At 58.6% G+C, this 52,647-nt stretch carries 71 protein-coding genes and 1 pseudogene (2 of these 72 running past the window's edge); 45 read left to right on the forward strand and 27 right to left on the reverse strand.

The genetic code is table 11. The annotated features are described in order from the left end of the window. The 9 genes from ACTJK9_RS01155 to ACTJK9_RS01195 all read right to left on the reverse strand — a co-directional run. Positions 1-82, reverse strand: the beginning of a protein-coding gene (locus tag ACTJK9_RS01155; RefSeq protein ID WP_440811408.1) for a DUF4055 domain-containing protein. Its footprint begins 1,379 nt before the window's first position; only the first 82 of its 1,461 coding nucleotides appear in the window; it begins with the start codon at positions 80-82; the stop codon falls past the left edge of the window. Next, on the reverse strand, positions 82-1,401 hold the full coding sequence (locus ACTJK9_RS01160; RefSeq protein ID WP_440811410.1) for a terminase large subunit domain-containing protein: 1,320 nt from the start codon (positions 1,399-1,401) through the stop codon (positions 82-84). The genes ACTJK9_RS01155 and ACTJK9_RS01160 overlap by 1 nt, the downstream gene beginning before the upstream one ends. Continuing rightward, entirely contained in the window at positions 1,376-1,852 is a 477-nt protein-coding gene (locus tag ACTJK9_RS01165) for a DUF2280 domain-containing protein (RefSeq protein ID WP_440811412.1), read from the reverse strand. The genes ACTJK9_RS01160 and ACTJK9_RS01165 overlap by 26 nt, the downstream gene beginning before the upstream one ends. 31 nt (positions 1,853-1,883) lie before the next feature. Then, on the reverse strand, positions 1,884-2,507 hold the full coding sequence (locus ACTJK9_RS01170; RefSeq protein ID WP_440811414.1) for a putative metallopeptidase: 624 nt from the start codon (positions 2,505-2,507) through the stop codon (positions 1,884-1,886). A 339-nt stretch (positions 2,508-2,846) separates the two neighbouring features. Continuing rightward, positions 2,847-3,320, reverse strand: a complete 474-nt coding sequence (locus ACTJK9_RS01175) for a hypothetical protein (protein WP_440811417.1) — start codon at positions 3,318-3,320, stop codon at positions 2,847-2,849. A 37-nt stretch (positions 3,321-3,357) separates the two neighbouring features. Continuing rightward, a complete protein-coding gene (locus ACTJK9_RS01180) occupies positions 3,358-3,609 on the reverse strand; it encodes a hypothetical protein (RefSeq protein ID WP_440811419.1) in 252 nt (83 codons plus the stop codon). Continuing rightward, positions 3,606-3,794: a hypothetical protein gene (locus tag ACTJK9_RS01185; RefSeq protein ID WP_440811421.1), complete on the reverse strand. Its 189-nt coding sequence runs from the start codon at positions 3,792-3,794 to the stop codon at positions 3,606-3,608. Before ACTJK9_RS01185 ends, ACTJK9_RS01180 begins: the two co-directional genes overlap by 4 nt. Before the next feature lie 52 nt (positions 3,795-3,846). Continuing rightward, entirely contained in the window at positions 3,847-4,194 is a 348-nt protein-coding gene (locus ACTJK9_RS01190; protein WP_440811424.1) for a hypothetical protein, read from the reverse strand. Further along, positions 4,191-4,526: an MFS transporter gene (locus tag ACTJK9_RS01195; RefSeq protein ID WP_236192752.1), complete on the reverse strand. Its 336-nt coding sequence runs from the start codon at positions 4,524-4,526 to the stop codon at positions 4,191-4,193. Before ACTJK9_RS01195 ends, ACTJK9_RS01190 begins: the two co-directional genes overlap by 4 nt. A gap of 178 nt (positions 4,527-4,704) precedes the next feature. Here ACTJK9_RS01195 and ACTJK9_RS01200 point away from each other — a divergent pair, with 178 nt between their 5' ends. Both ACTJK9_RS01200 and ACTJK9_RS01205 read left to right on the forward strand, forming a co-directional pair. Then, positions 4,705-4,953, forward strand: a complete 249-nt coding sequence (locus ACTJK9_RS01200; protein WP_440811427.1) for a DUF6555 family protein — start codon at positions 4,705-4,707, stop codon at positions 4,951-4,953. A 4-nt stretch (positions 4,954-4,957) separates the two neighbouring features. Beyond that, positions 4,958-5,197 (forward strand): hypothetical protein, encoded by a 240-nt coding sequence (locus tag ACTJK9_RS01205; protein ID WP_440811429.1) that lies wholly within the window; start codon positions 4,958-4,960, stop codon positions 5,195-5,197. A gap of 661 nt (positions 5,198-5,858) precedes the next feature. Here the strand turns inward: ACTJK9_RS01205 and ACTJK9_RS01210 are convergent. The 10 genes and pseudogenes from ACTJK9_RS01210 to ACTJK9_RS01255 all read right to left on the reverse strand — a co-directional run bounded on the left by ACTJK9_RS01210 (position 5,859) and on the right by ACTJK9_RS01255 (position 11,224). Then, positions 5,859-6,536, reverse strand: a complete 678-nt coding sequence (locus ACTJK9_RS01210; RefSeq protein WP_440811431.1) for a hypothetical protein — start codon at positions 6,534-6,536, stop codon at positions 5,859-5,861. Then, complete coding sequence (locus tag ACTJK9_RS01215) at positions 6,533-7,207, reverse strand: recombination protein NinG (RefSeq protein WP_440811433.1); 675 nt, start codon at positions 7,205-7,207, stop codon at positions 6,533-6,535. The genes ACTJK9_RS01210 and ACTJK9_RS01215 overlap by 4 nt, the downstream gene beginning before the upstream one ends. Further along, on the reverse strand, positions 7,204-7,674 hold the full coding sequence (locus tag ACTJK9_RS01220) for a hypothetical protein (RefSeq protein ID WP_440811436.1): 471 nt from the start codon (positions 7,672-7,674) through the stop codon (positions 7,204-7,206). The genes ACTJK9_RS01215 and ACTJK9_RS01220 overlap by 4 nt, the downstream gene beginning before the upstream one ends. After that, entirely contained in the window at positions 7,671-8,054 is a 384-nt protein-coding gene (locus ACTJK9_RS01225) for a hypothetical protein (protein WP_440811438.1), read from the reverse strand. The genes ACTJK9_RS01220 and ACTJK9_RS01225 overlap by 4 nt, the downstream gene beginning before the upstream one ends. Further along, positions 8,051-8,848 carry a hypothetical protein gene (locus tag ACTJK9_RS01230; RefSeq protein ID WP_440811440.1) on the reverse strand — a complete coding sequence of 266 codons (798 nt, stop codon included), beginning with the start codon at positions 8,846-8,848 and terminating at the stop codon, positions 8,051-8,053. Before ACTJK9_RS01230 ends, ACTJK9_RS01225 begins: the two co-directional genes overlap by 4 nt. Beyond that, on the reverse strand, positions 8,835-9,761 hold the full coding sequence (locus ACTJK9_RS01235) for a helix-turn-helix domain-containing protein (RefSeq protein WP_440811443.1): 927 nt from the start codon (positions 9,759-9,761) through the stop codon (positions 8,835-8,837). Before ACTJK9_RS01235 ends, ACTJK9_RS01230 begins: the two co-directional genes overlap by 14 nt. After that, positions 9,758-9,934, reverse strand: coding sequence for an HNH endonuclease (locus ACTJK9_RS01240; RefSeq protein WP_440811848.1), 177 nt, complete (start codon positions 9,932-9,934; stop codon positions 9,758-9,760). The genes ACTJK9_RS01235 and ACTJK9_RS01240 overlap by 4 nt, the downstream gene beginning before the upstream one ends. Before the next feature lie 33 nt (positions 9,935-9,967). After that, positions 9,968-10,357 (reverse strand): annotated as a pseudogene (locus ACTJK9_RS01245) (phage replication protein); the annotation flags it as partial. 182 nt (positions 10,358-10,539) lie between these two features. Beyond that, positions 10,540-10,962, reverse strand: coding sequence for a phage regulatory CII family protein (locus tag ACTJK9_RS01250; protein WP_003225286.1), 423 nt, complete (start codon positions 10,960-10,962; stop codon positions 10,540-10,542). Between the two features lie 82 nt (positions 10,963-11,044). Further along, entirely contained in the window at positions 11,045-11,224 is a 180-nt protein-coding gene (locus ACTJK9_RS01255) for a Cro/CI family transcriptional regulator (protein ID WP_440811445.1), read from the reverse strand. Positions 11,225-11,333: 109 nt separating this feature from the next. Between ACTJK9_RS01255 and ACTJK9_RS01260 the strand changes: the two genes are divergently transcribed. From ACTJK9_RS01260 to ACTJK9_RS01325, 14 genes are all read left to right on the forward strand, one after another. Next, positions 11,334-11,987, forward strand: coding sequence for a LexA family protein (locus tag ACTJK9_RS01260; protein WP_440811447.1), 654 nt, complete (start codon positions 11,334-11,336; stop codon positions 11,985-11,987). Positions 11,988-12,039: 52 nt separating this feature from the next. Beyond that, complete coding sequence (locus ACTJK9_RS01265; RefSeq protein WP_440811449.1) at positions 12,040-13,338, forward strand: STAS-like domain-containing protein; 1,299 nt, start codon at positions 12,040-12,042, stop codon at positions 13,336-13,338. A 518-nt stretch (positions 13,339-13,856) separates the two neighbouring features. Beyond that, complete coding sequence (locus ACTJK9_RS01270) at positions 13,857-14,060, forward strand: DUF1654 domain-containing protein (protein WP_440811451.1); 204 nt, start codon at positions 13,857-13,859, stop codon at positions 14,058-14,060. 514 nt (positions 14,061-14,574) lie between these two features. After that, positions 14,575-14,775 carry a hypothetical protein gene (locus ACTJK9_RS01275; RefSeq protein ID WP_440811454.1) on the forward strand — a complete coding sequence of 67 codons (201 nt, stop codon included), beginning with the start codon at positions 14,575-14,577 and terminating at the stop codon, positions 14,773-14,775. Between the two features lie 133 nt (positions 14,776-14,908). Further along, on the forward strand, positions 14,909-15,337 hold the full coding sequence (locus tag ACTJK9_RS01280) for a hypothetical protein (protein WP_440811457.1): 429 nt from the start codon (positions 14,909-14,911) through the stop codon (positions 15,335-15,337). 193 nt (positions 15,338-15,530) lie between these two features. Continuing rightward, a complete protein-coding gene (locus ACTJK9_RS01285) occupies positions 15,531-15,935 on the forward strand; it encodes a hypothetical protein (RefSeq protein ID WP_039772248.1) in 405 nt (134 codons plus the stop codon). After that, positions 15,932-16,123, forward strand: a complete 192-nt coding sequence (locus tag ACTJK9_RS01290) for a hypothetical protein (protein WP_248739469.1) — start codon at positions 15,932-15,934, stop codon at positions 16,121-16,123. The genes ACTJK9_RS01285 and ACTJK9_RS01290 overlap by 4 nt, the downstream gene beginning before the upstream one ends. Then, a complete protein-coding gene (locus tag ACTJK9_RS01295; RefSeq protein ID WP_039772243.1) occupies positions 16,120-16,314 on the forward strand; it encodes a hypothetical protein in 195 nt (64 codons plus the stop codon). The genes ACTJK9_RS01290 and ACTJK9_RS01295 overlap by 4 nt, the downstream gene beginning before the upstream one ends. Positions 16,315-16,472: 158 nt before the next feature. Beyond that, positions 16,473-17,360 carry a recombinase RecT gene (gene recT, locus ACTJK9_RS01300; protein ID WP_440811460.1) on the forward strand — a complete coding sequence of 296 codons (888 nt, stop codon included), beginning with the start codon at positions 16,473-16,475 and terminating at the stop codon, positions 17,358-17,360. After that, on the forward strand, positions 17,357-18,985 hold the full coding sequence (locus tag ACTJK9_RS01305; RefSeq protein WP_440811462.1) for a YqaJ viral recombinase family protein: 1,629 nt from the start codon (positions 17,357-17,359) through the stop codon (positions 18,983-18,985). The genes recT and ACTJK9_RS01305 overlap by 4 nt, the downstream gene beginning before the upstream one ends. Continuing rightward, a complete protein-coding gene (locus ACTJK9_RS01310; RefSeq protein WP_440811464.1) occupies positions 18,982-19,224 on the forward strand; it encodes a hypothetical protein in 243 nt (80 codons plus the stop codon). The genes ACTJK9_RS01305 and ACTJK9_RS01310 overlap by 4 nt, the downstream gene beginning before the upstream one ends. After that, complete coding sequence (locus ACTJK9_RS01315) at positions 19,221-19,685, forward strand: hypothetical protein (RefSeq protein WP_440811466.1); 465 nt, start codon at positions 19,221-19,223, stop codon at positions 19,683-19,685. The genes ACTJK9_RS01310 and ACTJK9_RS01315 overlap by 4 nt, the downstream gene beginning before the upstream one ends. An 81-nt stretch (positions 19,686-19,766) precedes the next feature. Next, entirely contained in the window at positions 19,767-20,147 is a 381-nt protein-coding gene (locus ACTJK9_RS01320; protein ID WP_440811468.1) for a hypothetical protein, read from the forward strand. 376 nt (positions 20,148-20,523) lie between these two features. After that, positions 20,524-21,993, forward strand: coding sequence for a DNA cytosine methyltransferase (locus ACTJK9_RS01325; RefSeq protein WP_440811470.1), 1,470 nt, complete (start codon positions 20,524-20,526; stop codon positions 21,991-21,993). Here ACTJK9_RS01325 and ACTJK9_RS01330 read toward each other — a convergent pair. Further along, a complete protein-coding gene (locus ACTJK9_RS01330; RefSeq protein WP_440811473.1) occupies positions 21,980-22,258 on the reverse strand; it encodes a hypothetical protein in 279 nt (92 codons plus the stop codon). The genes ACTJK9_RS01325 and ACTJK9_RS01330 overlap by 14 nt on opposite strands. A gap of 164 nt (positions 22,259-22,422) precedes the next feature. Between ACTJK9_RS01330 and ACTJK9_RS01335 the strand changes: the two genes are divergently transcribed. From ACTJK9_RS01335 to ACTJK9_RS01410, 16 genes are all read left to right on the forward strand, one after another. Next, the gene (locus ACTJK9_RS01335; RefSeq protein ID WP_440811475.1) at positions 22,423-22,908 is read left to right on the forward strand and encodes an HNH endonuclease; all 486 of its coding nucleotides are present in this window, start codon (positions 22,423-22,425) and stop codon (positions 22,906-22,908) included. Positions 22,909-22,912: 4 nt separating this feature from the next. After that, on the forward strand, positions 22,913-23,494 hold the full coding sequence (locus ACTJK9_RS01340) for a hypothetical protein (RefSeq protein WP_440811478.1): 582 nt from the start codon (positions 22,913-22,915) through the stop codon (positions 23,492-23,494). After that, on the forward strand, positions 23,491-24,048 hold the full coding sequence (locus ACTJK9_RS01345; RefSeq protein ID WP_440811481.1) for a hypothetical protein: 558 nt from the start codon (positions 23,491-23,493) through the stop codon (positions 24,046-24,048). The genes ACTJK9_RS01340 and ACTJK9_RS01345 overlap by 4 nt, the downstream gene beginning before the upstream one ends. 14 nt (positions 24,049-24,062) lie before the next feature. After that, a complete protein-coding gene (locus ACTJK9_RS01350; RefSeq protein ID WP_440811483.1) occupies positions 24,063-24,623 on the forward strand; it encodes a hypothetical protein in 561 nt (186 codons plus the stop codon). Beyond that, positions 24,616-24,903, forward strand: a complete 288-nt coding sequence (locus ACTJK9_RS01355) for a hypothetical protein (protein WP_440811485.1) — start codon at positions 24,616-24,618, stop codon at positions 24,901-24,903. The genes ACTJK9_RS01350 and ACTJK9_RS01355 overlap by 8 nt, the downstream gene beginning before the upstream one ends. Then, positions 24,900-25,478, forward strand: a complete 579-nt coding sequence (locus tag ACTJK9_RS01360) for a hypothetical protein (RefSeq protein WP_440811487.1) — start codon at positions 24,900-24,902, stop codon at positions 25,476-25,478. The genes ACTJK9_RS01355 and ACTJK9_RS01360 overlap by 4 nt, the downstream gene beginning before the upstream one ends. A 54-nt stretch (positions 25,479-25,532) precedes the next feature. After that, positions 25,533-26,117 carry a hypothetical protein gene (locus tag ACTJK9_RS01365; RefSeq protein ID WP_440811490.1) on the forward strand — a complete coding sequence of 195 codons (585 nt, stop codon included), beginning with the start codon at positions 25,533-25,535 and terminating at the stop codon, positions 26,115-26,117. 73 nt (positions 26,118-26,190) lie between these two features. Then, on the forward strand, positions 26,191-26,433 hold the full coding sequence (locus ACTJK9_RS01370) for a hypothetical protein (RefSeq protein WP_440811493.1): 243 nt from the start codon (positions 26,191-26,193) through the stop codon (positions 26,431-26,433). Between the two features lie 49 nt (positions 26,434-26,482). Next, positions 26,483-26,818: a hypothetical protein gene (locus ACTJK9_RS01375; protein ID WP_440811495.1), complete on the forward strand. Its 336-nt coding sequence runs from the start codon at positions 26,483-26,485 to the stop codon at positions 26,816-26,818. Continuing rightward, positions 26,815-27,132, forward strand: a complete 318-nt coding sequence (locus tag ACTJK9_RS01380) for a hypothetical protein (protein ID WP_440811498.1) — start codon at positions 26,815-26,817, stop codon at positions 27,130-27,132. The genes ACTJK9_RS01375 and ACTJK9_RS01380 overlap by 4 nt, the downstream gene beginning before the upstream one ends. A gap of 57 nt (positions 27,133-27,189) precedes the next feature. Next, entirely contained in the window at positions 27,190-27,711 is a 522-nt protein-coding gene (locus ACTJK9_RS01385) for an HNH endonuclease signature motif containing protein (RefSeq protein ID WP_440811501.1), read from the forward strand. A gap of 55 nt (positions 27,712-27,766) precedes the next feature. Continuing rightward, positions 27,767-27,922 (forward strand): hypothetical protein, encoded by a 156-nt coding sequence (locus ACTJK9_RS01390; protein WP_162803818.1) that lies wholly within the window; start codon positions 27,767-27,769, stop codon positions 27,920-27,922. 35 nt (positions 27,923-27,957) lie between these two features. Beyond that, positions 27,958-28,200 (forward strand): DUF4224 domain-containing protein, encoded by a 243-nt coding sequence (locus ACTJK9_RS01395; protein WP_440811503.1) that lies wholly within the window; start codon positions 27,958-27,960, stop codon positions 28,198-28,200. 1 nt (position 28,201) lies between these two features. After that, a complete protein-coding gene (locus ACTJK9_RS01400; RefSeq protein ID WP_440811506.1) occupies positions 28,202-29,251 on the forward strand; it encodes a tyrosine-type recombinase/integrase in 1,050 nt (349 codons plus the stop codon). Between the two features lie 237 nt (positions 29,252-29,488). After that, positions 29,489-29,938 (forward strand): carboxymuconolactone decarboxylase family protein, encoded by a 450-nt coding sequence (locus tag ACTJK9_RS01405; protein ID WP_039772212.1) that lies wholly within the window; start codon positions 29,489-29,491, stop codon positions 29,936-29,938. 679 nt (positions 29,939-30,617) lie between these two features. After that, complete coding sequence (locus ACTJK9_RS01410) at positions 30,618-30,869, forward strand: DUF2790 domain-containing protein (RefSeq protein ID WP_074690881.1); 252 nt, start codon at positions 30,618-30,620, stop codon at positions 30,867-30,869. Positions 30,870-30,945: 76 nt separating this feature from the next. Here the strand turns inward: ACTJK9_RS01410 and ACTJK9_RS01415 are convergent, their stop codons facing one another. After that, entirely contained in the window at positions 30,946-31,872 is a 927-nt protein-coding gene (locus ACTJK9_RS01415; RefSeq protein WP_085611760.1) for a LysR family transcriptional regulator, read from the reverse strand. A 239-nt stretch (positions 31,873-32,111) separates the two neighbouring features. On the opposite strand from ACTJK9_RS01415, the gene ACTJK9_RS01420 reads away from it, so the two are divergent. Genes ACTJK9_RS01420 through ACTJK9_RS01430 form a run of 3 tightly spaced genes read left to right on the forward strand, consistent with a single transcriptional unit; the run spans position 32,112 to position 34,894 of the window. Further along, a complete protein-coding gene (locus ACTJK9_RS01420; RefSeq protein WP_440811510.1) occupies positions 32,112-33,548 on the forward strand; it encodes an NAD-dependent succinate-semialdehyde dehydrogenase in 1,437 nt (478 codons plus the stop codon). A gap of 11 nt (positions 33,549-33,559) precedes the next feature. Further along, complete coding sequence (locus ACTJK9_RS01425; protein WP_440811512.1) at positions 33,560-33,892, forward strand: carboxymuconolactone decarboxylase family protein; 333 nt, start codon at positions 33,560-33,562, stop codon at positions 33,890-33,892. Then, on the forward strand, positions 33,893-34,894 hold the full coding sequence (locus ACTJK9_RS01430) for an NAD(P)H-quinone oxidoreductase (protein ID WP_440811514.1): 1,002 nt from the start codon (positions 33,893-33,895) through the stop codon (positions 34,892-34,894). Between the two features lie 126 nt (positions 34,895-35,020). Here ACTJK9_RS01430 and ACTJK9_RS01435 read toward each other — a convergent pair whose 3' ends face one another. Beyond that, positions 35,021-35,950: a LysR family transcriptional regulator gene (locus ACTJK9_RS01435; protein WP_440811516.1), complete on the reverse strand. Its 930-nt coding sequence runs from the start codon at positions 35,948-35,950 to the stop codon at positions 35,021-35,023. A gap of 102 nt (positions 35,951-36,052) precedes the next feature. Here ACTJK9_RS01435 and ACTJK9_RS01440 point away from each other — a divergent pair, with 102 nt between their 5' ends. Both ACTJK9_RS01440 and ACTJK9_RS01445 read left to right on the forward strand, forming a co-directional pair. Beyond that, positions 36,053-36,379, forward strand: a complete 327-nt coding sequence (locus ACTJK9_RS01440; protein WP_440811518.1) for a nuclear transport factor 2 family protein — start codon at positions 36,053-36,055, stop codon at positions 36,377-36,379. Continuing rightward, entirely contained in the window at positions 36,376-37,158 is a 783-nt protein-coding gene (locus tag ACTJK9_RS01445; RefSeq protein WP_221399567.1) for an SDR family oxidoreductase, read from the forward strand. Before ACTJK9_RS01440 ends, ACTJK9_RS01445 begins: the two co-directional genes overlap by 4 nt. An 85-nt stretch (positions 37,159-37,243) precedes the next feature. Here the strand turns inward: ACTJK9_RS01445 and ACTJK9_RS01450 are convergent, their stop codons facing one another. After that, positions 37,244-40,333: an efflux RND transporter permease subunit gene (locus ACTJK9_RS01450; protein WP_440811521.1), complete on the reverse strand. Its 3,090-nt coding sequence runs from the start codon at positions 40,331-40,333 to the stop codon at positions 37,244-37,246. Continuing rightward, positions 40,330-41,439 (reverse strand): efflux RND transporter periplasmic adaptor subunit, encoded by a 1,110-nt coding sequence (locus ACTJK9_RS01455; protein ID WP_064596079.1) that lies wholly within the window; start codon positions 41,437-41,439, stop codon positions 40,330-40,332. Before ACTJK9_RS01455 ends, ACTJK9_RS01450 begins: the two co-directional genes overlap by 4 nt. 190 nt (positions 41,440-41,629) lie before the next feature. Here ACTJK9_RS01455 and ACTJK9_RS01460 point away from each other — a divergent pair, with 190 nt between their 5' ends. Next, a complete protein-coding gene (locus tag ACTJK9_RS01460; RefSeq protein ID WP_440811524.1) occupies positions 41,630-43,090 on the forward strand; it encodes an efflux transporter outer membrane subunit in 1,461 nt (486 codons plus the stop codon). A gap of 25 nt (positions 43,091-43,115) precedes the next feature. Here ACTJK9_RS01460 and ACTJK9_RS01465 read toward each other — a convergent pair whose 3' ends face one another. Both ACTJK9_RS01465 and ACTJK9_RS01470 read right to left on the reverse strand, forming a co-directional pair. Further along, a complete protein-coding gene (locus ACTJK9_RS01465) occupies positions 43,116-43,736 on the reverse strand; it encodes a TetR/AcrR family transcriptional regulator (protein ID WP_440811526.1) in 621 nt (206 codons plus the stop codon). Positions 43,737-43,859: 123 nt separating this feature from the next. Continuing rightward, entirely contained in the window at positions 43,860-44,456 is a 597-nt protein-coding gene (locus tag ACTJK9_RS01470; RefSeq protein WP_172829529.1) for a TetR/AcrR family transcriptional regulator, read from the reverse strand. A 149-nt stretch (positions 44,457-44,605) separates the two neighbouring features. Here ACTJK9_RS01470 and ACTJK9_RS01475 point away from each other — a divergent pair, with 149 nt between their 5' ends. From ACTJK9_RS01475 to ACTJK9_RS01490, 4 genes are all read left to right on the forward strand, one after another. After that, a complete protein-coding gene (locus ACTJK9_RS01475) occupies positions 44,606-45,706 on the forward strand; it encodes an alkene reductase (protein WP_440811528.1) in 1,101 nt (366 codons plus the stop codon). A 39-nt stretch (positions 45,707-45,745) separates the two neighbouring features. Next, positions 45,746-46,534, forward strand: coding sequence for an SDR family NAD(P)-dependent oxidoreductase (locus ACTJK9_RS01480; RefSeq protein WP_440811531.1), 789 nt, complete (start codon positions 45,746-45,748; stop codon positions 46,532-46,534). Positions 46,535-46,616: 82 nt separating this feature from the next. Beyond that, positions 46,617-47,486, forward strand: coding sequence for an alpha/beta fold hydrolase (locus ACTJK9_RS01485; RefSeq protein ID WP_440811533.1), 870 nt, complete (start codon positions 46,617-46,619; stop codon positions 47,484-47,486). Positions 47,487-47,553: 67 nt separating this feature from the next. Further along, positions 47,554-48,552 (forward strand): NADP-dependent oxidoreductase, encoded by a 999-nt coding sequence (locus tag ACTJK9_RS01490; protein ID WP_085611774.1) that lies wholly within the window; start codon positions 47,554-47,556, stop codon positions 48,550-48,552. Positions 48,553-48,740: 188 nt separating this feature from the next. On the opposite strand, the gene ACTJK9_RS01495 is transcribed toward ACTJK9_RS01490, so the two are convergent. After that, the gene (locus ACTJK9_RS01495; RefSeq protein WP_440811536.1) at positions 48,741-49,949 is read right to left on the reverse strand and encodes an MFS transporter; all 1,209 of its coding nucleotides are present in this window, start codon (positions 49,947-49,949) and stop codon (positions 48,741-48,743) included. Positions 49,950-50,176: 227 nt separating this feature from the next. Here ACTJK9_RS01495 and ACTJK9_RS01500 point away from each other — a divergent pair, with 227 nt between their 5' ends. The 3 genes from ACTJK9_RS01500 to ACTJK9_RS01510 all read left to right on the forward strand — a co-directional run. Then, on the forward strand, positions 50,177-51,109 hold the full coding sequence (locus ACTJK9_RS01500; RefSeq protein ID WP_440811539.1) for an AraC family transcriptional regulator N-terminal domain-containing protein: 933 nt from the start codon (positions 50,177-50,179) through the stop codon (positions 51,107-51,109). A gap of 77 nt (positions 51,110-51,186) precedes the next feature. Beyond that, positions 51,187-51,642: a (2Fe-2S)-binding protein gene (locus tag ACTJK9_RS01505; protein ID WP_027613020.1), complete on the forward strand. Its 456-nt coding sequence runs from the start codon at positions 51,187-51,189 to the stop codon at positions 51,640-51,642. Then, positions 51,642-52,647: the beginning of a molybdopterin cofactor-binding domain-containing protein gene (locus ACTJK9_RS01510; RefSeq protein ID WP_440811543.1), read on the forward strand. 1,244 nt of this gene lie beyond the right edge of the window; only the first 1,006 of its 2,250 coding nucleotides appear in the window; it begins with the start codon at positions 51,642-51,644; its stop codon lies off the right edge, out of view. The genes ACTJK9_RS01505 and ACTJK9_RS01510 overlap by 1 nt, the downstream gene beginning before the upstream one ends.

Raw genomic sequence — 52,647 nt, forward strand, 5'->3', positions numbered from 1 at the left:
ACTCACCCTCGAGCGCGTCGTCCATCATCTCCCACTCGGCAATGTGCGCGTCGTAGTCGGGGTTTGTCGATTGCACTGGCATCAGGCCAAGCCTCCAATTCGGCGTGTTCCGCCTGTGCGTGTTTTGATCGGGTACCGCTTGGCAATGAAATAACCGGGGGCGTCCACCAGGTGGTCATAACCGGCTTTCTTGTCGGGTTCGCCCTTGTCTGTGTAGATCTGCCGTTCCAGGCACTGCGTGTATTTCGGACACTGGTCGACGTTGATCAGGTACCGGTGCTCGCCATACGTGTTGGCGAACATCGCGCACATGGCGTTGACCCGGTCTTTCACGGCCGGGTTGGTCGAATCCACCACCACGGTGAAGCCGGCCTTCCTGAGCAGCGACAGATCCGATTCGCTCGCACTTTTGCTGCTGGTGTTCTGGCCGCTGGCATCCGGGTAAATCGCAATGCTGTGGTCGGGGAAGCGCAGCTTGATCTTCTCGATCATCTCGGGCGTGTCCCGCACATCTGAGAATTCGCTGAGCGCCAGTGGCAAATCATCGCGAATCACATGCACGACGGCCGCCATTTTCATAACGTTGAAGTCCATGCCGATATGCAGCGCCTCACCGCGCTTTATGGTCTCGCTGGTACGGTTCGCCTCACGATTGAACGTGTAATAGACGACACCCGCGTAGTTCTCGAAGCTGGCCTCGTATTCCTGCCGAAAGGTTCGAGGGTCCATCTTGCGACGGGCCGCTTCAAGCTCTTCAGCCGGAACATTGCCGCCATCGAGCGAGGTGTATAGCCAGCTCTTGTGATCAGGCTCATGACCCGGACGTCCGTCCTGGAACGTGTCGTAGCAGTGGTTGAAGCCCTTTGGTGTACCGATGCGCAGTGCATGGCCACCCTTCCGAGCCCCCGCACCGGGAATCGTGTACTGACAGGTCGAAAGCATGGGCCGCAGGACTTCTTCCCAGGCTTCCCATGGGCAGTCTGCCCATTCATCCACCAGGACGAAGAACAGGCCGGAGCCGCGCAAGTTGTCGTAATTATCGAGCCCCACCACACGCATGACGTGGCCAGACTTGAGGGTGATCGAACATTCCGTTTCGTTCGGGCGGTGTGCACGCCACGCTTCGGGGATTGCCTGCTTCAGCCGACGCCAGAACACGCGTTTGGCCTGCTTGAAGGTCGGCGCGCCGTACCAGATCTCGTCCTCGACGCTCACGCCCCACTCAGCAGCCAGCCGAGCAGCGCGTCGCATCTCAGCCTTACCCAAGAACGTCTTGCCAAACCGTCGGCCACACACCGCATCGCGGAAGCGCGCCTGAGGCTGAAAGCCCCAGCAGTAAATGTTCGCCTGTTTCGGCGTCAGCTTTACGGGCGGGTCATAGGTACGGGGTAGCGGGGACATTCTCATCAGGCTCCAGGGTGTACTCAGCAACGGCGTGCTGCTGGTCCGCTTGGGAGCCCAGAGGTTTTTCAGGTTCGAGGCGACGATTCACGTAAACGTCTCCGACTTCCTTCGCGGCCTGCTCCAAGATCTGCATGGCCAGTCCAATGTTCTTCATCGTCTCGGCTTTTTCTACGAATCGGTTCATTGCACGCAGGCGGTAGGCACGGTTCGCGATCGGGATCTCGGCGGTTTCTTCACGGAAGCGCTTGCGAGCATCTTCAAACATCGTCACCCAGCGCTTCGCCAGGCCTTTCCCTGATGTCTTCGTGGGGTCATGTGTCTCCACCTGCTGGCGAGTCACCGATATCCCGTATTCCTTTTGGACGGCTTCAACGACCTGTGAGGGCGTGTCGAAGCACGCCAAGGCCTGAACGATAAAGGCCTTCACGTCGTTTTGAAGGGCTGCCATAGATTTTCATCCGTCCAGAGCCTGTCCAGAATCAGGCCGACTTGAGCAGACAGGTTCCGCAGGCCCTCGCAATGTTCATTTTCCCTACCTCGGCAGGTTTGTTTGCAGCGTCCACCAGCTCTTGAACCGCCGGGCTTGCACCGTAGCGGCGGACCACGCCGACGAACTCTTCAACGTCGTGTCCGCGCATCTCAAGCTTGGGTAATCCGTCTTGGGTGAAAGCTGGTTGACCGTACTTATCGGTCGCTTGGGCGATGTGATACAGCTCGTGCTCGACCAGTGCGCAAAAGTCAGAGTCGGAGCAGTCGGCGCAGTAGTCGGCAGCCAAAGTGATGATGTAAGCCGGCACGTCGCCGAACCAATCCAGCATCTGCTGTTCCATCCGGGCCTTCTGCCAGCCGCCGGCGCGGAACGCTACCTGTTCGGCTTGACCAACCACCGTCCGACCCTTTTTCGTGAAGGCAGCAGACGCCCACATCACGCGGATGTCCGCATCGATCAGATGGGCATGCTCTTCGTTGTGGATGCTTCCGGTGCCGGCAAGGATCTCGGCCTGGAGCCACTCCCATACCTCGGGCGCCGGGCTCAGGCGGATACCAAAGTCGGATAGCTCTGACAGCTCGACCAGTGACGCGGGAGGAAGAGGCCGATTCATAACAGAAGAACCTTCTCGATTCAGAGTTCGCCCCCGAAAGAGAGGCAGATTGCCCGCCTATGTGCGAGCCGGCCGGGCCTAATGAGCACTCATAAACCAATGAGGCTCAAAGGATGAAAAAAAAGTTTTACTCAGTGCTTGTAGTAGCAATCATCGTTTTGATGATTGCTCCGGAATGTGTATAGCCCGGAATGATTGCTTGCCTGCTCAGTAAGCCCTGATGTTTGCAATCCCGGCTGGGGAGGCTCGTTCGATCGCCTCCCAGTCGGGTTGCTTGGTTGTCATATTGAATCTCACACAAGAAAAAGCCCCGCACGTAGCAGGGCTTGTCAGCGTCACTTATGACGGAAAGATGGGAGTGCTAGCGATCCAGTAAAGCAAGGACTTTGCCGGTGCACTGATCGCATTGCTGAAGGGGCCAGGGTTGGCCACTTCTATCTCGATATTGCCCTCATCCCCAAGCAAAACATTGCCATTACGAAGAATACGGATAGCCCAGATCGGAGTCCAAATCTCTTGCCCATCACTGCTGAGCACGTTCTTCTCGAAGACATATCGGCCACCAACCACGCCATCAACAATCTGAATCGCCAGTCGCCCTCTTGCTTTTCCGTAGGGAGAATTAATGTTGGAGACCAGATTGGTTTCATCCACGACAAACACAACATCATAATTGCTGGTGTTGTGGGGCAGAGCAAAGAACTTCGATAACCCAGTGAGCAGATAGCCGCAATACCCACGAATCGTTTCAATGCTCTCCGCTTTATGATCGACCTGATTTTGATTCTGTAATTCGACATGCTGAAAAATCATGACTTACTCCCGTCCTAGTTGGAAAGGCAGTATGCCACTACTCGCCGGTATCCAGCAGCACATCGATCAGCTTCTGCTCGCCCAGGCGCATTGCACCCAAGCACTGCAAGTCGTCGCACTTGGGTCCGAGACCGAACACCGTAACCTCGCCTTTCGGCCCCATTAGGGTCAGCGCGCCTACAGTGCATTCCGGATGCACACAGGGATCGAGGTCGTCAGCGATCTTGCGCAGGGTCTTGGCAGCGTCGCGCCAGTCCTCACGCTTGAACTCAACGAGCTTCGCAGTCATGCCGTCACCTTCTGAAACCACTCTTCAATAATCCGGCGCAGAACCGGTTCGGTCAGGATTGCCGGTGGCTTGTCGCCGGCGATCACCGAGCGCACCAGGTCACAGGGAATCACGTGGACACCGTCAACCGCCGCTACCGTCAGGTGCGGGCGCTGATCAGCGATGTCGTGGATGTCTGCGGTCATTTGCTGCTCCGTGTCGCCACACAATTTGCTTATTCGCGAAACGTGTGGCGATTTACTTGGATCGCCGTTCGATCCCGCCCGGCGCCTTGTCACAGCTCAGGCAGTGTTCACAGTTGAGCGTCCGGCACAACCAGGCCTTCACCCGCTGCCACCAGATGACCATGAAGATGTGGCGCATGCCGGCCAGGGCCAGCGAGACGTGAAGCGTGATCCCGGCGGTGGTCGGGCCCATCATGAAGATGTTCTGCTCCCGGCTCATCACAACGAACCCGCTGATGGCGATCGCCGAATAGATCAGCTTGCCGATGACACCGTCCCGCACTCGACCGCTCAGAACACACCAGGTTGCCCACAAGGCAATCAAGCCGCAGGCGATGGAGTTGATCAGTTCAAGATTCATGGGTTGCCTCCCCCGAACCGCTGGCGAATGAGCGCCCAGAGGTCAGCGGCTTTGATGGCTCGGTTGATGGCCGCAAGCAGCGATCCGCCGAAGGTGCCGAGCAGGAAGCCGATTCCGGCGACGATCTTCGGCTCGGTCACTCCCAGATAAGTGCTGACCATGCTCGTCAGATACAGCGAGCAAGCGATGCCGGTGATGAGGAAGATCATCCAGGCGCGCCAGTCGGCCAGATCGTCCTTGTGCCACCAGCTTGCGACGACAGCGCCAACCAGTCCTGCGATCAGCAATTCAAACCTGTCGATCTTGTCGAGCAGGCGCTGCAAATACTCCATGCGCTCGACTCCGTGTGCATGATGGGAACGAAAAACCTCTACAAGTGCAGAGGCCTCGTACAAACAAGATACGAATAAATATGAATAGAATCAGTAAATTATGAATTGTCAGACAATTCTTTGAATTTTCTTTGACGGCAAAAATCACTTACTCATGAGCCAAGAAGGAGTGGTACTCGTGAGTCAGGTAGAGATTTTTGTAATTGAGTACAAGCTCCACGGAACACCGAAGTCGTTTGTCATCCGAACCAAATTGATGAACAACTCGGAAGCATGGCAATGGGCGAGTTGTGACGCCGGCATTGCCCCCATTCCAAAACCGGGCCGCCCTCCGCTGAAGCGCTTCTCTAAGCCAATGGCGGAACGTTTCGGCATTACCGACGTGAAGTGGCGAGCAACTACCGCTGTCACGTGGGAGGAGGTCTGAGACAATGATTGATGCAATGATTGGGTCAGCCGATGAGCCGTCATGGGATGACCAGATAGCTGCAAATACCGAACTGTTTCGCAAAGCTGATCGGCTTGACGAAGCCGCTTACAAAATCATCCAGGGCGATCGAGACAATGCAGACACCTGGGCCCGCTTTACTGAAGCAAAGGCTCACGCAGATGCGTGTCGAACCGCTGCCTATCAGGATTGGATGCGTATCAGGAGATCGATGAAAAGATAATGTACGCGCGTCTTTCCGCGCTGTCCGCCAAAGGCCTTCTCAACGTCGACGCCCCAATGCATCGATCTCGCTGATCCAGTCTCGCGCCACCCTGAAGCAAATGGTGAGGTCAGGGTGCGCGGGCTGCCGGCGTTGATTCCGTACGTCGCACTATCCGGCTATCGACGTCCAGGCCTTCCCGAAGGCTGCCCTGGCTACAGGTAAATTCGAAGCAATAAAAAACCCGGCACAACGGCCGGGTTTCTATCAACGCCTGTCATCGGAGAGCGGTGTAGGCTCATCCGCTTCTGGTGTAACCCTCTCAGGGGGTTCTTTCCAGTCCTCTGGACGATCATCCTGCGGATTCTTCAGAGGGTCATATTTGTTTGGATCGTCAGGATCAAGTATCGGCTCATCCGTACCTGGTTCTGGTTTGGATGGCACAGAATTTTGAGTTTGGTCCTCGAAGCTCGAATCGGTAGACATAACCACCTCACCAATGAAGACCCAGAAAAATTGGGCCGTAATCGTTGGAAGCCGTGCGAGTCACCGAGTGCTTTCGAACAGATGAGCGGGCAATAAAAAACCCGACGCGGTGGCCGGGTTTCGAAGTTGCCGTGCGCTGGAGGTAAGTTGCGCAGTGTGGAAAAAGTACATCAAAATCCCCACCATGGCAACATCTTTATGCCGCATCCTCGGAATTTTCTGCGTGAATAACCTGCCACACCGGATGTTGAGCCTGAACATCCACTTCCTCGATGGCATTTCGCAGGAAAATCCAGATGTCGAGCCAGTCGCGATCCCAATGCTTGGGCTGGATAGCGATCCCGTACAGCTTCATCATGGCGTCAGACACTCGAGCCGGGCCCCACGCGTCACCGCCGTTCGCCTCGGCCTTGTAGGACTGCAGGGCGCAGGTTATCAGGCAATGCACCTTTGCCGCCTTGGCATCAGTGAGCGCACTAAAGTCAGTGTCCGACCAGATCAGCTTCTCGGCGTTGAGCATGTGCACTACGGTCATGCTCGGGTGATAAAGGTAGTGCCCCAACTGCTGCACCTGGAACGGCAGCGACTCGATTGCCTTCTGCACTTTCCCCATGGTCACCAGGTGCGCAGCTCGATGCGTTGAGCGGCCAATAGGCGTGCGGCGCGTCTCGGCAATGTGGATCTTCTGGCGCACGGCCATGATGCGCTCTTCCTTGTCCTCGCCCTGGGCGGCAAAGATGACCTCTCGAAGCGCGGCCTTCTCCTTCCGGACGACAGTCGCGGATTTTGCCCGCTCGGCCGCCGCTGCACTGATTGAGGCGTTCGACTCATGCTGTGCGTCTGTCCACGCTTGACGTGCGTTGATCAATTTCATGCTGCCTGCCCCTTCTTCAATTCCTTGGTCTTTGCCCGGAACTCGGCGGTGATGGCCTTCAGTTCCTCTACGGTGTGTTTGCGTGGTTCGTGATCTGCTTCGAGCGCCTCGACAGCCTCCAGGCCGATGCGGGCGACAAGGCCGGTGCGGAAACCTTGCGAAACTGTCTGGCCCTTTCGGGCGTATTTGGACGATCCGGCGTTGCAGCTTTTGCACTGCAACCAGATGTTGTTTGGCACCAGTCGCAGCTCCGGCCGAGCGCCCTTGCCGAGATAGTGGCCCGCGTCGAACGCGCCGCCAGTCTTCCAGCCCTGCGCCGCCAGAATCGATTCCTGCGATTCGCCGCAGCTGATGCAGCCGCTGTCGATGCTCAATTCGTAGATGCGCCGGTAGTCGCGAACTGCCTTTTCGGCGTCCTTGAGGTGATCGGTGCGCGTTTTCAGCTTTTCCTTTCGGACTTCGATCTCGCGCCGCCCAAAATCCGCCAGAGCCTTGCGAGCTTTTGCCTGCCCCTTCTCTGACTGACCGTGAGCGATGGCGCACTCGACCTCTCCACACACGGCCTGGCCGTCGCGCGCTGGCGTGAACATGACTCGGCAGGATGGGCAGCGTTTTCGCCGTGGACGGCCAGACCTGATCGGGGTTTTGCGCTGTAGTGGCGTGCGCTTCATGCGGCCTCCTGGCTCAGCAGATCATCGAAGTACACGCCCTGAGGCGCGAAGCGCGCGACGATGCGGTCGGTGTAGGCGATGCCCTGGGCCCGATTGAACAGACTGGTAACCGGAAAACCGTCCGGGCCGAACAGATGGCAGCCCCCCATCATGGCAAGCTTTGTCTCGTACGGCAGGTGACGCATCACCCGATACCACTCCGCCTGAAACCCGGCATCCTCATTCAGCAGGATCTGCACGCCGACGTGCAGCTTGCAATACCGGCGGGCGTCGGCCTCATCGCCGATCTGGGTCATCTCGGAGATGCGCTTGTACATGGCGAACCACAACCGGTTCTGGTCAAGCGTGCGGTCCTTGCCCGGACGAAGCGAGACCACGACGAACTTCTTATCGCGGAACATGGTGCTGAGGCGTGTGATGGCCTCGGAGAGCTTGGCCGGGCAGTTGACGCTGATCTTGTCAGTCATGGCTGCACCGCTTTGTTCGGAGCAGCAGCGCCGAGATTGGCGATCCGAGCGTCGGTTTGTTGGTCGAACTGCTCGTCGCTGTATCCCTGCTGATTGGCTACTCGGCGAACGCCGCGGTACCGATCGGCGTCCGGGCGCAGAATATCGACTTGCTCTTGCAGTTGCCCGGCGCCACGCTGCAACGCCTCAACCTGCCCGCGTAACGCAGCGTTCTCCGCGTTGACGTGGCTGAGTTGCGTGGCGATGTGTTCTTCCAGCGAGACCTGGTCACGCTGCCAGTCGAGCTCGTCGTGGTAGTAGCCGAAGCGCTCGCAGAGGCTGCGGTGGAAGTTTTTAAAGCCGGCCTCAGCCTGCTTTTTCTGGTCAGTGATATCGGTCATTGAGCCGCGCTCCTTGCTTTCAATTGTTCGGCCTGCTGAATGAGCAGCGCCCGGCGATCGGCCAGCTCGTTGGCTGCCAGAATTCGCAGTTCTGTTTGTTCCTCTGCTGATGCCTTGCGCATGGCGAGCATCGAGTCCTTCACCGCTGCGAGTTTTTCCCGAAGCTTCGAAGATGGACGCGCGACTTCGCCGGTGAGCAGAGCCGCAACCGCCCGCCCGTCTTCAGTGACCGGCACGACACTCAAGTCGGCCAGGTACTGCTGAGCGCGCTCCTGTGGGATTCGCTGCATCTGCACGGCTTTGGTGATCGCCTGAGTGCGGCGATTGGCATCGAAACCGACAGACACGTGCCAGTTGACCTGCTTGTTGTCCTCCCGGGCCTGCCCCACCAGCCGCTCGTAAGCGCTGTTGAACGCCATGCGCGCACCGACCTTGTCGCCGCCATCGAGGACAGGTTTTGCAGCCGCCAGCGCGAGTTGGATTTCGTCAGTCAGCACCACGGTTTCGAACTCGTCGTTCGTGGTCATTGCGATCGCCCATGCTTCGTCCTTTCCCGGACGACCGTCGGCGGCCTGGACCCGTTGGAGAATGTCGGCCATCGCCAGCTTGCCCTTCACCTCGAAGCGGCAGGCCTTCAACGCAGCCTTCACGGTCGGCACCGAGTAGGCGCAGAGGTCTTCAGCCATCATCGCTGCGGTGCCTGGGTTCATTTCCTGACCCATGGCCTCGGCGGTAGCGCAGATCGCTGCCGCGAGCCCGGCAACCTGCTGATCATTCATTTCAAAGGTACTCATTGCGCTCTCCCCCTTGCCGCTTGGCCAGGACCATCTGCGCGGCCTGCTCGGCGGCGGAGACGTTTGCCTCGGTGCGCTCCATCTGGCGGGCGGTGGTCCCGTTGATGCGCTGACCGGTCACCCACTGGGTGTGGTAGCTCTCGGCGTTGGCCAGCAGCTCGTTGAGGCTGTGGCACTTGCGCAGGACGCCGGCGTCGCTGGTCTTCAGGTAGTGCGCTGCGACATGGTGGGCAACATCGGCGCCGAGACGGTCGACCAGTTGGCCGAGCTGGCCACCGACCTTGGCGTTCCACACCGGCCAAGTGCTGTAGCGCTTGCGGTAGGCCATGGCGTAGTTCGCCCAGACTTTGAAGGTTTTGCAGGACTGGTCTTTGGGGCCCGGCATGTCAGCGGGGATCTCAACCCGTGGAGCGTCAGTGCGATCGACCACCAGCACCAGGTTGCAGAACTGAGCCGGCACGACCTCGGCGGAAGCCGGGGGTGCAATTGGTTCAATGACCGGTTCATTGACTGGTTCAGAAGAGTGACTGGTTCTGGGTGCAGCTCCTGCACTACCCCCTAGTGCAGGAGATTCACTAGGGGGTGAATCAGCTGCACTACCCTGGTGAATCTGCTGCACTACCCCTGGTGCAGGAGGTGCACCACCATCAAGAGTCAGGAAGTAAACATTCGACGAATTGCCCTTCGGCCCACCCTTCCTGATTTCCTTGCGCAGCAGCCCTGACTCGCACAACGCGGTGATGTGGTTCATAACGGAACGTTTGCTGATCTCGCACTGATCGGCGATGTGTTGATAGGACGGCCAGCACTCCCCCATATCACTCGCATTGTCTGCCAGCTTGATGAGGACCAGCTTACGCAGTGGGTTACCGACGCGGAGCTTCATAGCGGCGACCATAAGGCCCATGCTCATGCGGCACCTCCGGTGATACCGCGAAAATCGATGGTCTGAACGCCCTTCCAGCTATTGCAGGACATGCACAATGTTTGAAGGTTTTCCATGGATGCTTCGCCACCCAGGCTTTCTGGAATGACATGGTCAGCTCTCAAGCGGAGTCGCACCGAACAGCCACAGCGCAGGCACACATGCCCATCTCGAGCAAAAACAAGAGTTCGCAATTCGGAAGGAATGGGCTTTTTCTTCGTTCGACGGCGAGGTGGCAGCACCGGCGGCTGGTATGCACTGAAGTGCCCCATGCGATCGGGATTCCACTCGATCGCCTTCTCGGTCAGGCGGAACAGCGTGATGTTCGAAGTGCTGGAAAGCTCAATCAGCCCAGCCTCTTCTAGGGCCTTCAGCATGCGGTAAGCGGTATCTGGCTTATCGGTGAGCAACGGCAGCTCCTCGATGATCTTGGCCTTGCTCAACGCGAAGAAAATCCCGTCGTCAGTCTTGATTGGCTTCGTCCAGCTCGGGCAGCCGTATACGAAGGCGAACAGCAGGGCCTGCTGAGAATTCAGCCCCCACTCCAGCGCCTTCACCTGATTGATCGTAACGGTGAACTGCATGTCAGGTGTTCCTGACGTAAGCGGAAAAGATAAAAGCTCGCGACACGTTTTCAGAATTCGAAAAACGTGTCGCGATCTTTCCGGTATTGTCCAGTTGTGGTTGTGCGTGCATAATCAGCTCCACTTGTTTTACCGCTGTTGAAAAAGCCGACCTCGTACGTCGGCTTTTTTGTGTCTGAAATTCAGGCTGCCTTAACTGACGCATCCATCACGTCCAAGCTTTGGCGTACGTGACTGATCTCTTGGCGGATCAGGTTCTTCTCGAAGGTGCTGACATGGTTGTCGCCCAGTGCCTCATGAACGGCGATGGTCAGATCGGCCACTTCCTTCGCGACATTGATCAGCGATTTGGTGAGCGCTTCAGGTTTTGGCTCGGTCCTCGCCACTAGGTCAAAACCGAACTCCGCGGCCAGGACTGCAAGCGGGCGCATGTCGCCGGTGTGCAGCAAGATCCCGAACAGATGCTCCACGGTCAGGCGGTGAGCATCGTTGTCAGGATTGGCGCGCTGCAGGAGGCTCACATGAGGAACACCCATCTTTGCAGCCAGGGATTTAGGCTCGTTGCCCTTCACTGCCGCCTGGCATGCATCCAAAAAGTCTTCCATTCGTAAAACCTCAAATTTGTTTCCGTAGCGCCCTGTCGATGCAGAAGCGATCATTTGCTCATTGGATAGGCAGACATGGACGTCAGGCGGCCTGCCCTTTCTTTGCTGCCTTGAATCTGCCCTTAGAAAGGACTTGGATCTGGTACTGCCGGGATTCGGGAATCGTTTCCCCCCACATAGTCACGGCGCTTGGACGAATGCCCAAAGCGAGTGCCAGCTTCGTCTTGCTGCCGAAGAATTCGGCGACTTCATGCGTATTCATTGCGCGTCCTCGTTCGAGCTTAAAACGATTTAAGCATGCTTAAGTTAAGGCATCAATGTTGATTTTCGCCTACTGCATGCTTAAATTCAGTTAACTTAATATTGAGTCCATGGAAAGACACGAACGCATCGCCCGCGCCATACAGGTCAGCGGTAAAAAGAAAGGGGAAATAGCATCGCTTTGCGGCGTTGCAAATTCGGCCGTCACTCAATGGATCACCGGTGAGAGCAAAAGCCTCAGGCCGGAGAATCTTTACGCGTTGGCGAAAGCGACTGGCTTCCGAGCGGAGTGGCTGGCCATTGGCGAGGGTGATGAGCGGGAGGCTTCTGAGTCGAACATTTCCCCCGCTGCCCTGCCAACAAAATCATTCCGCTACCCGGTAATCAGTTGGGTTGCTGCCGGGTCCTGGTCGGAAGCCGTAGAGCCCTACCCGGCCGGATTCTCGGACAACTATGAGTTCTCGGAGTACGACTCAAAGGGCACAGCGTTCTGGCTGAAGGTCAAAGGTGATTCGATGACGGCGCCCGCCGGCCAGAGCATCACTGAAGGCACTTTCATCTTGGTCGATACCGAAGCCGAGGTTGCCCCGGGCAAGCTGGTTGTGGCCAAGCTGCCAGATAGCAATGAAGCCACGTTTAAAAAGCTTGTCAGTGACGGCGGACGCTTGTTCCTGAAACCACTAAACCCTGGTTACCCGATTGAACCATTTGACGAGCATTGCCGAATCGTGGGCGTTGTAGTCAGGGCTTTACAGAAATTTTAAAGCGCAGTGAACCTGTGGTAGCGCAAACGGATATTCTCAAGGATCGAAGATGATGCACAACGAGCAGCTTATTGAATTGAAAAAAATCCTCGAGACGCAAAGAACCAAAACATTTGTTTTGCCTCCGCGCTTTTCTTTCAAGGAACATGATGTTTATGACTTCAATAGATTGCTCGCTTTCTTTGAGTGGGATATTCATGACACTCCAGTAACTATTGATCTAACACAGTGCCACACTGCCAATTATCAAGCCATCTCCTTGCTAACCATTTACGCTTGGAGACTGAAGGCGCAAGGATGCAAAGTTACATTCTTAGAGAACGAAAAGAGTACCGGAGCAAGCAGCATGTGGCGCGCGATGGGCGCCAGAGGGGCATTTTCTGTTTTATTTAATAAAGGACAGCAGTTTAAAGGACATCACTTCAAACCGTTATTTGCAGTCAGAGAAATTAATGACTTCAAGACCGTCATCGAGTCGGCTCAGGCATACACGAAGGGTTTCAACGTGGAGTACGAAGGGACGCTACGTTACGTACTGAGCGAGCTTCTCTATAACACTATGGAACATGGCCCATGCTACATGAGAAACGGGGTCATGCAGATTCCTTCCCTTGTCCAATTCACTTGGTACCAACAGCGAAATGAAATTCAATTCATTATCGCCGATCTTGGCATGGGCATAAAAAAACATATTGAGCAAGCTTTCCCCGGGCAAGAATCAGATGAGGAAGCCATTATGCTGGCCCTGAGGTCGAAGGTCTCAGGGACATTTGGGAAAAATGATCCTTATAGAAACAAGAACAATGCCGGCATGGGACTCTATATCTCATCGAATATTATTCGCCGCTTAAATGCAGATATGCACATCATTTCCAACCACGGTCTAGTCCATATTTCGCCAAGGGACATGACTCAGCGAAGTCTGGCGAATGCGTGGCCAGGCACATTAGTTCTAGTTTCTCTAAGACTCGAAAGTAACCCATCTTTTTTGCTTCACAAAATAATGCAAGAGTTCAGAGACGCTGCGGACAAGGAGCAAAAACAAGGAGACGCCAAAGAAGAAGAGTCGAGATGTATTTTCGGTATAAATAATTTCTTTGGTAGCTATGCCGAAGACAAAGAGGCGGCGATAAAATTCAGAGATAAGAGGATTTTCCCTGCATTAGACGAAGGGAAAACCATTGTTATAGATTTCGATGGGGTGAAGAGCTCTCCACATAGCTTTTTAAGCGCGCTACTCGCTTCGCCAATTAAAGGTCTAGGCATGAATGCCTACAAAGTTATAAAATTTGTCAATGCCACGCCGGAGATCCGAGAGACTATCGATTTCATTCTCGACGATAACACTTAAGAAAATATTGACACATAAAGATTTTCGTACTAAAAATACCAAGTCGATGCGAATGGAGTCGCATTAGCGTCGATTTCTAGGACTGTTTTTATAAGAAAACATTCCTTCCCCCCTAAAAAGCTCTCTAAATTTTAGAGAGCTTTTTTTTGCTCGCCCCCACCCGCACCCCTCTCCAGTCGGCAGCTTTGATTATGCCGTGCACCAGTTTCAACTTTGTCGTACTGCTCATCGGCTCCTTAAGACTTCTGTTACTTCTAGCGCGTTGCGCCAGACAGCCGCCGATGGCTCTCTCCGAGCATCATCCAAGAGGCTTACTTAGTGGATTGTAAATCCTTAGTACAGTCCGTCCACACTCCCAGTGTTAACTGCCGAAAACAATGTGACCAGCACCAAGCGTCCTTACGGCCATCTTGCCAAATTATGACAGCCACAATACTGTATACGCATACAGTACAAGCAAGGAGCTATCGATGCCCGCTACCGCTTCGCCCGCAAGACATTCAGGAGACTCATACGTAATGGTAGGTCGCCGCATCCAACGCCTGATTTCGGCTCCGAACGTGCAAAAGGTTCAGGTTTTGACCGTGGCCCGCAATGACGACGAGAGCCCGGAAGCTTGGCAGCAAGTGATTCAGGAGATTGAAGAAACAATCGGCATCCGCATCGAGCATTTAGAAGGAGGGGCCGTCAGGATAGGGTGGCGAGGGTACTGCGAAGGTTAAGACGAGCCCGCCATTGAGCGGGCTTTTTGTCGCTTTCGAATTTCAGCATTCTGAATTAATAATTTAAGCTTGCTTGACTATCAAGTTTCAGCTTGCTTAAATTCAGCTCAGGCCAGCAACGAACGCCGTCGGCCCGCAGCGAAAGCTGCGTCGCTCTTTAACAACTCGCGCCATAAACGATTACCCGGCTCACGCTGGGAGGTCAGCCCCGGCCACACCTGTGGGGCGAGATGAAGTCAGGTGAACAAAATCGCGCTGCCACTACTGGCGACCGGCGATCCGATAGCCCCGAAAGGCTACCAACGCGCAGAACTGCGACGGCGGACGAGGTGTTGACCGAACTGGCGAATGACCTGGTAGGAGGCGCGAGCAATTTCCGTAGATTTATTGATGCCGCTTTTCTGAAGCGGCATCAATCCATAGCGCAGAGCCCTCCCTGCCCTAAATCTCAGATGAAGGGGACAGTCAGGGAGTGCTCTGCGGTATGGATTGAACAATCGCCGAGGTAGAAAAAATGAATTTGCAACTTGCCCGCTCGGTCAAGAATTATGAACGCAGTAAATCTGACGAGGTGACAGCAATGACTATCCAAGCAGAGACACTCGTACAACTGACCGAGGCGCTGCAAGAGCGAGGCATGAATCTGGTTTCAGATGTTCACTTTACTCGCGCGCCATACCGGCATAACCATCTCTGGATCTGCACCGTAGAGTGACCATGCTCGTTGCCGGTGGCTTGGAATAAGACTCCACCGCCGGCCCCACCGCTTCGCTACGACGTTTTCAAACTTGAGATGGTGCAATCGGCATGGTCCAATAGATGATGGCCTTTCGCTACGGTGATCTCAGTTGAAGCAATATCGCGGATTGATAATCTTTTTTTCGGCAACGACGTTGCTCTTTATCTTGGCTCAGGTGTGGCACAAACAATCTGCCCCGGAAGAGAAAAAGGAGGAGCGGGAACGCCAGCTCAAAGGGCTCGCGCTCATCATGGGCGCCCAGTCCGGAAAAGTATCTGACGATTTAACTCGCGTCGATTCTGTGACCTACAGCGATGAGGTCATGCGTATCTCTTACACACTCAAAAACGTCACGAAAGACGAAATCGATTCTGATGAATTCACCAAGGACGCAAGAGCGCTTGCAGCTACTGCATTCTGTAATGAAAAAGGGTTAGGGCAATTCGTGAAATCGGGTCTTTCCGTTGACCTCCTGTACAAAGATTCAACCAGTTCACCGGTAGCCGAGTTTCAGATAGGCAAATCCGACTGCCTCTGAAGTCTGCCCCCTGAAGCCCGCCTCTCACGCGGGCTTTTTTCTGCGCGTCGCATCGCAATGATCCCGCGCAGCTAGTCATCAATACCCCGACCAATCCCGAATGCACTCCCCTCCGCGCCCAACGGCAACCAGCGGAGCGGATGAGTGCATTCGAGTTTTGTTGGATCAACACTCCGCCACCCTGGAGGCGACCATGTCAGCTCTACGCAAGCTCATCCCGGAAGACGATTTTCTCGATACAGAGGCTGGCCAGGAATGGTTGACCGAGTCGGTCGACGATCTGCTGCGCCGGCGCCATATCGAAGCGCCGAATCCGGTGGGACGAAGCAAGGTTCTGGTCAACGCTGATCACCTGCCGGAAGCGCTGGCGGATCACATGGCTGCGAATCCAGACCCAGACCGCTGTATCGAGAAAATCCTTATCGAGCTGGTCCGGCGCGGCGATGGCGGGATCTTGCACACCTGGGCCGTCGAAGCCGTCGGCGGTGATCCGCTGATCATTCGAACATTGGCTGGCGACCTGGTCGCGGTGCACGCCAACGAGTACCGCGATGCCAAGCGCGAAAGCGATCGCGTCGAGCAGGAGTGTGGCTTTTGAGCCCGCACATTCTGATCGACAAAGCACTTGATGGTGTCACCGCTCCCTTCGCCCATGAGGAGACAGGGCTGCTCGTACAGGAGCTGATCACCCGCCTCTTCACCGACGGCGCCATCACCATTGACGAGTTCAACCACTACTGCGAACGGCTGCGCGACGTCTGTCAGCAGCGCAAGGAGACGGCATGAGTACGGCACCGGTTAAATCGCTGATTGATGAGCAACTGGAGGACATCGAACACAAGATCGCCCTGCTCGGCTTCGGTCTTCCTTTCAACGAGGTGATCGGTCGCAAGCGCGAGGAGTTGGTTTCGAATCTCCCGCAACGCTTGGCGCCGTCCATGAAGGGCAAACGGATCGCTGTGAAGGTTCGGCCGTGACCGGTCGCCAGCTGGCCCGCCGCATTCTGATCCGGCGCGGCTCGTTCTCCGCCATCGGCGTCTTCACCTTCCTGATGCTGCTCAGCGCCCTCGCCGACCGCATCACTCAATAAATCAAACATTCATTCGCTGCGCGCCCGGCGCGGCAAGGAACAGTCATGTCCGTTCAAAGCGTGGCGCCGGTGGCGCACGACCGAAACCTTCACGTACTTCCGCACGCAGCAACCAGCACCAGTGCTCTGGTGTTGGACGGCGATAGCCTGGACAAGATGATGCGCCTGGCCGAAGTCATGGCCACCGGCCGCGCCACGCTGCCCAAGCACTTCAACGGCAATGCTGCCGATTGTCTGGCGGTCGTCATGCAGTCGATGCAGTGGAAGATGAACCCGTTCGCCGTGGCGCAGAAAACGCACTTGGTGAACGGCGTGCTGGGCTACGAAGCGCAGCTGGTAAACGCGGTGATCACTACCTGCGCACCGGTGGTGGATCGCCTGCACTACGAGTGGTACGGCGCCTGGGAGAAGGTGATCGGCAAATTCACCATCAAGAACGGCGACAAAGGCGAGTACCGCGTCCCGGGCTGGAAGCTTGAGGACGAGGAAGGTCTGGGCGTAAAGGTCTGGGCGACCTTCCGGGGCGAAGACGAGCCGCGAGTCCTTGAGTTGCTGCTGGCCCAGGCTCGCACCCGCAACAGCACACTTTGGGCTGATGACCCTCGCCAGCAACTAGCGTACCTCGCCACCAAGCGCTGGTCGCGCCTCTACTGCCCGGACGTGATCCTCGGCGTGTATAGCCCGGACGAGTTGGAAGAAACCGCGCCCACCATTCGCGACGTATCACCGGCGCGTAGCGCGGCACCAGCGGAACTTCCGCCCTACCCCGACGATAAGCTCGCGGAAAACCTGCCCAAATGGCAAACCGCGGTCGACGCCGGCCGCTCCGCCCCTGATCACCTGATCGCAACCGTCAGCAGCAAATTCACCCTGAGCCAAGAGCAGATCGCCAAGATCAAAGCGCTCGCGCCAATTGAAGGAGACCAAGAATGAAAATCCACAATGTCGCTCAGGGCTCCGAAGCCTGGCACGCGCTCCGCGCCAACTACTTCACTGCTTCAGAAGCGCCGGCAATGATGGGCGCCTCGAAGCAGATGAAGCGCACTGAACTGCTGCACGCGAAAAAAACCGGGCTCGATCGGGACGTGTCATGGTGGGTGCAGAAAAATCTCTTCGATAAAGGACACGAAGCCGAGGCTCTCGCTCGGCCGATTCTTGAGGGGCGAATTGGCGAGGACTTGTTTCCCGTCGTCGGCACCGAAGGTGATCTGCTCGCATCCCTCGACGGCTGCACAATCCTCGGCGACGTGCTGTTCGAACACAAAATGTGGAACGAGCAACTGGCTGCCGACGTTCGCGCCGGCAACCTTGATCCGCACTACTACTGGCAGCTCGAACAGCAGCTGCTGGTCAGCGGCGCAGAGAAAGTAATTTTCGTCTGCTCCGACGGCACCGAGGAAAACTTCGTTTCGATGGAATACACGCCGGTGCAGGGCCGGGCCGCGACACTTGTCGCAGGCTGGAAACAGTTTCAAGCCGATCTACAGGACTTCACTCCCGCCGAGGCGGTGCCGGAGGCTGTTGGTAAAACGCCGGAATCCTTGCCCGCTCTGCGCATCGAGGTTACTGGGATGGTCACGGCGAGCAACCTTGAGCAGTTCAAGGCTCACTCGCTGGCCGTCTTCGGTTCGATCAACACTGTGCTGGAAACCGATCAGCACTTCGCTGACGCCGAAAAAACGGTCAAATGGTGCGGTGATGTCGAGGAGCGGCTGGAAGCTGCCAAGCAGCATGCACTGAGCCAAACCGAAAGCATCGACGCGCTGTTCCGCACCATCGACGAAATCAGCGCCGAGGCGCGCGCCAAGCGCCTGATGCTCGACAAGTTGGTGAAAGCCCGCAAGCTCAGTATCCGTGAAGACATCGTCATGGATGCAGCCAAGGCGCTGAAGGTCCACATCGACCAGATCAATACTTCACTGGGCGGGAAAGCGCGGATGCCGGCGGTGCCTGCAGATTTCGCCGGAGCCATCAAAGGCAAAAAGACGATCAGCAGCCTCCGCGACTCTGCCGATTCCGAGCTGGCCAGGGCGAAAATTGCTGCCAGTCAGATCGGCGACAGCATCCGGAGTAACTTGGCCAGCCTGGACGAGCTCGCAGCCGACTACATGTTCCTGTTCAACGACGTTCAGCAGTTGGTGATGAAGGCGAACGACGATCTGGTCACGCTGATCAAATTGCGGATTTCGGAACACAAGAAGGCCGAGGAGCAGAAAGCCGAAGCCCAGCGCGAGCAGATCCGCCAGCAGGAGCTGCAGCGAATCGAAGCTGAGGCGAAAGCCAAGGCACCGATCGAGCCAACGCCAGTCGCAAGCCCGGCACCAGTGACGGTCGCTGCGCCGACTCAGACTGCCGCGAAGTCAGCAACCACCACTGCGGCGCCGGTAAACCTGCAGGCCGAAGTGTTCGACCTGGAATCGCTGGTCAAAGCTGTCGCCTACGGCCAAGCCCCTATTTCGCTGCTGACCGTGAACTGGGACGCGCTCGACGCGATGGTCGCAGACCAAGGCTCCAAGTTCAGCATGGCCGGCGTGAAGCTGGTCAAGGTGGCAGCATGATCAGCAACCACCTCAACCTGGTGGAGCAGCAACGGCCGGAAGCTGAGGCGATCTCTGAACGAGTCGCCCAGTACCTGGCCGCCGGCGGACAGATCGACCAGCTGAAAAGTCCGCCGCGCAATCCGCTGCCTCCGCCTCGCTCGAAGAAAATAGACCCTGAAACGGTCCTCAAGCGACGCCCGAAGCCGATATCGGCCGCCGACCGCAAGGCGCTGCGCAAGATGGCGGACGAACTATGAAATCGAAACGCAAACCCAACAACGGTTTCGCCCGGGCCGAGCGCAGCTGCCGGGCGCTGCTCAGCACCAACCACGTCGCGGCGGTGAACATCGACCCGAGCGGTAGCCAGATCATGGTGAACTGGAAGAACTGCCGGCAGATCCGCAGTCTGGCGATCGCCAATGCCCTGTTCGACTTCTCCTACCGCTGGACGATCTACATCGGCGCCATGTGTCGAGACGAGCGCAGCGGCGAGTACATCAAGTCCGTGGAGATCTCGCCTGAGGGTATGTACAAGGTCGAGAGCCTGACGGACGCGATCGAGCATCACTACCTGGAGCTGCGCGGCACCTGCAATCCGAACCACATGATCGCGTCGGGATGGATCGCCGTCCCGGCCGAGGTGTCGCTGACAGAGGCCGAGGCCGCGAAGCTGTTCCTCGCCGCCGGCGCCTGGAATCAGGTGAAGGTTGCAGCGTGAGACGAACCACCAACCGGGCGGCCACGCGCCGCCGACAGACCTGGCTGGACTTGCCGGCCAGCGGAATTGAAGAGGTAGGCCATGGCCGAAGAACAGGAACTTGCGCCGGTCGAACCGCCGCTGACAGCGGAAGCCATCAAGCAGCGCAAGAAGCGCGAGAAGGCAGCAGCGAAGGACGCTGCATTGGGCGTAGAGAAGTTTACGGTTGAGGTCGCCGGCGTGTTCAAGCCAGACCTCAAGCGAGTCATGACCGCCCACGGCTTCAACAACCAGCAGGAGGTGTATCAGAACCTGCTGCGTAATCTGATCGCAGCCGACTTCGAAACGCAGGCCCAGATGCTCAAATGTGTCACGACACCTTTTGTAGTTACTGAAAAGGTGTCGCGCATTATTCAGGCCGCCGGAATGAAGTCGCTCGCCGACGATCCGCCAGAGCCTGACGACGAAATAGTTGAGCCTTAACGCTCAGCTTTCAACGTCAGGATGATCGTTTCCGGCTCATCTTTCCGAGTATTGCCTGGTAATTGGGTAACTACATGGCCATGCAGACTTCCGCCTACGGAAAGGGAAACTTCGAATTCCCCCTCTGCACGAACTTCGCCAGTGTGCCCGTAGGTGCCTTCTCGAAGAGTAACCCTGTAAACGTCTTGCTCATCGGTATGCTCCAAAAAAAGCTCCTCAGAGCTTTTCTCGCGATCATACGTTGCAAGGCTTGAGCCTGAGCTAATCGTCAGACGGTCAATTTAAACTTCCCCACTTTTTTCTCCTTCCGGCTCCATGCCGGGCAGAACACAAATACCCCACTTCCACGAATCACGCCAGCCGGCGAGGATCCACTATGGAAATCGAATACGGATCGGTCTGCTCCGGCATCGAGGCGGCAACGCTTGCATGGAAGCCGCTCGGCATGCGGGCGACCTGGTTCGCCGAGATCGAACCCTTCCCCAGCGCGGTGCTGGCCCATCACTACCCGAATACGCCGAACCTCGGCGACATGACCAAACTCGGCGCCCAGGTGCTGGCCGGCAAGATAGCCGCACCGGACTTGCTCGTCGGCGGAACCCCGTGCCAGGCGTTCAGCGTTGCCGGGATGCGCGAAGGCCTCACCGACCCGCGCGGCGCCCTTACCATCAAATACGTGGAGCTTGCAGATGCAGTTGACTATGTTCGCGCCGGCCAGCGAAAGCCCGCCTGCGTTGTCGTCTGGGAAAACGTCCCCGGCGTACTTAGCGACAAAGGGAACGCCTTCGGATGCTTTCTTGGCGCGCTTGCTGGGGAAGACTGCGAACTGCAGCCTTCAGGGAAGAAATGGCCGGACGCTGGTTGTGTGTATGGACCCAAAAGAACAATCGCGTGGCGGATCCTGGACGCCCAATATTTCGGCCTGGCCCAACGACGCCGCCGTGTGTTCGTTGTCGCAAGTGCTCGAGACGGATTCGATCCCACCGAGGTACTTTTTGAGCGCGACGGCGTGCGCAGGGATTATGCGCCGCGCCTTGGCGAGGAAGAAAACGTTGCCAGCACCATTGCAGGCGGCGCTCGAAAGAGGGGCGGATACAGCACGGACGATATTCCTCTGACCGCGCCAACCCTCCGCGCGCAATCACAAAGCAGCCATCGTGCAGACTCCGAAGCATTCATTCCAGTATCGGCTTATGGCGGTGGGCGCACCAGCGGGGCAATAGATGTCGCGGCTTGCCTGACCGCAAAAGGGATGCGGATTGATTTCGAGGTTGAGAGCTTCGTGGTACACGGCACTCAGGATCCCGATGTGCGAATCGATCAAGCGCACACACTCGGCAGAAATAATGGGATGGAAAATGCCGTGCTGGCTTTCTCGTGCAAGGATTACGGCGGAGATGCCGGCGAGATATCGCCAACACTGCGCGCTATGAACCACTCGGGAAGCCATGCAAACGGTGGCGGTCAGGTTGCAATCGTCGCATCAGTTTCGCCAACCCTCAGGTCGGGGAACATGCGCAATAACAGCAACCCAGTGACCGAGGCTGAAATGCTGGTAGGCGGATCAAAGGTGCGGCGCCTGACTCCGCGTGAGTGCGAACGCCTACAAGGTATGCCGGACGACTACACGCAGATCCCATGGGATGGCTGGCGAAAGCTCGACTCCGACGAAACTCCTGAACAGTGCATAGCCGATGGAATGGATGTGCGACAGGCGAAGAAGAGCAAAGTCTGGTACGTCCGCGACGCCGACGGCCCGCGCTACAAGGCAATCGGCAACAGCAAGGCCGTGCCCTGCGTGCGCTGGATCGGCCGGCGCATCCTTCTACAGATCAACTCGGGCTGATCAGCAATTCGTCGTCATCAGAGGTAAGAGTGGGTTCCAGATCCTGAGGCCTGTTCGGATCCAGCGGTTGCTGCCTTTTCTGTTCTCTCTTGGATTCGAGAAGCTGACGAGTTCGACCCACGTCAAACGTTTTACCCGCAGCCAGTGTTTCGAGCGTTGAAGAAATCCGAAAAAAGCCACCGCAAGGGGCGCACGTAAACCGCAATCCGCCTCCAAACGTCAGGTGCTGCACCGCATCAGCATTACCGCAGATTGGACAAGTCATTGCGCCACTCCTTTTTCTGGTCACTGAACTGCAAAAAATCCGGTAATGCACCGGTCTTTGTTAAGCATATCTCTGATCGCTAAAACGCAAGGCGATTTACGTAATTAGTGATGGCAAGCCCTCCCACCCTCCACCGCCCGGGCATGCCCCGGCATAGGACGCGCATGCTCAAAAATCAGGACTACCTCAAACAACTGCTGAGCTATGACCCAGGTACCGGGCTGTTCACTTGGCGGGTTGACCAAGGCAGCGCGAAATCTGGGTCCGTCGCAGCAACCAAGGCCACAAACGGCTACCTGGTCGTGATGGTCGACAAAAAGTATCAGAGCCTGCACCGATTGGCCTTCGCGTTCATGGGGCACGCCGTTCCGGACTGTGTCGACCACATCAACGGAGACCGCACGGATAACCGGTGGGTAAACCTCCGGCCAGCGACTGCGATCGAGAACGCCAGAAACCAGCGACTTCACAGGACCAACTCCTCCGGATTGCCGGGCGTCATGTGGGATGAGAGATCGCGGTGGCGAGCCTATGGCTATCTGGGGGGTCGCTACATCCCGCTCGGCCGGCACCAAACCCTGCTCGACGCTGCTGCAGCTCGAAAGTCATTCGAAAGCCAGAACGGCTACCACTCCAACCACGGGAAATAGCCCCATGCCCACAGAAAATAAACCGGCCGAGCCGCTGAAGATTGAGCGCTCGACCGTCACGAAGCTGGTGATCACCGGTGCGCCGAGCCTCGACCCGATCACCGTGTTCCTCGAAGACCTGTCGCCCAAACGAGGCAAGATCACGGTCAGCTGCTACGACAAGAGCTGGCACGCCTACTGGGGCGGTATGTGGGACGGCCACACAATTGCGCAGTTCTTCTGCGAGCTGAGCACCTGCTACGTCATCGGTTACTTCGACCAGTCACTGCGTTCTCGGCAATTCAGCGGTGATGCTCTCGCAAATGAGGCGCAGCGCCTGGTGCTGAAAGAGCGACGTCGCTTTGAATTCACATCGGACGAAGCACGCGAGATGTTCGACGCGGCAGAGGATCTACGCGAATCGCCTTCGGTTGATCATTTGCACGCCGTCCACAGCGAACTGATGACCAAGCTGTTCGGCGACGAGTGGTGGCACATGACGTGCGATGCCACTGAACCCAATCCCGATTACGCCTACCTCGAACGAATCATCCTCGCGGTGCAGCAGGCGCTGCGCCAGGATCAACCGCAGCAGGAGGCAGCATGATCAACTTTCTCTGGCGACTGATCGCCAAGCTCCTTGCCCGCCAGGCAATCGCCGACTGGCTCATCGCCCGCGCCAAGCTCACCCCGTACCTGCACATCATGTCCGCCGACGGCACCGAGATGTACATGGGCCGCTGGTGGCTGTTCAACCCGTACGACCCGGTGACCGGTAAGCGCCGCATCAGCCTGATTCCGTGGTCGATACGAATCCACCACATCAAGCGCGAGGACAACGCCCGCGACCTTGATGACCACCCATGGAATGCGCGCACGGTCATCCTGCGAGGCGGCTACACGGAGCAGCGCCTGCTTGACCATGAAGACGCTGCGCTGTCAGGTCTGAACGTTCCGGCCAACGCTCAAGCGACCGAGTACATCGACCGGCGCCCAGGTGAAACCGCCCAGCTCCGCTACGGCGAATATCACCGGATCGACAGAGTTGCCGATGGCGGCGCATTCACCCTCTTCATCACCAGCCCCTACAAAGGGACTTGGGGATTCCTCGTAAACGGCGTGAAGGTGCCTTGGCGCACCTACACCAATTCGGATAACTGATTGGAGATTGCATGATGCGCAACATAAAAACGCGTGAAGGTTTCGAGTTCTGGGACAAGCTGAATGCCCTTCCGCGCTACGCCTTCCTCCTTTCGCCGTCCGGCAAGTCGGTGCAGAAGTTCGAAGACCAGGCCATGGGCAACTGGATCGACGTGCACGAAGCGCAAAAGGTCGTTGACGAGGCGCAGGAACTGATCAGCGAGTTGCAGGAAGAAGTGGCCCGCCAAAAGCGCTATGTGCAAATCAACGGTGATTCAGCCCAAGGCAAGCATGCGGAGGGCCAGCGGTACCGAGACGAGCGTGACGCCCTGCAGCAGCGCCTGAACGCAGCGGATCAGAGAATCGATGACCTGACCCCGCAAGCAGGCTGGAAGCTCGTACCGATCCAACCCACCGCCGAAATGCTCAGCGCGATCGGAGCAGACGCCAAAGATCCAGCCCTTGCCCAAGCGCACGCGGCGCAGCACTGGGCGGCGATGATTGAAGCGGTACCGAGCCAACCCGATCAATTGCGTGACGCCGTGAAAATGATCGCCGCCCTCAACCCCAACACCGAGGCAGAAAGTCATGAGTAATTCCAATATCACACTTGCTCAAAGGCTGCGTGAATACAACCATAATTCTCATCACATAAACCCAATGTCGGAAGCATTCCATACGCTTATAGACGACGCGGCAGATGCACTGTCGGTCAGCGATCTGACAGAAGATGTATTGAATATTGCCTACTGGGACTTTGACGCACGCGTCAAGGGTCATGCGCCATATTGTGCACCGTGCGGCAGCCCATCGCATGCATTCAAGACTGCGATATTTGCTGCAATTGAGTCTGTCAAACTGAGGGGTCGACCATGACCAATAACACAACGATTGACGGCGTGTCGCGGGAGTTGACTGAGCCAACTCACCAGATGGCGCAGGCTGGTTGCCAAGCGTACATGGCAGCCGACGGCATGATCGGCATCATGCATCACTCTTCGATGGGTCACGCATACGTTGCGATGCGCGCACTCGATCCTGAAGTCACCGCCCTGCAATCCACCATCGCCCAGCTACAGGCGCGCATCGCAGAGCTGGAGAGCGGGAGGGGTGAAGTTGCGCGGTACGACCGCTATTACCAAGGCGCATGGTTTGAAGTGGACGCCCGAGATGTTGCGCGCTTCGAGAAGGACGGATGGAAGATCCGACGCCTCTACACCGCCCCGCCAGCGCCGGTCGCGGTTGTGCTTCCTGATCGCGAGCTGCTGCGCGATAAGATCGCGGAAGCTATTGGCGGCGACACATACGACTGCACGCGAGTCTGGGCGGCTTGGGGTGTTGGCACTATGGATCAAGACGACTTTGTCCAACTGATTGAGCAGGAAGATCGGCTTTACGAAATCGTAGACGCCTGCCTCGACGCCACCGCTGCGCTGAACACTCCGAAGTAACCCACTACTCCCTCCCCCTTCAAAGTCAGCCGCTATAGCGGCAAGGACGAAGTCATGCCTGAAGAAAAAGTCGTGATGTACGAATCTCCGGAAGCCGCCAGCATTCAGACCTTGACTGGCTGGGTCGCCGCCGATGGCCGCTTCTGGGGTAACGATGAACACATGGCCCGCTGGTGCGGCGCCACCCATCGTCGCTGTGAGAAGAATCCAGAACACGCCATCTACGAGGTCCGAAGCTACTGCCGTGAGTGCTACGAAGAAAGCCGCCAAGCGAAATTCGCAGCCATGCCAGTCAAGGAATGGGCCGGCGAGCCCCTGGTCATCTTCGACGGCGACCGGTACTTCTTCGATGAAGACAGTCTGCGCGATTACCTGATCGACAGCGATATCGAACTGGCTGACGTGCAGCTCTGCATCTGCGAGCCGAACTATCCCCGCGAAATCGACCCTGAAGACCATTTCATCGACGACCTTCCGGAAGATGGCGAGATCCGCGACGACGAACTGCTTGCGGCATTCGATCTGCTGAACGAGATGATCCGCCAATCTCAACCGCTGTCGTGGTCGGAAGGCGAGTTCGCCGCCCGCCTTCCGCAGTCGCTTATCGATGAGGTCACCGCAGCTAGGGCGGCGCAATGATCACGAAGTGCGTACTCGGCTGCACCCTCTTCTTCTGGCTTCCATTGGCCCTGACCATAAAGGCGGTGATCGGATGACTGCTGTAACTGACCACGATGTGGATTTCGCTCGGGCCGTGGTTGCTCTGGCGCGAGAACACGGCATGACAGGAATCACGATGGAGTTTCGGCAAAACTTCGATCTCTCACAGACGACCGGTTGTTACTGCGGCAAGAAGATCAGCTGGTCTGAGGGTCGTCACGGTGCTGGCTCGACTATCAAGTTCCGCACCGAGGCGGAAGCCTCTTTTTCTGAAAAAAACGAGGTGACGCCATGATCGCCCTCGCCTGGTTCGCCTACGTGTACTGCTACAAGGGGCCGCGGTGATGAACGAACAGAACACCAAAGAGTTTTACTCGGCTGATCAGGCCGCTCAGCATGCCGCCGACTGGTGCAAGCGCAATCCCGCATGGCGCCGGATCTGTGATATCCCGGATATCTCCTTGTTCGAAAAAACCTACGATGAGATTCCAAAACGCGAGCGCGCCTACTGGGACAAGAACGGCGGCGAAGAATGCTGGCGAGAATTCGGCACCGGAGGAACCAAGGTGCCAACTGGTTTCATCTCCGGCAAGGGTGAGTTTTTCGACCATGTGCTCAAGGTGCCGCTCCATCACAACCTGATGACGGTATATCGCGTTGGCAGGCGCTGGAAGCCATGAACCGCATGGTCAGCGTCCGCACCGAGGAACTGGCCGGCCCTGCGCTGGACTGGGCAATCAACGCGATTGAGGGTGACCAGCAGCCCGCCGCAGGCCAGCGGGATCTCTTCGCCCTGCCCGACGCCGAGCAACTGATCACGAAGTACGGCGTCTGGGTCGATGTCGGTAACCGGCACCCGTGGCTGGCCGACGCGACGAACGATCCGTTCAACCGCCAGATCGGCGAAACCCGAACCATCGCCGTGTTCCGCGCCGTGGTCTTCGCCAAGCGCGGCGACACGGTGAAGGTCCCCGCCGAACTCATCCAGCAGTAACCCCTCCCCCTACTCAACAGCCTGCCGGTGTACGGCGGGCAACGGAGGCTTTCGCCCATGAAAACGCGAGAACTTACCCACGCTCGCCTGCTCGAAAAGCTGCACTACGACCCTGAAACAGGGAAATTCACCAGGCGACCGCCAAATCACAAGCGGCGCATCGGGCAGTTCGACAAGAACGGCTATGTGACCATCGCCGTCGACCGAGTCAAGCATCAAGCGCACCGCCTGGCGTGGCTGTACATGACGGGCGAGCATCCAGATGAAGACCTGCATGTCGATCACATCAACCGCATTCGCGACGACAACAGGTGGGTCAACCTTCGCCAAGCCACGCCGGCCGATAACTGCAACAACCGCGAGTACGGCGGCGGTGGTAACAGCGCCGGGCGCGGAGCAAGCGGAATTCACGGCGTGTACTGGGACGGCCGGAAAGAACGCTGGCACGTCCAAATGCAGTGTCGCGGGAAGTACTTCTACGGCGGCTACCACTCGAACCTCGAAAGCGCTCGGGCAGATGCGGATGCTGTCAGGGCGAAACTGACCGCCTACATCGCATCAACCAAATCAGTCGCGTAACCACCACCTTCTGCCGCCCCGCGCGGCACCGCCCACCCGGGCAAGGAAGTGCGCCATGACCATCACGAAGATCATCAAGGGCCCGCACCGCTTCGGCGGCTTCTGGTGGGTCATCGCTGACTGCAACGGCACCAAACAGCACATGTCCTTCCGCACCGAACAACAGGCTCGCGCCATCGCCCCAGGGCAGGACAGCGTGACCCTTCATTAAAACCTTCTGCCGCCGCCGGCGGCGTGGAGAATCCCATGGAAACCGAAATCCTCTCCGATGAGGAGCTGGCCGAACTGACCGGCTACAAGGCCAGGGCCTACCAACGCCGCTGGCTGATTGACCGCCAGTGGGTGTTTATCGAAAGCCGGGGCAAGCGCCCGCTGGTGGGCCGCATGTACGCCCGCATGAAGCTGGGCATGATCAGCCCTACCATTGCCGACCCGAACCCACCGCCGGCCGCGCCGGCATGGACGCCAGACTTTTCGCGAGTGAACTGATATGCGCCCCCGCAAGACCGAGCACCACCACCTGCCCCCACGGATGTACAAACGATCCCGCAAACGCAAGAACGGCACCACCTGGACGGCCTACTACTATCGCGACCTGCTCGGCAAAGACATTCCGCTGGGCAAGGATCTCGACAAAGCCCGGTTGAAATGGGCCGAACTGGAGGCCAAGGAGAAGCCGCTCGACCTGCGCACAATGAAAGGCATCTTCGATCGGTACATCCGCGACGTGGTGCCGAAGAAGGCGCCCCGCACACAGAAGGACAACCTGGCAGAGATCAAGCAGTTGCGGCCGATGTTCGACAGCGCGCCGATTGACTCGATCACGCCGGCAACGATTGCCGGATATCGAGATGCACGATCGGCAAAGGTTCGGGCGAACCGCGAGATCGCTACCCTCTCCCATATTTTCAACATTGCCCGGGAGTGGGGCCTGACGACAAAGGAAAACCCCTGCCAGGGTGTGCGCAAGAACAAGGAAACGCCTAGGGACTATTACGCGAATGATGTGGTTTGGGGGGCGGTGTACAAGAAGGCAGCTCAGGAGCTGAAAGAAGCGATGGACCTGGCATACCTGACAGGCCAGAGGCCGGCAGACGTGCTGGTCATGAGGAAGGATGACGTTGAAGGCGGGTATCTGACCGTTCAGCAAAACAAGACTCAAAAGAAGCTTCGAATCCAGATCACGTCCGGCGGGGAATTAAACAGTTTGGGCAAGCTGATCGCGGCAATCACAGAGCGAAATTCCCAGCACCTTTCGAGTTACCTGATCATCAACCGGAGCGGTAAACGGATGACGGCCACGATGCTCAGGAAGCGCTGGGACGCGGCTCGGGAAAAAGCAAAAATGGAAGCGCTTGAGAAAGGTGACGAGCTGCTCGCCAGCCGGATCGTGGAATTCCAGTTCCGCGACATTCGCCCCAAGGCCGCGTCGGAGATCAGCGATGTCGGCGACGCAAGCCTGTTGCTCGGGCACACGAAAGGGGACATCACCGAGCGGGTTTACCGTCGCGTCGGGGCGATCGCGAAACCATCAAAATAGTCCGAAAATCGGCTCCATAGCTCAAAGCAAGCCCCTTTTAGAATTCGGTCTGTTCCTCTGATAAGTATCGGCGGCGGACTCACGCGACTCCCGGTGATCCCCCCCGCCATTCAAAAATGGACTAATAAAAAATAATAAAATTGGATCTACACCCCGCCGAGCATAGCCTTTAGAGTCAACAAAATAAGCTCTTTCAAAAGCTTAGCTTGTCTATTTACCCAATCTTGAGGAGTTCAAATGTCTCGCGAAAATTGGTTCGAAGTATCTCCTGGTGCAGCAAAAGCAATGACCGGTTTGCATCATTACGTCACCACGGGTACTGACCTGCCGCCTTCAATAATTCACTTGGTGTTTCTTCGGGTATCACAGCTCAACGGCTGCGCTTATTGCATAGATTTGCACTCTCGCGATCTAATCAAAGAGTACATGTCGGTAGATAAAGTCCTTATGGTTCCAGTCTGGCACGAAGCAGCATATTTATTTTCCGATCAGGAGCGTGCTGCGCTGGCTTGGGCTGAAGAAGTGACTCGGGTTGGAGAAACTCACGTATCCGACGACGCATATGCGGCTGCCTCCGCCGTATTTGCGGCTAAAGATCTAGTCGATTTGACCGCGACAATTGCCGCCATGAATGCATTCAACCGTATGGGTGTCACTTTCAGGCTGAAGCCATCTGCGAAGGCTTAATCACTCTTCAGACAATCCCGATTGCCTGGTGAGACAAGTTTGCTGCTGTTTCATGCCAAAGTCGACATCATTGGCCGGCCTTACCGTCGGATCGATGCCATAACCAAACCATCGAAATAGCCAAAAAATCCGTTCCATAACTCGAGGCAGGCCCCTTGTAGAATGCGGTCTGTAGCGATGCTAAAAAGTGAAAGTAATGGGACGGAAAATCGCTACAAGCCGCAGTCTGATTACGTCGCTATATCGGTCTTGAAAACCGTCGACTGTAACAGGTCCATGAGTTCGAATCCCATCGCCTCCGCCATCTTATGTACGACAAAGCCCTGATTATTCAGGGCTTTGTCGTTTCTGGCATCCGGGAATTTTACTCCTCTCCCTCAGGATGGTTTGCGCATCTTTTCGGTCATTTCCGCCCCCCTGCTCTTCCGACACGGCTGCGCGCGCCCCCAAAAAAATTTAGTTGTCTCCACCTCGCAACTGAGGGAGGCAGCTGTCTTCAACATGCGGTTTTCAGTCAAAAGCCGACAGTCCCAAAATCAAGCGTTCTAACGTCCGAAACCTGACGATTGTGTTCGGAATGTAGAAAAGTCTTTCCCTGATTCGCTCCTGTTTCCACAAATCCCTCGAGCCTAAAGTTCGTCCTGCCAGCAAGATCACACTTACTTCAGGGAATCTCATCATGAAAACTGCAATGATCATCGTCGCACTCTTGGGCTTCAGCTCTGTGGTAGCGGCACAGGACGGTACTGCCAAGAATCAACAGGTCGAGCAATATGGCTACGGCACCCACCTTGATGTCGCCAAGGTCATCTCTGAAGATCCGGTGCCGGATATTTGCGCAGTCGTGCCGACGCACATGACCTACCAGGATTCACAAGGCAAACAACACGTACTGGCCTATAAGGTCATGGGCCGTTGCAGCCAGGGCTAAGTAACCTGTTCGCCGATCATTGCGCCTCGGGAAGTTGCTTCATCGAGGCGCAAATACCTTTCTGCCCCGCAGCGTTTCAACCGATAAGTGCTTTGGCCGTGGCTGCCAGCTGACTGCCAACCTGATCTTTCAACGTTTCGATGAAACGCGTGATTTTTGCATCGACGAACTGTCGCGAGGTATAGACGGCATACACGTTACGCTCGTAGGTATGGTAGTCAGGCAAAACCCGCACCAGCTTGCCGGAGCGCAGATCGTCGATGGCCGTGAACCCGGCCAGCAAGCCAATCCCGGCACCCTCTCGAATGGCAAGCGCCATCGCATCCATATCGTTGACGCTGAAACTCGGCCCTGTCGGGATAAATGTCGCGTCCCCCGCCTTGCTTTTGAGCTGCCACTCATCCCGCGCATAGTCCACCGTACCCAGCAGCAAACACTGGTGATCACGCAGATCTTCAGGCGTCTCCAGAGGCGCATGCCGGGCCAGGTAGTCTGGCGACGCCACCAGAACACAATGGCTGACACCGATCTTTTGGCTGACGTATGCGGAATCGGGTAGCGCTCGGGCGATCAGAATCGAGACATCCAGTTGGTCTTCCAACAGGTTAGGCATGCGTTGTGAAAGCAGTAAATCCACAGACACCTCCGGGAATTGCTGGCGGTAATCCAGCACGGCCCGCGTGACCAGATGCCGAGCCAACCCGGGGACGCAATGCACCCGCAGTGTTCCACGAGGCTCCAGCGCCGCATTGCTGGCTTCGGCTTCGGCACTCTCCAGATCAGCCAGAATTTTCGTGCAGCGCTCATAGAACCGTCGCCCCGCATCGGTGACCGACAGGCGCCGCGTCGAGCGCTGCAACAGACGTGCGTCGAGCACGTTTTCAAGCGCCGATACAGCACGCGATACGTTACCGACCGTGGAGTCCAGATGATTGGCCACGGCCGTGAAACTGCCCATCTCGACAACCTTTATGTACACCGACATGTTCGAAAGCTTATCCATCGCGACCTTCCTGTGGATCTGGCGCACACCCGTGATAACCGCTTTTTTCAGGATGCTACACGGTCGGCCCGCAGCCCGATATTACCTCTGCAGACAACAATGATTCCCTTCGGCCCGACTAAATCAACGGGCCCTCCTTCCATAGACTTGGTTGCACAAGCTTCCTGATCAGGCTCTGCGGCACAGCCCATCAGGCACCGAGCTTCATACGAATCTCACAACCAACTGAAGGCTACATCATGAAGACTTCCTACGATCCGCTTTATCTTTTCATCGGTGGTGAATGGCTCAACGCCGAAGGGCGCGAGACTGCCGCCGTGGTTAACCCGGCAACCGGCCGGGAAATCGGACGCGTCCCACTCTCCACCGCAGACGACCTTGATCACGCCCTGGCAGTGACTCGCCTGAGCTTCGAGCAATGGCGCCAGACCGTGCCCGACAAACGCGCAAAAATTCTCAAACGTGCCGCCGACCTGATCCTCGAACGTGCACCGCAGATTGCTGCGCAGATGACCCTGGAGGAAGGCAAACCGCTGGGTGAAAGCCTGGATGAAGTGACCCGCGCGGCGGAGTATTTCGAATGGTTCGCCGAAAGTGCCCGGCGAATCGACGGCCGTGTGGTCCCGGCCAATCGACCAGGCGTGCTGCAACTGGTCAAACGCCAGGCCATCGGCCCGGTGGCCGCATTCACGCCCTGGAATTTCCCGGCCATCACCCCGGCACGCAAACTCGCGGCAGCGCTGGCTGCGGGTTGCAGCGTCATTCTCAAGCCAGGTGAAGAAAGCCCCTCCACAGCGCTGGCCCTGGCGCGTGCACTCGACGATGCAGGATTGCCCAAGGGTGTGCTGCAAGTGGTCTTTGGCGTACCGGATCAAGTGTCCAGCCATCTGATCGCCTCGCCGATCATTCGCAAAGTGACGTTCACCGGTTCGGTGCCCATCGGGCGCCTGCTCTCTGCACGAGCGGCTGAAGGCGTGAAGCCCATCACCCTCGAACTGGGTGGGCACGGACCGGTTCTGGTATTCGAAGACGCCGACATTGAAAAAGCCGCCATTGAAGGTGTCGCCAATCGGTTTCGCGGGACCGGGCAAGTGTGCATTTCATCCACTCGGTTTCTGATCCAGCGTGGTGCCTATCAAGCCTTCGTTGATCACTTTGTCGCTGCGACCCAGGCCCTGCGGATCGGCGACGGCTTGCATCCTGACACCCAGGTCGGACCGTTGGCCAACCCGAGGCAATTGGCAAAGATGGAAGAACTGGTCGCCGACGCCGTCGAAAAAGGTGCGCGGGTATTGGTCGGTGGTGAAGCCTTGTCAGGCGAAGGCTACTTCTTCCAACCCACGGTTCTGGCGGATGTGCCGATGGATGCCCGTGTGATGCACGAAGAGCCTTTCGGCCCTATCGCCGTGCTGATGCCGTTCGATGAACTGGCTGATGGCTTGAGAGAAGCCAACCGCCTGCCCTACGGCCTCTCTGCCTACGCGTTCACCTCCAGCGCTCGCACGGCCATTGACGTCGCGGACGGATTGGAGGCCGGGATGATCGGGATCAACCAATACCGCATCGTCGCTACCGAGCTCCCCTTCGGCGGGATGAAAGAGAGCGGTCACGGCTCCGAAGGTGGCATTGAAGGTATCGAGCACTATCTCACCCACAAATTCATCAGCCAGGTTTAAGGAGCTCGCCCATGTCCAGGATCAACTTCAACAGTCCTCGCGAAGCCGCGCGCGCGTTCACGCCAAAGCTGGCGCAATTCGTCGACTCGACGCTTTATCCGCAAATCTGGAGCGATCCGGCGCTGTCCCCGCGCGACCGTAGCCTGATCACCGTGGCGGCATTGATTGCCGCTGGTCACTCGGAAGAGTTGCCTGCCCACTTACGCCGCGCGGCTGGCAACGGTGTGACCCAGGACGAAATGGCGGCAGCGATCACCCACCTGGCTTTTTACGTGGGGTTCCCCGGCGCGATCACCGCATCGGCGATCGCCAACGCCACGTTCAGCGCAAAGGAGAACAACTGAATGAAAGCCATCGACATCAGAGCGTTTGGTGCGCCAGACGTCCTCGAACTCGTAGAAGTTGCCAGCCCTGAAGTCCGTCCTGACGACCTTCTGGTACGTGTCTATGCCGCTGGGGTGAACCGTGCGGACCTGACTCACCGGACCGGTGGGTACGGCCGTCCGAATTTCGGCGACTCGCTGATCATCGGCCTGGAAATCGCCGGCGAAGTGATCGGCAAAGGGAGCGCGGTAACAGGATTCGAGGTGGGAGATCGAATCATGGGCGTGGTTGGAGGCGGTGCCTACGCCGAACTGGCACGCATCGATTACCGCATGGCCATGCACATCCCCGCGCAGCTTGACTATGTACACGCGGCAGCCATTCCCGAGGTATTCGTCACCGCCCATGAAGCGATGATGCATCTGGCTCGGCTCAAGGCTGGCGATTCAGTGTTGATTCATGCGGCCGCCGGCGGCGTCGGGTCTGCCGCGGTGCAGTTGGCTTACGCCACGGGTGCCACGGTGTATGCGACGACCGACGGCAGCAAGTTGGCGCGTGTCGAGCATTTGGGCGCTGACGTGGCGATCGACTACAAGACGCAGGATTTCGCTGACGTAATCGCCGCCAAAACCCAGGGGCGCGGCGTCGATGTCATCATCGACTTTATCGGGGCGCCCTACTTCGCACGCAACATCGCGTCCCTTGCAAAGGGCGGTCGCCTGGTTCAGGTGGGCATCCTCGGCGCAGGCGGCAACGTGACCGTAGCGCTGGAGGACATTCTTTACCGCCATTTGCAAATCATCGGCACGGTGATGAAGTCGCGCACGCAACCGGAGAAGCACGACATGATCAAGCGCTTCCGCGAGCACTGGCTTGATCGCTTTGAGGGGGCCGGAAGCCTTGAGCCTGTCGTCGATAGCACCTTTGCGTTATCACGGGCTGCCGATGCTCACCGCCGAATGGAGTCTTCCGAGAACGTCGGGAAAATCATTCTGACGATGCAGCCTGAAGACTTTCTTTGAGTCTGGCCAGATTGGGATGGAACTGAAAAAGGTGCCTTTCGTGGGCACCTTCAACGGGTGTGGGGAACACTCTTTGCAAAGCTACCGCCGCGGTTTGAGATGCTCAATCCCATTACCTGGCGCCTATCACCGATGATCTTCGGCACACGGCCGATCAAACGAGTTGCGATCCAATAGACAGTCGATGAACGCACTCAGGGCGGCTGGTCGATACTGTCTGTTCGGGTAATAGAGGAACAGCCCTGGGCGCGAGATCGACCAGTCAGCGAGAACCTGGACCAACCGCCCCTCGGCCAGGAGCTCACCCACGCCTTCTCTCTTGAAATGGTACGCAATGCCGAGCCCCTGCACGGCTGCAGCGATACCGATGTCGGGATGATTGGTGACGACGGGACCATCGACCGCCACCTCCATTGGCTGCCCTTGCTCCTGGAACTCCCAGCGATAGGGTCTGCCGTCCATCTGCAACCGCCAGTTGATGCAAGCGTGATCCTGCAACTCGGCAGGTGACCGGGGCGTGCCACGACGTGCGAGGTAGTCCGGAGATGCCACAGCGACCATGTTCAGGTCCGGGGTGAGGCGCACGGCCACCATATCGTTCTCAAGCCGACCACCTACACGGATGCCCGCGTCAAATCGGCCGCGCACGATATCGGTCAGTGCGTCGTCCACCACAATGTCGAGCAGCACATCAGGGTGGGCCTGATGGAAGCGTGCCAGGCGAGGCGCAATGAGGGTTCTGGCGGCGATCCCTGGCGTATTGATACGCAGCGTGCCGCTTATCTGCCCTGTTGCCTCACTGGCTTCGGCGACTGCAACAGCCATCTCTCGAAACAAGGGGGCGATACGGCTGTAAAGCAGCTCACCACTCGCCGTGGGAGCAACGCTGCGAGTGGTGCGATTGAGCAGGCGTGCGCCAAGGCGAGCTTCGAGATGCCGAATGGTCTGGCTGAGTGCGGAGGGTGAGAGCCCCAGATGCTCTGCCGCGCGAGCGAAGCTCTGGCGCTCGACGATCGCCACGAAGGCTTTTAGCTCAGCAAATTCGGATCCGCGCATTATGCATTGTTCTCTACATGACCAATGCTGATTCTAGGCGATTCAATTAATTCTGTCCGGTACGCATCCTAGGGCTTTCACCGACCCCATGGAGCCGACAACATGCCTGCCTTGACCCTGCCCGAGCCAATCGCCGCTTACTTCGCGGCGGAACATAACCCCGAAGCCCTGGCGCATTGCTTCACGGCGCAAGCCGTCATGACGGACTTCGGTCATACCTACGCGGGTATCAATGCCATCAAGGGCCTCTTGGCCGAGGCATCACGCAAGTACAGCGCTACTACCGTTCCCCTGACCATTGAGCGAGAGGACGGATTGCAACTCGTCCGCGCCAGGGTTAGCGGCAACTTCTCCGGCAGCCAGACCGTTCTGTCGTACCGCTTTCGTCTTGAAGGCGGCCTGATCGCATCGCTGGAGGTAACAGCATGAACTTCGACCTTCAACTCGATGGCCTGCGCACCGTGGTCACCGGCGGCACTATGGGCCTTGGCGCTGCAGTCGTTCAGACTCTCGTGGAGGCAGGCGCAAGGGTGGCGACCTCGGCGCGCGACGTGTCAGTACCACCGATGGAGGGTGTCACCTATATCGGTGCAGATCTGACCACCGCAACAGGCGTTGCTCACCTCGCAAAAACGGTCCTTGAGATGTGGGGTGGTGTCGACATCGTGATCAACGTGCTCGGAGGGTCAAACACGCCGGGTGGTGGTTTTGCCGCCATCAGTGACGAGCAATGGCTGGCAGAACTGAATCTGAATCTGATGCCTGCCGTACGCCTGGACCGCGCATTACTGCCATCCATGCTGGCCCAAGGCTCAGGCGTCATCATCCATGTGAGCTCGATCCAGCGCATGATGCCTCTGTATGAGTCAACCACCGCCTACGCCGCCGCCAAGGCGGCTCTCACCACTTACAGCAAGTCTCTTGCAAAAGAAGTAATGCCCAAGGGCGTTCGTGTGCTGAGTGTCGCGCCGGGGTGGATTGAGACCGAGGCGTCCGTAAGGTTTGCCGAGCGGTTGGCTGAACAAGCGGGAACCGACTACGAAGGCGGCAAACGAATTGTCATGGAGTCGATAGGCGGAATCCCACTGGGAAGGCCGGCCAAGCCCCAAGAAGTTGCGGACTTGATCGTCTTCCTTGCATCCTCCCGGGCTGCATCGATCTCTGGATCCGAACACCGTATCGACGGCGGTACGATCTCAACGCTGTAATCGATAACCGCAATCAAGGAGCGGCGGCGAGCTCACAGGACTTGCCGCCTCCCTGCCTCTCTCGGGATGTTCCCGGCGCCAATCGCTACACCGGTTTGACTGTTGCAGTCGGCGCCCTGGCGTCGGGACCGATCTTGAACCAGATCGAGTACATCGCGGGCAGGAACACCAGCGTCATGACGGTGCCGACGAGTGTGCCGCCAATCAGGGTATAGGCCAGCGTCCCCCAGAACACCGAGTGTGTCAGGGGAATGAACGCCAGGATCGCCGCCAGGGCTGTCAACAGTACCGGTCGCGCACGTTGCACCGTGGCTTCGACGACAGCGTGAAACGGATCCAGCCCTTCTTGCGCGTTGTGATGAATCTGACCGATCAAAATCAGCGTATTGCGCATCAGGATCCCCGACAGTGCAATCAATCCGACCAACGCATTGATGCCAAACGGCTGATTGAAGATCAGCAGTGTCGGCACCACGCCAATCAAGCCTAACGGCGAGGTCAGGAACACCATGATCATCGCCGAGATCGAACGGACCTGCACAATGATGATGACCAGGGTCATGGCGATCATGATCGGCAACAACGGCAGGATCGCCTTGCCGGCCTTGCCGGACTCTTCGATCGCACCCGCCTGCTCGATCCGGTAACCGGAAGGCAGTTTCTCGATGATCGGCTGCAGTTGCTTCAGCAGCGCACTGGAAACGTCCGGTGGCTGCAAGTCTTCGGCAATGTCGCCGCGCACGGTGATGGTCGGGGTGCGATCACGCCGGCGCAGGATCGGATCCTCCATGCGCACATCGACCTCGCCTATCTGCGACAGCGGGACCCGCTGCCCCGACGCACCGACCAGGGTGAAGCCTTCGATTTGCTGTGGATCGAGCCGGATATCGCCCGCTGCCCGCCCCATGACCTGCACTGAACGAATATCCTCACGCACCGCCGTGATCGGTACTCCGCTGAGCAGGAACTGCAACTGCTGTGCAACCGCAGTCGATGTCAGCCCCACAGCCTGCAGACGGTCCTGATCCAAATTGAAATGCAACGACGGAGTCAGCGGCCCCCAATCAGTGTTCACGGTTCTCATCATCGGGCTGTCCTGCATCACGCCCCGCACCTGCTCGGCGATCACCCGCAACTTGGCCGGATCAGGCCCCATCACCCGGTAGGCCACCGGAAACGGCGAGTAAGGACCAAACACGATTTGCGTTGCCCTGAGACGCGCCTCCGGGGCGAGCCCTTGAGCGACCGCGTCACGAAAACGCAACTTGAGGGTTTCCCGCGCTTCCTGACTGTCGGTCAGCACTACGATCTTGGCGAACGACGGATCGGGCAGTTCCGGCGCCATCGCCAGGAAGAAACGCGGCGCACCCTGGCCGATATAGGCCGTGACGATTTTCGCCTCATCCTGCTGGCGCAGCCAGGCTTCGACCTTGGCGGCCGTGGCGCTGGTCTGCTCGATGGAGGTGCCGTAGGGCATTTGCACCTCGATCATGACTTCGGGACGGTCAGAGGTCGGGAAGAACTGTTTCTTCACCAGGCCCATGCCTGCCGCCGCCACGAAGAACAGCGTAATAACCATGCCCGCGACCAGCCATTTGCGCGCAATGACCCGGGTCAGAATCCGACGGAAGCGGTTGTATCGCGGCGTGTTGTAGATCGCCGCATGTCCACCCTCGACTGCCTTGATGTCCGGCAACAGTTTCACGCCCAGATAAGGAGTAAACGCCACCGCCACGACCCATGAAGCGATGAGAGCGATGCCCACAATCCAGAACATGTTGCTGGTGTATTCGCCGGCCGTGGACTGAGCGAAACCGTTGGGCAAAAAACCGATCGCCGTCACCAGGGTTCCGGACAACATCGGCGCCGCCGTGTGGCTCCAGGCATAGGCAGACGCCTTGATGCGATCGTAGCCCTCCTCCATTTTCACCACCATCATTTCAATGGCGATGATCGCGTCATCGACCAACAGCCCGAGCGCCAGAATCAACGACCCCAGGGTAATACGGTCAAAGTTTTTGCCGGTGGCCGCCATCACCACAAACACGATCGCCAGGGTCAACGGCACCGCAGCGGCGACCACCACGCCGACACGCCAGCCCATGCTCAGAAAGCAGACGAGCATGACCACCAGCAGCGCGACAAAGAACTTGACCATGAACTCGCCGACGGCGGAGTCGATATTCACTGCCTGGTCGGTGACTTTCGAGAGGGTCATACCCAAGGGCATTTCCTCATTGATCCTGACGGTCTCGGCATCCAGCGCCTTACCCAGATCAAGACCGTTCCAGCCCTCACGCATCACCACACCGAGCAACAGCGCCTCTTCGCCGTTATTGCGCACCAGGAAGGTGGCCGGGTCTTCGTAACCGCGTTCGACCGTCGCCACATCAGACAACTTGAGTGTCCGCCCCTGCACGATCACAGGGGTGTCGCGGATTTTTTGCAGCTTGTCGAACGCACCATCGAGACGCAGGAAAACCTGCGGCCCGCTGGTGTCGATTGATCCGGCCGGGGTCAGTGCGTTCTGACTGTTCAGCGCGGCGAAGATGTCCTGCGGTGACAAGCCCAGGGTCGCCAACCGGTCATGCGAAAAGGAAACAAAAATCCGTTCGGCTTGTTCGCCGATGATGTTGACCTTCTTCACCCCCGGCACATGCAACAGGCGCTGGCGCATGGACTCCGCATCGCGGACCAGCAGACGCTGCGGCTCGCCCTTGGCTTTCAGGGCGAACAGCGCAAAGGTCACGTCCGAATACTCGTCGTTGACCATCGGCCCGATGACGCCCGCCGGCAACTTGATCGCTTCATCGTCGAGTTTTTTACGCGCCTGATAGAACTCTTCCTGCACTTGCGAGGGCGGCGTGCTATCGAGCAACGAGACCATCGTGAAAGCGAGCCCTGGTCGCGTATAGGTTTCCGAGCGGTCGTACCATTTGAGTTCTTGCAGGCGTTTTTCCAGTGGCTCCGCGACCTGATCCTGCATCTCCTGTGCGGTCGCCCCCGGCCACGCCGTGATGACGGTCAACTGCTTGACCGTAAACGGAGGATCTTCGGCACGCCCCAGCTGGAAGAACGCCAGGGTGCCGGCAACGGCGATCAGGAAAATCAGAAAGACCGTGATCGAACGCTCGCGAACGGCGATGGCGGAAAGGTTGAATCGGCCCTCGCTCATGGACGACTCCCGGCAACGGTCGCCGCATCAGGCACGGGCATTCTTACTGCTTCACCTTCGCGCAACAGGTGAGCGCCCAGCGCCACAATCTGTTCGCCGACCCGGAGATCGCCAGCGACTCGGGCCGAATCGTCGCTCAACCCCAGCACCCGAACCGCTCGCCAGGTCACGGTTGGCGGGGTGCCGGCGATGATCCACACGCCAGGACCCTGACCCGCGTCGTAAAGCGCGGCAACAGGCACTTGCAACGATGCGGCAGGTGTCGAACCCTCGGCGATTCTGAGGGTGACTGTCGAACCTATCGGAGCATTGGCCAGCGCGCCTTCCAGTACATAGCGGGCCTCGAACGTACGCGTCGTGCGGTCCGCCGAATCCGAAAGCAACCTCAGTTTCGCGGTCACAGCACCCGAGGCGTCGCCATAGAGCGTGGCTTGCGCAGTGGATCCTGCTGCGGGGCGCAACGTCTCGGGCAAGTGCACGATGGCCTCGCGCTGGCCTGCCCGCGCCAGTCGAACCACCGGTTGTCCAGGGCTGACGACTTGTCCGGGTTCGGCGAGTGTTTCCACCACAACGCCGTCGGCATCGGCAACCAGCACCGCATAACCGGAAGCGTTGCGAGCTACGTCCGCTTGCGCTTCAGCGGCGCTGAGTTGGGCCTTGGCGGTATCTGCGGCGGCTTTGATCTGATCGTAGGCCGATGCGGAAATGGCGCCGGCGCTGACCAGAGTGCGATAGCGGGCTTCGTCATCGGCTGTCTGCCTGGCGCGGGCCCGTGCGGCGATGACCGACTCCTGCTGCGCGCGTGCCTGCAGCCCCAAGTCGATGGGGTCGAGCCGCATCAGCGGCTGACCGCGTTTGACGCTCTGCCCCGTGTCAACCAGACGCTCGAGCACCTTGCCCGAAACGCGAAACCCCAGGTCGCCCTGAATGCGCGCAGTCACCACTCCCGTGAAGGTGCGGGAACCGTCAACCGCAGCCTGAACGGCGGTGAACCTGACCAGAGGCGCCTGTGTGCGCGGGTCTGCAACGGATGAGGAATCACCGCACGCCGCCAGGGCGAGTGGCAACAGGCATGCGGCAATAGGGGAAATTCGAAGCCGGCGCATAGGTTCACTTACTGAAATAGGATGACCATCATATTCTCATCTTTGTGACCAATATCGTCAACAGTCACATTCCATGAGGTATTCGACGCTCCATTTTTATCATTAATGCCGTGATTGCCTTTTCAAGCCTTAATTGACACGTTGTGACCATTACGTAATATGGTCACGAAAATCTCGTTAAGGAACGCCGATGCCTCCCCTGCGCCCGATTGCTCTTTTGGTTACCGCCAGCCTCCTGGCAGGTTGTGCGGTGGGTCCGGATTACCATCGTCCAGACGCCCCGCTTTCAGATCATTACCTGGGGCAGTCCGCTGTCGAACCGCGATCCGGATCGACACCGGACAGCCTTGCCGCCTGGTGGGAAAGCTTCAATGATCCGCTGCTGACCGACCTCATCGACCAAGCCTTGCAGCAGAATCTGGACCTGGCACAGGCTTCGGCGCGCGTCACCCAGGCCAAGGCCGGCCTGGGCGCCGCAAATGCAGCACTGCTGCCCTCGGCGAACATCAGCGCACAGGCGGCACGCGCTTATCAGTCCGTCGAGACGCCACTGGGCCAGGTGTTGAATTCAGCACCGGGCTACGACCGTTACGGCAATGCCTACGAGGCCAACCTCGAGGCAGGCTGGGAAGTCGATGTCTTTGGCGGACTGCGCCGCGGGCGTGAGGCGGCACTGGCTGAGTATCAGGCCTCAGCAGCGGGTTTCACGGCGACGAGGCTGGCGATCGCTGCGCAAACGGCCGATATCTACATCACTCTGCGCGGATTACAGGCGCGGCTGGACATCGCCAACCGGCAAGTCGATACCCGGCGCGCGTTGCTGGAAAAGGTCCGGTTGCTTTACGGCAAGGGTCTGGCCGCGGAGTATCAGGTGCGCCAGGCCGAGGGTGAGTTGTCGCAAGTCGAGGCGACCGTTCCGGTACTGCAAAGCGGTCTGGAGGCGGCCATGAATGCAATGGACGTGCTGCTCGGCACGCCTCCCGGCACTCACCGCACGCAACTGGCACGTGAGGGCGAAATTCCCGATGTGCCGTCGCTGACTGCGCTGGGCACACCGGCAGATCTGCTGCGGCGCAGACCGGACCTGATCGTGGCCGAACGCCGTCTTGCGGCCTCCAACGCGCGTATCGGTGAAGCGATTGCCGAGTACTACCCGAAATTTTCCCTCAGCGCCTTGCTCGGCAGCGCGACAGCCGTCTCCGGCGGCAATCTTTTCACCGGCGGCGCAAGCCAGTCTGCCGGTGTGTTGGGTTTGCGCTGGCGGCTATTTGACTTCGGACGCATCAACGCCCGGATCGATCAGGCCAAAGGTCAGGAATCTGAAGCACTGGCGGCCTATCGCCAGTCAGTACTGCGTGCCACCGAAGATGTAGAGAACGCGCTGTCTTCACTGGTGAATCGGCAAACCCAGACCACCACCCTGACCGGCGGCGAAGCGGCGCTGACTCAAGCACGCCAGTCCTCGTTCACCGCCTATGAAAAAGGCACCGCCAGCCTGATCGATGTCCTGCACGCCGACGAAACATTGCTGCAGGCCTCCGACGCCAGAGCGCAGGCGCGGACGGAATCGGCCCGTGCGGCGGTGGCGGTATTCAAGTCGCTGGGCGGGGGCTGGCAACCCACTGAATCACAACCTGTAGCGGCACGCTGAGCAGCACCACCAGATCGCTTTCAGGTCAGGGCATCAGGCTACGCAGAATGAGGTTGGAGGTCAGCGTGGGCGCTACCTCGATAAAATCGAGATTGTGCTGCAGCAACAACGGGTTGACGAAGGGACGCAGGGCCAGATGAATCGCCTCGACGGTCTCGTCCAGCGGAGTCTTGCGCTCGAACTCTCCGAGCTCTCGCCCTTCACGCACGATGTCGAAGATAAAGCGCTTGATCTGCTCCTCATACACCTGAGCACATGGCCAACGCTCCGCTGCGGAGAATGCCGCGATGTCGTAAAGCTTGCGATCATTGAAGAACAGGTCCACACCCGTGGCAATCACGGTCTTCACCAGCCGGCGGAAACGCTCGGTCGGCGAAATCCCCTCTGCGTTAACAGCCTGTTCGACCGCTGCAACCATTTGCCCCAGACAATTTGAGCAGATCGCTTCGCCGATCGCCTGCTTGGAATCAAAGAATTTATAGATGTACGCCTTGGAAAAACCGATGGCCCTGGCCAGATCGGAAACCGTGGTTTTGCCATAGCCGTATTGGCTGAAGTGTTCATTGGCTGCCGCGACAATCTGATCACGAATGTCGTGATCGACTGGGCCACGTGGGCCGGGCGAAGATATCGATGGCTGATTCATGGGCGTAGCTTACTCAGCCTGTCGAGGTCTTACAAATCGTGACCAATAGAATACATATTCACGAAAAACGGCTGTCTGAAACGGGCTGACGTTCAAGTCATCGAACAGGGCGGATCGGCCCTTCTACGGTGTTTCCACTTCATCGACCGGCAACACCGGCAATGAAGCAAACATTTCGGCGCGGCATACCTCAAGGATTTCATCCGCCAAGGCGGAATCATCCGGACAGGCGCGTGACAAGACAATTGCGCCGACCGCACGCGACAGCAAGTCGATCATTTTCTTCCTCCCCTCGCCCTCCGCGGCATCCGGCCCTGTCGGATATTTTTCCCCCAGAGTTTGCAGGGTGCGTTCAATGCCTTCGGCAAACGTGGCTTTCACATCGTCCGACTGACGCGCCGCGTCGCCACACAGTGCGGCCATCGTGCAACCGCTACCGCGTCCGTCGCGATGTTCTCTGTTCACATAAACGTTGATGAAACCGGGGACATCGAGCGCCTGGGCACCGGTCAACGATTTGCCGAGACTGCAGGCCGAAGCTTCGGCCATCAGGTCGGCCTTCGACCCGAAATGCTTGTAGAAGCCTCCATGGGTGAAACCGGCAGCCGCCATGAGATCCGCCACACCGACGCCGTCAAAGCCACGCTCACGGAACAGCTCTGAGGCCGTCTCAACGATGTGTTCTCGATTGGCCTGCGCCTGGGCCTTGGTCACTCTCACGTGCAATACCTCGTGTTTAGCGGGAATTCCTGCCTCCGATGATACATAGATGTCGCCCATAATCAAAACCATTGACACTTTAGATTTCGATCATCATCCTAATTTCACACCCCACCGATCTCCATCAACGGGCACGGAAGATTCATCAGATGACCAAAAAGACTCTGTTCACCCCTTACACCCTGGGCAGTCTCACGCTGTCGAACCGCGTAGTTCTCGCACCGCTGACACGCAACCGCGCAGGCCAGGGCTTTGTCCCCAGCGAATTTGCGGCTGTCTATTACAGCCAGCGCGCCAGCGCCGGTTTGCTGATCAGCGAAGCGACGCAGATTTCCCGACAGGGTCAGGGTTATCAGGACACCCCCGGGATCTACACACAGGCGCAGATAGACGGTTGGCGCACAGTCACCGATGCCGTCCACGCCAAAGGCGGAAAAATCTTCTTGCAGCTATGGCATGTCGGCCGCGTGTCGCACGTTGACTTGCAAGAAAACGGCGCAGCACCGGTGGCTCCTTCTGCGCTGCGTGCCGCTACCAAAGTGTTCGTCAACAACCGCTTTGAAGACGTTTCCGAACCCCGCGCGCTGGAAACCAGCGAACTGTCAGGGATCGTTTCCGATTTCCGCCAGGCTGCAGCCAACGCGGTCGCCGCCGGGTTCGACGGCGTGGAGATTCACGGTGCAAACGGCTACTTGCTGGATCAATTCCTCAAGGACAACGCCAATCGGCGCACCGACGCTTACGGCGGTTCGATTGAAAATCGTGCGCGTCTGTTGCTCGAAGTGACGGAGGCGGTCGTCAATGAGATCGGCGCGGATCGCACCGGTGTGCGTCTGTCTCCAGTGTCGCCGGCCAACGGCGTATCCAGCAGCGATCCGCAGGCGCAATTCAATTACGTCGTCGAGCAACTCGACGCCCTCGGTGTGGTTTATCTGCACGTGGTCGAAGGCGCGACCGGCGGCCCGCGCGACGTGGCCCCTTTCGATTTCGGCGCCCTGCGCCAGCGCTTCAAAAACACCTATATCGCCAACAACGGCTATGACCTGGACCTGGCGAACGCGCGGCTCGCCGAAGACCAGGCCGACCTGATCGCCTTCGGTCGCCCGTTCATTGGCAACCCGGATCTGGTGGAGCGCCTCAAGCAGGGCGCGCCGCTGTCCGCGTTCAATCCCGCCACCCTCTACGGCGGCGGCGCGGCGGGCTACATCGACTACCCGACTCTCGCTGAATCGAGCGTCAGCGCAAGCTGAGCGCGTTCCGTTTCTGACCTTCTGAAAGAGAGATACCCCATGAGCACTCGCCCTACTGTTCTCATCACCGGCGCCTCCACCGGCATTGGCGCCGTCTATGCCGAACGCTTCGCGCAACGCGGTCACGATCTGGTACTGGTCGCCCGTGATCAGGCTCGCCTGGACACACTGGCAGCGCGCTTGCGCAGCGAGCACGACGTCGCCGTCGATGTCATCCCGGCAGACCTGACCCAACTCGGCGATCTGACCACCGTTGAAAGCCGCCTGCGCGACGACGCCCGTATCGGCATTCTCGTCAACAACGCCGGCGCTGCGCTGTCCGGCCACTTTGTCGACCAAAGCACCGACAGCGTTGCGCAACTGGTTGCCCTCAACACCACGGCGCTGGTGCGGCTCGCCAGCGCCATCGCCCCACGCCTGGCCAAGGCCGGCGACGGCGCAATCATCAACATCGGTTCGGTGGTAGGCCTGGCGCCGGAGTTCGGCATGAGCGTCTACGGTGCAACCAAGGCCTTCGTGCTGTTCCTGTCCCAGGGACTGAGCCTGGAACTGTCGCCGCAGGGTGTCTATGTGCAAGCCGTGCTGCCCGCCGCCACTCGCACGGAAATCTGGGATCGCTCCGGCGTCGACATCAACACCCTGAGCGAAATCATGGAAGTGGGTGATCTGGTGGATGCCGCACTGGTCGGCTTCGATCGTCGCGAACCTGTGACCATCCCGCCGCTGCACGAAGCCGAGCGCTGGGATGACCTGCAGGGCGCACGCCAGGGCCTGCTGGGGCAAATCCGCCAGTCTGCGGTCGCCCAACGCTACCAGACGCCACAGTGATTTTTTGCTAGCGAGCATTCGCGGCAGATTCGATGCAGGCACATGGCATTGCATCGAATGCTGCCGGCTTGCCGGAGTGACAATGAGTTCAATACAGACAAATTCCCGCCCGGGTTCGCCGACGTCATTCATCGACGCAGCGAACCAGTCGATCACGGTCAACGGCATTCCCTTCGCCTACCGCGACACCGGGCCCGCAACCGGCGTGCCGCTTGTACTGTTCAACCATTGGGGCGCGGTGCTGGACAACTTCGACCCCGCGATCATCGATGGCCTGGCGCAAACCAGACGCGTCATCACCACAGACTATCGCGGCATCGGCAACTCGGGTGGGACCGCGCCACTGACGGTGGGTGAAATGGCCGACGATGCCATCCAGCTGATCAGGGCGCTGGGGCTGAAAACCGTGGATGTGCTCGGATTTTCCCTCGGGGGTTTCGTCGCTCAGGACATTGCCCTCAAGGCGCCTGACTTGGTACGCCGGTTGATTCTGACCGGTACTGGACCGGCGGGCGGCACCGGCATCGATAAGGTCGGCACAGTGTCATGGCCATTGATCCTCAAAGGCTTGCTGACCCTGCGCGATCCCAAGTTCTACCTTTTCTTCACCTCGTCGGCCAATGGGCGACGGTCTGCCTCGCAGTATTTAAGGCGCCTCAAGGCACGCAAGAACAATCGCGACAAGGGCCCGACGCCACGCGCCTTCCGGCGACAATTGAAAGCTATCACGGCGTGGGGCAAACAACCGCGGCAAGCGCTTGGACGCTTGCGCACGCCGACGCTGGTCGTCAACGGCGACAACGACATCATGGTGCCCAGCGTTAACTCGTTTGAACTGGCCAGGCTTATCCCCGACGCACAGTTGGTGATTTATGAGGATGCCGGGCACGGCGGGATTTTCCAGCATCACGCCGACTTTGTGGCCAAGGCGCAGGCGTTTCTCGATGCTTGATCACGTCACGCAGCAACACCGCAACCCACCGACTACCCTCCGTACAACCAGCAAGAGCCGCACCACGATGAAAGCATTTCTGATTGATGGCTATGGCAAGAACCCCGGACGCATTAGCGAAGCGCCCGCCCCCGCAGTCGGTGCCCACGACGTCTTGATCGAGGTCCATGCGAGCAGTGTCAACGTGCTGGATTCGAAGATCAGCAAAGGCGAGTTCAAGCTGATCCTGCCCTACGCCTTTCCGTTGATCCTGGGCAATGACCTGGCGGGGGTCGTGGTTGAAGTCGGTTCGAAGGTGACACGCTTCAAACCGGGAGACGCGGTATATGCTCGCCCGCCCGAAGCGCGGATCGGGACGTTCGCCCAATTGATCGCCGTGAACGAAAACGCCGTGGCCCTGAAACCTGCCAATACCGACATGGCACAAGCCGCGTCCCTGCCCTTGGTTGCACTGACCGCCTGGCAAGTACTGGTTGAAACCGCCCGGCTGCAAAAGGGCCAGAAAGTGCTGATTCACGCAGGCTCAGGCGGCGTCGGCACCATTGCCATTCAGCTTGCCAAACACCTCGGTGCGTTTGTCGCCACAACCACCAGCACCGCCAATGTCGAATGGGTCAAGGCGCTGGGGGCCGATCTGGTGATCGACTACACACAGCAGGACTTCGAAAATGTGCTGCATGACTATGACGTGGTGCTGAACAGCCTCGGCGCCGACGTGCTGGAGAAGTCACTCAAGGTCCTCAAGCCCGGCGGCCAACTCATTTCCATCTCGGGCCCACCCACTGTGCAGTTCGCGCGGGAGCAAGGGTTGTCCTGGCCATTGCAGCAAGTCATGCGCCTGCTGAGCCTTGGCATTCGTCGCAAAGCGCGCAAGCAGGACGTCAGCTATGCGTTTGTGTTCATGCGAGCCAATGGCGCTCAACTGCAACGCATCACCGCGCTCGTTGAGGGCGGAATCATCAAACCTGTGGTTGATCGCTCCTTCCCCTTTGAATCAACGGCTGAAGCATTGAAGTACGTTGAGCAGGGACGCGCCAAGGGCAAGGTCGTTGTTGCGCTCAAATGACCACGCCGCCTGTTTCTGAATCGAACGTAGACACTGCACAGCCTTTACTGCTGGAGCGGCCCTCAGCCGAAGTGATTTCGCCAGAGGAGCAGCAAGTGCTTCAACCGGATGATGTGCAGGTTCAAGCGCCCGTTATCGTTTGGCGCAGTTTGATGCTTGAGCCATGAGGAAGGTTGCAGGTGATCTCGTCAGGCTGTCGCGCTCGACTCGACAAGATGAATTTGCGTGGCATTGCGTCCGGCCAGCCAGGCCAGCACGGAAGCGGCGACCAGGACAGCGGCGCTAAGCTCGAAGGTGGCTTTGTAGCCGCTCAAATCAAAGGCCAGACCGCCAATGATTGCGCCGCCGGCGATCGCCAGTTGGACGATGGCTACCAGCAAGCCGCCTCCCGCTTCAGCATCATCCGGGAGCGTCTGCGCCAGCCATGTCCACCAGCCGACCGGCGCGGCCGTGGCGACCAGCCCCCAGAGTCCGAGCAACACAGCGGTCAGCACCGGCGATTTGCCGAAGCTGACCAACGCCAGCGCGATCACCGCCATGATCAGCGGAATGGCGGTCAGCGTGCGGTAGAGGCCGCGCCCCATAAACCGTTCGATCAGAAAGGTGCCGATAAAACCGGCCAGTCCCAGCCCCAGCAGCATGAACGACAAGGTTGAGACACTGACGCCCGTCACGCCCTCAAGAAATGGTCGCAGGTAGGTGAACAGCATGAACTGGCCCATGAAAAAGACGCTGACGGCGACCATGCCCAAGGCCACTGGCAATTGCTTCATCAGCCGCAGAACGTTGCCGCTACCGGCCTGGCGCTCGGCTTTGAAAGACGGAAGGCTGATCAGTAGCCACACGGCGGCAAGCACCGCGACCGGAACCACACAGAAGAATGCGCCGCGCCAGCCGATCAACGAGCCCAGAAAGCTCCCCGCCGGAGCGGCGATGACCGTGGCCAAAGCGTTGCCGCCATTGACGATGGCCAGCGCGCGGGAAACCTGTTCAGGCTTCACCAGGCGCATGGCAGTCGCCGCCGACAACGACCAGAAACCACCGATCGCAATCCCGATCAGCGCACGTCCAAACATGAATGACGGGTAGCCCGGGGCGAGCGCGACGACCGTTCCGGAGACGATCATCAGCAAGGTCAGGCCCAGCAGAAGCTGCTTGCGTTCGATGCGAGCGGCGACCGAGGCGATCAACAAACTGGTGATCAAGGCAAAGGCACCGGACACGGAAATCCCCTGCCCGGCCTGGCCTTCGGTGATGTGCAGGTCTGCCGCAATCGGCGTCAGCAGGCTGACGGGCATGAACTCGGAAGCGACCAGAGCGAATGCGGCCAGCGACATCGCCAGCACGGCGCTCCAGCCGCCTGTTCTTTTAGAAGGATCTGTAGAAGGAAACGTCATGGAAACTACCTGTGATGCGAAAAACGTAGGGGGTGATGCGCAGGGGCAAGCAGTTTGTCGCCCGTCCGGGCACTGCCCCTGTAACAGATAGACACATTCTCCCGGTCAACCCGGTGCTTCCCTAGTGCATTCCTCTTGAATGCTTGCCTGATCCTCTGGGGATGCAGGGTGACGGATAGGAAACGTCTCGCGCGCGCATTAGAGTTCAGTCAAAGGAGTGAGCCCACATGATCCCTACCCCTCTACCCCTGGAATCACCTTTGGCACGGCACATCGACCCACGTGTGAACGCACCGGGTGACTTCGCCACGTCGATACCCGGGCTGTCGCTGTTTCGTCGCGACCAGCCGGCGCCCCCCGTTGTGTGCATGATCGAACCCAGCCTGATTCTCGTGGGTCGCGGCGAAAAGCGCTTGTGGGTCGGTGGTGAGGGCTACAGCTATGACCCGTCGCGGTTTCTGGTCACGTCGCTGGATCTGCCCGCGAACTCCGAAGTAATGCTCGCCAGTCCCGAGCGGCCCTGTGTCGGCTTCGTGCTGAAGCTGGATGTCAGCATGCTTGCCGAGGTCATCACCAAGAGCGGCTTGCCGGCCAAGCGCCAGCCATCAACGGGTACGGGCGCTGCGATTGGCAGCCTGTCGTCAGTTTTGGAGGACGCGCTCGATCGCCTGCTGGCATTGCTCGATGAACCCGAGGCGATCCCGGTCCTGGCGCCGCTGATCCTGCGAGAAATCCACTATCGGCTGCTCCATACCGACCAAGGCCCACGGCTGCGGCAGATCACTGCCGTCGACGGTCAGGGTTATCGCATCGCCAAGGCGATTGACTGGCTCAAGGTCAACTACACCGATGCCCTGCGCATCGACGATCTGGCCGCGCGGGTGCAGATGAGCACGCCGACCTTTCACCATCATTTCCGCCAGCTCACCGGCATGAGTCCGCTGCAGTACCAGAAATGGCTGCGGCTCAACGAAGCCCGGCGGCTGATGTTGGTCGAGCGCCTGGACGTGTCGCGGGCGGCGTTTGCGGTCGGCTATGAAAGCCCTTCGCAGTTCAGCCGCGAATATGGCCGCCTGTTCGGTACCGCACCGAGCCGCGACATGGCCCTTTTACGCGGACAGCCCTACGAGGCAGAAGCGCTCGGCACAGTCGCGAATTGAACGAAAACCGGTGATGCGCCTCGCTGCGTGTCACTGCTTATAACAATGCACGTCAACCGATGATCAGCGGGTGAATCATGGAACTACGAATCAACCAGAAGACCTATCAGGTCGATGCCGACGCCGATACGCCCTTGCTGTGGGTGATCCGCGATGATCTGGGCATGACCGGCACCAAGTACGGCTGCGGACTGGCGCAATGCGGCGCCTGCTCGGTGCTGGTGGACGGCAATGTGGTGCGTTCCTGCGTCACGCCGGTGGCCGGTGTGGTCGGCCGCGAGGTCACCACCATTGAGGCCATCGAGGCCGATGACGTGGGCAAGCGGGTGGTCTCGACCTGGGTCGATCTGCAGGTTGCCCAGTGCGGCTACTGCCAGTCCGGGCAGGTGATGGCCGCCACCGCGCTGCTCAAGCAGAACCCCAAACCGAGTGATGCGCAGATCGAGGCGGCGATGGTCAATCTGTGCCGCTGCGGTACTTACAACGCCATTCATGCCGCCGTGCATGAGCTTGCCGGCAAGGGGGACGCGTGATGAACGTTCGTATCGACCCTTCACAGCACGCTTCAGTACTGGATCTGCATGAACCGATCAATGTGTCGCGCAGACGTTTCCTGACCGGTACCGCCGTCGGCGCACTGGTGCTCGGCTTCGGTCTGCCACTGGGTACAACGCGCGTACAAGCTGCAGCTTCTGCGACGGCCGAGCGCGGCACACAGGTCCCGGCGTTCCTCGAGATCCGCCCGGACAATCGGGTGCGCCTGCTCTGCCCGTTCATGGAAGGCGGACAAGGCACGTTCACTGCGATGGCGCAGATTGTCGGTGAAGAGCTGGATGCCGACCCGGCAACCTTTCTGGTCGAAGCCGCTCCGCCTGGCGAAGCCTATGTGGTGATGGAAAACGGCATGCGCATCACCGGTGGCAGTATGTCGGTGCGCATGAGTTACCCGGTCATGCGCCGCCTCGGTGCCCTTGCCCGCGCCATGCTGTTGCAGGCGGGCGCGCAGCAACTTGGCGTGCCGGTGAGCGAGTTGAGCACCGAGCCTGGCAAAGTGGTGCACGCCAAATCGGGCCGCTCGCTGGCCTACGGTGAACTGGCCGAGCGCGCAATGGATTTGCCGGTTCCCGATCCGGCCTCTGTGAAGCTGCGCGATCCGAATCAGTTCCGCTGGATCGGCAAACCGGTGAAGCGCCTCGATGCCTACGACAAGTCCACGGGCAAGGCGCTGTACAGCATCGATCTGAAGGTCGACGACATGCTGCATGCCGCCGTTCAACATGCCCCGCGCCTGGGGATGACCGTGGGCAACCTGCGCAATGAAGACCAGGTCAAGGCGATGAAAGGCGTGCATTCCGTGCATCGTCTGCCGGGTGCCGTGGCGGTGGTCGCCGAGCGCTGGTGGCACGCCAAACGTGCCGTCGAGGCGATCCAGGTCGACTGGCAAGAGCCGACGGCCGACAGCCAAGTGCGGCCGATGCCCGCCGACTTTTCCAGCGATGCCTGGTTCAAGCGCCTCGCTGAAGATAAAAGCCCCGCCA

Source organism: Pseudomonas sp. 22082, assembly GCF_052046055.1.
GTDB lineage: Bacteria > Pseudomonadota > Gammaproteobacteria > Pseudomonadales > Pseudomonadaceae > Aquipseudomonas > Aquipseudomonas pharyngis.

Bases quoted from the DNA above. Each gene is read 5' to 3' on its own strand.
- ACTJK9_RS01345 (WP_440811481.1), top strand. From the start codon at position 23,491: ATGATCAACTTTCTCTGGCGACTGATCGCCAAGCTCCTTGCCCGCCAG.
- ACTJK9_RS01320 (WP_440811468.1), top strand. From the start codon at position 19,767: ATGGCCGAAGAACAGGAACTTGCGCCGGTCGAACCGCCGCTGACAGCG.
- ACTJK9_RS01390 (WP_162803818.1), top strand. From the start codon at position 27,767: ATGACCATCACGAAGATCATCAAGGGCCCGCACCGCTTCGGCGGCTTC.
- ACTJK9_RS01335 (WP_440811475.1), top strand. From the start codon at position 22,423: ATGCTCAAAAATCAGGACTACCTCAAACAACTGCTGAGCTATGACCCA.
- ACTJK9_RS01270 (WP_440811451.1), top strand. From the start codon at position 13,857: ATGGTAGGTCGCCGCATCCAACGCCTGATTTCGGCTCCGAACGTGCAA.
- ACTJK9_RS01505 (WP_027613020.1), top strand. From the start codon at position 51,187: ATGGAACTACGAATCAACCAGAAGACCTATCAGGTCGATGCCGACGCC.
- ACTJK9_RS01400 (WP_440811506.1), top strand. From the start codon at position 28,202: ATGCGCCCCCGCAAGACCGAGCACCACCACCTGCCCCCACGGATGTAC.
- ACTJK9_RS01205 (WP_440811429.1), top strand. From the start codon at position 4,958: ATGATTGATGCAATGATTGGGTCAGCCGATGAGCCGTCATGGGATGAC.
- ACTJK9_RS01315 (WP_440811466.1), top strand. From the start codon at position 19,221: ATGAAATCGAAACGCAAACCCAACAACGGTTTCGCCCGGGCCGAGCGC.
- ACTJK9_RS01385 (WP_440811501.1), top strand. From the start codon at position 27,190: ATGAAAACGCGAGAACTTACCCACGCTCGCCTGCTCGAAAAGCTGCAC.
- ACTJK9_RS01160 (WP_440811410.1), bottom strand. From the start codon at position 1,401: ATGTCCCCGCTACCCCGTACCTATGACCCGCCCGTAAAGCTGACGCCG.
- ACTJK9_RS01185 (WP_440811421.1), bottom strand. From the start codon at position 3,794: ATGACCGCAGACATCCACGACATCGCTGATCAGCGCCCGCACCTGACG.
- ACTJK9_RS01295 (WP_039772243.1), top strand. From the start codon at position 16,120: ATGAGTACGGCACCGGTTAAATCGCTGATTGATGAGCAACTGGAGGAC.
- ACTJK9_RS01365 (WP_440811490.1), top strand. From the start codon at position 25,533: ATGCCTGAAGAAAAAGTCGTGATGTACGAATCTCCGGAAGCCGCCAGC.
- ACTJK9_RS01355 (WP_440811485.1), top strand. From the start codon at position 24,616: ATGAGTAATTCCAATATCACACTTGCTCAAAGGCTGCGTGAATACAAC.
- ACTJK9_RS01410 (WP_074690881.1), top strand. From the start codon at position 30,618: ATGAAAACTGCAATGATCATCGTCGCACTCTTGGGCTTCAGCTCTGTG.
- ACTJK9_RS01195 (WP_236192752.1), bottom strand. From the start codon at position 4,526: ATGGAGTATTTGCAGCGCCTGCTCGACAAGATCGACAGGTTTGAATTG.
- ACTJK9_RS01480 (WP_440811531.1), top strand. From the start codon at position 45,746: ATGAGCACTCGCCCTACTGTTCTCATCACCGGCGCCTCCACCGGCATT.
- ACTJK9_RS01425 (WP_440811512.1), top strand. From the start codon at position 33,560: ATGTCCAGGATCAACTTCAACAGTCCTCGCGAAGCCGCGCGCGCGTTC.
- ACTJK9_RS01485 (WP_440811533.1), top strand. From the start codon at position 46,617: ATGAGTTCAATACAGACAAATTCCCGCCCGGGTTCGCCGACGTCATTC.
- ACTJK9_RS01225 (WP_440811438.1), bottom strand. From the start codon at position 8,054: ATGACCGATATCACTGACCAGAAAAAGCAGGCTGAGGCCGGCTTTAAA.
- ACTJK9_RS01180 (WP_440811419.1), bottom strand. From the start codon at position 3,609: ATGACTGCGAAGCTCGTTGAGTTCAAGCGTGAGGACTGGCGCGACGCT.
- ACTJK9_RS01350 (WP_440811483.1), top strand. From the start codon at position 24,063: ATGCGCAACATAAAAACGCGTGAAGGTTTCGAGTTCTGGGACAAGCTG.
- ACTJK9_RS01210 (WP_440811431.1), bottom strand. From the start codon at position 6,536: ATGAAATTGATCAACGCACGTCAAGCGTGGACAGACGCACAGCATGAG.
- ACTJK9_RS01330 (WP_440811473.1), bottom strand. From the start codon at position 22,258: ATGACTTGTCCAATCTGCGGTAATGCTGATGCGGTGCAGCACCTGACG.
- ACTJK9_RS01455 (WP_064596079.1), bottom strand. From the start codon at position 41,439: ATGCGCCGGCTTCGAATTTCCCCTATTGCCGCATGCCTGTTGCCACTC.
- ACTJK9_RS01255 (WP_440811445.1), bottom strand. From the start codon at position 11,224: ATGAATACGCATGAAGTCGCCGAATTCTTCGGCAGCAAGACGAAGCTG.
- ACTJK9_RS01165 (WP_440811412.1), bottom strand. From the start codon at position 1,852: ATGGCAGCCCTTCAAAACGACGTGAAGGCCTTTATCGTTCAGGCCTTG.
- ACTJK9_RS01490 (WP_085611774.1), top strand. From the start codon at position 47,554: ATGAAAGCATTTCTGATTGATGGCTATGGCAAGAACCCCGGACGCATT.
- ACTJK9_RS01445 (WP_221399567.1), top strand. From the start codon at position 36,376: ATGAACTTCGACCTTCAACTCGATGGCCTGCGCACCGTGGTCACCGGC.
- ACTJK9_RS01440 (WP_440811518.1), top strand. From the start codon at position 36,053: ATGCCTGCCTTGACCCTGCCCGAGCCAATCGCCGCTTACTTCGCGGCG.
- ACTJK9_RS01415 (WP_085611760.1), bottom strand. From the start codon at position 31,872: ATGGATAAGCTTTCGAACATGTCGGTGTACATAAAGGTTGTCGAGATG.
- ACTJK9_RS01305 (WP_440811462.1), top strand. From the start codon at position 17,357: ATGAAAATCCACAATGTCGCTCAGGGCTCCGAAGCCTGGCACGCGCTC.
- ACTJK9_RS01340 (WP_440811478.1), top strand. From the start codon at position 22,913: ATGCCCACAGAAAATAAACCGGCCGAGCCGCTGAAGATTGAGCGCTCG.
- ACTJK9_RS01325 (WP_440811470.1), top strand. From the start codon at position 20,524: ATGGAAATCGAATACGGATCGGTCTGCTCCGGCATCGAGGCGGCAACG.
- ACTJK9_RS01495 (WP_440811536.1), bottom strand. From the start codon at position 49,949: ATGACGTTTCCTTCTACAGATCCTTCTAAAAGAACAGGCGGCTGGAGC.
- ACTJK9_RS01475 (WP_440811528.1), top strand. From the start codon at position 44,606: ATGACCAAAAAGACTCTGTTCACCCCTTACACCCTGGGCAGTCTCACG.
- ACTJK9_RS01360 (WP_440811487.1), top strand. From the start codon at position 24,900: ATGACCAATAACACAACGATTGACGGCGTGTCGCGGGAGTTGACTGAG.
- ACTJK9_RS01265 (WP_440811449.1), top strand. From the start codon at position 12,040: ATGCACAACGAGCAGCTTATTGAATTGAAAAAAATCCTCGAGACGCAA.
- ACTJK9_RS01275 (WP_440811454.1), top strand. From the start codon at position 14,575: ATGAATTTGCAACTTGCCCGCTCGGTCAAGAATTATGAACGCAGTAAA.
- ACTJK9_RS01370 (WP_440811493.1), top strand. From the start codon at position 26,191: ATGACTGCTGTAACTGACCACGATGTGGATTTCGCTCGGGCCGTGGTT.
- ACTJK9_RS01175 (WP_440811417.1), bottom strand. From the start codon at position 3,320: ATGATTTTTCAGCATGTCGAATTACAGAATCAAAATCAGGTCGATCAT.
- ACTJK9_RS01170 (WP_440811414.1), bottom strand. From the start codon at position 2,507: ATGAATCGGCCTCTTCCTCCCGCGTCACTGGTCGAGCTGTCAGAGCTA.
- recT (WP_440811460.1), top strand. From the start codon at position 16,473: ATGTCCGTTCAAAGCGTGGCGCCGGTGGCGCACGACCGAAACCTTCAC.
- ACTJK9_RS01285 (WP_039772248.1), top strand. From the start codon at position 15,531: ATGTCAGCTCTACGCAAGCTCATCCCGGAAGACGATTTTCTCGATACA.
- ACTJK9_RS01405 (WP_039772212.1), top strand. From the start codon at position 29,489: ATGTCTCGCGAAAATTGGTTCGAAGTATCTCCTGGTGCAGCAAAAGCA.
- ACTJK9_RS01220 (WP_440811436.1), bottom strand. From the start codon at position 7,674: ATGACTGACAAGATCAGCGTCAACTGCCCGGCCAAGCTCTCCGAGGCC.
- ACTJK9_RS01465 (WP_440811526.1), bottom strand. From the start codon at position 43,736: ATGAATCAGCCATCGATATCTTCGCCCGGCCCACGTGGCCCAGTCGAT.
- ACTJK9_RS01435 (WP_440811516.1), bottom strand. From the start codon at position 35,950: ATGCGCGGATCCGAATTTGCTGAGCTAAAAGCCTTCGTGGCGATCGTC.
- ACTJK9_RS01260 (WP_440811447.1), top strand. From the start codon at position 11,334: ATGGAAAGACACGAACGCATCGCCCGCGCCATACAGGTCAGCGGTAAA.
- ACTJK9_RS01420 (WP_440811510.1), top strand. From the start codon at position 32,112: ATGAAGACTTCCTACGATCCGCTTTATCTTTTCATCGGTGGTGAATGG.
- ACTJK9_RS01230 (WP_440811440.1), bottom strand. From the start codon at position 8,848: ATGAGTACCTTTGAAATGAATGATCAGCAGGTTGCCGGGCTCGCGGCA.
- ACTJK9_RS01395 (WP_440811503.1), top strand. From the start codon at position 27,958: ATGGAAACCGAAATCCTCTCCGATGAGGAGCTGGCCGAACTGACCGGC.
- ACTJK9_RS01190 (WP_440811424.1), bottom strand. From the start codon at position 4,194: ATGAATCTTGAACTGATCAACTCCATCGCCTGCGGCTTGATTGCCTTG.
- ACTJK9_RS01375 (WP_440811495.1), top strand. From the start codon at position 26,483: ATGAACGAACAGAACACCAAAGAGTTTTACTCGGCTGATCAGGCCGCT.
- ACTJK9_RS01215 (WP_440811433.1), bottom strand. From the start codon at position 7,207: ATGAAGCGCACGCCACTACAGCGCAAAACCCCGATCAGGTCTGGCCGT.
- ACTJK9_RS01460 (WP_440811524.1), top strand. From the start codon at position 41,630: ATGCCTCCCCTGCGCCCGATTGCTCTTTTGGTTACCGCCAGCCTCCTG.
- ACTJK9_RS01250 (WP_003225286.1), bottom strand. From the start codon at position 10,962: ATGGAAGACTTTTTGGATGCATGCCAGGCGGCAGTGAAGGGCAACGAG.
- ACTJK9_RS01450 (WP_440811521.1), bottom strand. From the start codon at position 40,333: ATGAGCGAGGGCCGATTCAACCTTTCCGCCATCGCCGTTCGCGAGCGT.
- ACTJK9_RS01380 (WP_440811498.1), top strand. From the start codon at position 26,815: ATGAACCGCATGGTCAGCGTCCGCACCGAGGAACTGGCCGGCCCTGCG.
- ACTJK9_RS01500 (WP_440811539.1), top strand. From the start codon at position 50,177: ATGATCCCTACCCCTCTACCCCTGGAATCACCTTTGGCACGGCACATC.
- ACTJK9_RS01235 (WP_440811443.1), bottom strand. From the start codon at position 9,761: ATGAGCATGGGCCTTATGGTCGCCGCTATGAAGCTCCGCGTCGGTAAC.
- ACTJK9_RS01430 (WP_440811514.1), top strand. From the start codon at position 33,893: ATGAAAGCCATCGACATCAGAGCGTTTGGTGCGCCAGACGTCCTCGAA.
- ACTJK9_RS01310 (WP_440811464.1), top strand. From the start codon at position 18,982: ATGATCAGCAACCACCTCAACCTGGTGGAGCAGCAACGGCCGGAAGCT.